The sequence below is a fragment of the Cylindrospermum stagnale PCC 7417 genome (assembly GCF_000317535.1).
Classification (GTDB): domain Bacteria; phylum Cyanobacteriota; class Cyanobacteriia; order Cyanobacteriales; family Nostocaceae; genus Cylindrospermum; species Cylindrospermum stagnale.
In genome coordinates this window covers 5,476,229-5,532,784 of record NC_019757.1, presented here as the reverse complement: position 1 = coordinate 5,532,784, position 56,556 = coordinate 5,476,229, and the positions used below count along the sequence as shown (strand labels likewise).

Annotated in this window: 57 protein-coding genes and 2 tRNA genes (2 of these 59 only partly in view); 38 read left to right on the top strand and 21 right to left on the bottom strand. The window is 43.1% G+C overall.

Going from position 1 to position 56,556, the window contains the following annotated elements; all coding sequences use genetic code 11:
* From hetZ to CYLST_RS23135, 7 genes are all read left to right on the top strand, one after another.
* Positions 1-894, top strand: partial view of a heterocyst differentiation protein HetZ gene (hetZ, locus tag CYLST_RS23165; RefSeq protein WP_015210172.1) — the 3' portion only. 297 nt of this gene lie to the left of the window's left edge; 894 of the gene's 1,191 nt are visible here — the last part of the coding sequence; its start codon lies off the left edge, out of view; it ends in the stop codon at positions 892-894.
* The gene (locus tag CYLST_RS23160; RefSeq protein WP_015210171.1) at positions 887-1,867 is read left to right on the top strand and encodes a hypothetical protein; all 981 of its coding nucleotides are present in this window, start codon (positions 887-889) and stop codon (positions 1,865-1,867) included. Before hetZ ends, CYLST_RS23160 begins: the two co-directional genes overlap by 8 nt.
* 280 nt (positions 1,868-2,147) lie before the next feature.
* Complete coding sequence (locus tag CYLST_RS23155; RefSeq protein WP_172642167.1) at positions 2,148-4,478, top strand: transglutaminase TgpA family protein; 2,331 nt, start codon at positions 2,148-2,150, stop codon at positions 4,476-4,478.
* Between the two features lie 142 nt (positions 4,479-4,620).
* A complete protein-coding gene (locus tag CYLST_RS23150) occupies positions 4,621-5,046 on the top strand; it encodes a DUF6464 family protein (RefSeq protein WP_015210169.1) in 426 nt (141 codons plus the stop codon).
* Between the two features lie 370 nt (positions 5,047-5,416).
* Positions 5,417-5,683: an extracellular matrix/biofilm regulator RemA gene (remA, locus tag CYLST_RS23145; RefSeq protein ID WP_041233849.1), complete on the top strand. Its 267-nt coding sequence runs from the start codon at positions 5,417-5,419 to the stop codon at positions 5,681-5,683.
* A 250-nt stretch (positions 5,684-5,933) separates the two neighbouring features.
* Positions 5,934-6,533 (top strand): guanylate kinase, encoded by a 600-nt coding sequence (gmk, locus tag CYLST_RS23140; RefSeq protein ID WP_041233231.1) that lies wholly within the window; start codon positions 5,934-5,936, stop codon positions 6,531-6,533.
* A gap of 935 nt (positions 6,534-7,468) precedes the next feature.
* On the top strand, positions 7,469-8,986 hold the full coding sequence (locus tag CYLST_RS23135; RefSeq protein WP_015210166.1) for an RNA-dependent DNA polymerase: 1,518 nt from the start codon (positions 7,469-7,471) through the stop codon (positions 8,984-8,986).
* A 217-nt stretch (positions 8,987-9,203) separates the two neighbouring features.
* Here the strand turns inward: CYLST_RS23135 and CYLST_RS23130 are convergent, their stop codons facing one another.
* From CYLST_RS23130 to CYLST_RS23120, 3 genes are all read right to left on the bottom strand, one after another.
* Positions 9,204-9,725, bottom strand: coding sequence for a photosystem I reaction center protein subunit XI (locus tag CYLST_RS23130; protein WP_015210165.1), 522 nt, complete (start codon positions 9,723-9,725; stop codon positions 9,204-9,206).
* Between the two features lie 261 nt (positions 9,726-9,986).
* Complete coding sequence (psaJ, locus tag CYLST_RS23125) at positions 9,987-10,136, bottom strand: photosystem I reaction center subunit IX (protein ID WP_015210164.1); 150 nt, start codon at positions 10,134-10,136, stop codon at positions 9,987-9,989.
* A 39-nt stretch (positions 10,137-10,175) separates the two neighbouring features.
* Positions 10,176-10,670, bottom strand: a complete 495-nt coding sequence (locus CYLST_RS23120) for a photosystem I reaction centre subunit III (RefSeq protein WP_015210163.1) — start codon at positions 10,668-10,670, stop codon at positions 10,176-10,178.
* A gap of 188 nt (positions 10,671-10,858) precedes the next feature.
* Here CYLST_RS23120 and tsaD point away from each other — a divergent pair, with 188 nt between their 5' ends.
* Positions 10,859-11,902, top strand: a complete 1,044-nt coding sequence (tsaD, locus tag CYLST_RS23115; protein WP_015210162.1) for a tRNA (adenosine(37)-N6)-threonylcarbamoyltransferase complex transferase subunit TsaD — start codon at positions 10,859-10,861, stop codon at positions 11,900-11,902.
* 27 nt (positions 11,903-11,929) lie between these two features.
* Here tsaD and CYLST_RS23110 read toward each other — a convergent pair whose 3' ends face one another.
* From CYLST_RS23110 to CYLST_RS23100, 3 genes are all read right to left on the bottom strand, one after another.
* The gene (locus CYLST_RS23110; RefSeq protein WP_015210161.1) at positions 11,930-12,844 is read right to left on the bottom strand and encodes an alpha/beta fold hydrolase; all 915 of its coding nucleotides are present in this window, start codon (positions 12,842-12,844) and stop codon (positions 11,930-11,932) included.
* A 235-nt stretch (positions 12,845-13,079) separates the two neighbouring features.
* Positions 13,080-13,799, bottom strand: a complete 720-nt coding sequence (locus CYLST_RS23105) for a hypothetical protein (protein ID WP_015210160.1) — start codon at positions 13,797-13,799, stop codon at positions 13,080-13,082.
* An 89-nt stretch (positions 13,800-13,888) separates the two neighbouring features.
* Entirely contained in the window at positions 13,889-14,656 is a 768-nt protein-coding gene (locus CYLST_RS23100; RefSeq protein WP_041233230.1) for a transposase, read from the bottom strand.
* Between the two features lie 1,330 nt (positions 14,657-15,986).
* Between CYLST_RS23100 and CYLST_RS23095 the strand changes: the two genes are divergently transcribed.
* From CYLST_RS23095 to CYLST_RS23070, 6 genes are all read left to right on the top strand, one after another.
* Entirely contained in the window at positions 15,987-16,538 is a 552-nt protein-coding gene (locus tag CYLST_RS23095) for a GNAT family N-acetyltransferase (protein WP_015210158.1), read from the top strand.
* Positions 16,539-16,853: 315 nt separating this feature from the next.
* Positions 16,854-16,927, top strand: a tRNA-Pro gene (locus CYLST_RS23090).
* A gap of 457 nt (positions 16,928-17,384) precedes the next feature.
* The gene (locus CYLST_RS23085) at positions 17,385-18,200 is read left to right on the top strand and encodes a Tic22 family protein (RefSeq protein WP_015210157.1); all 816 of its coding nucleotides are present in this window, start codon (positions 17,385-17,387) and stop codon (positions 18,198-18,200) included.
* 3 nt (positions 18,201-18,203) lie between these two features.
* Positions 18,204-19,118 carry a peptide chain release factor N(5)-glutamine methyltransferase gene (gene prmC, locus CYLST_RS23080; protein ID WP_015210156.1) on the top strand — a complete coding sequence of 305 codons (915 nt, stop codon included), beginning with the start codon at positions 18,204-18,206 and terminating at the stop codon, positions 19,116-19,118.
* A 224-nt stretch (positions 19,119-19,342) separates the two neighbouring features.
* Positions 19,343-19,939, top strand: coding sequence for an L-threonylcarbamoyladenylate synthase (locus CYLST_RS23075; RefSeq protein WP_015210155.1), 597 nt, complete (start codon positions 19,343-19,345; stop codon positions 19,937-19,939).
* Positions 19,940-20,033: 94 nt separating this feature from the next.
* Positions 20,034-20,975, top strand: coding sequence for a sensor histidine kinase (locus CYLST_RS23070; protein WP_015210154.1), 942 nt, complete (start codon positions 20,034-20,036; stop codon positions 20,973-20,975).
* On the opposite strand, the gene CYLST_RS23065 is transcribed toward CYLST_RS23070, so the two are convergent.
* The 8 genes from CYLST_RS23065 to CYLST_RS23030 form a co-directional block, all read right to left on the bottom strand.
* Positions 20,917-21,384 carry a GNAT family N-acetyltransferase gene (locus CYLST_RS23065; RefSeq protein WP_015210153.1) on the bottom strand — a complete coding sequence of 156 codons (468 nt, stop codon included), beginning with the start codon at positions 21,382-21,384 and terminating at the stop codon, positions 20,917-20,919. The two genes, CYLST_RS23070 and CYLST_RS23065, sit on opposite strands and share 59 nt — an antisense overlap.
* A gap of 102 nt (positions 21,385-21,486) precedes the next feature.
* On the bottom strand, positions 21,487-21,903 hold the full coding sequence (locus CYLST_RS23060) for a hypothetical protein (protein WP_015210152.1): 417 nt from the start codon (positions 21,901-21,903) through the stop codon (positions 21,487-21,489).
* A gap of 79 nt (positions 21,904-21,982) precedes the next feature.
* Positions 21,983-22,966, bottom strand: coding sequence for a protein translocase subunit SecF (gene secF, locus CYLST_RS23055; RefSeq protein ID WP_015210151.1), 984 nt, complete (start codon positions 22,964-22,966; stop codon positions 21,983-21,985).
* Complete coding sequence (gene secD / locus CYLST_RS23050; RefSeq protein ID WP_015210150.1) at positions 22,963-24,375, bottom strand: protein translocase subunit SecD; 1,413 nt, start codon at positions 24,373-24,375, stop codon at positions 22,963-22,965. The genes secF and secD overlap by 4 nt, the downstream gene beginning before the upstream one ends.
* 141 nt (positions 24,376-24,516) lie before the next feature.
* Positions 24,517-25,500, bottom strand: coding sequence for an alpha-ketoacid dehydrogenase subunit beta (locus tag CYLST_RS23045; RefSeq protein ID WP_015210149.1), 984 nt, complete (start codon positions 25,498-25,500; stop codon positions 24,517-24,519).
* A gap of 361 nt (positions 25,501-25,861) precedes the next feature.
* Positions 25,862-26,152 (bottom strand): helix-turn-helix domain-containing protein, encoded by a 291-nt coding sequence (locus CYLST_RS23040; RefSeq protein ID WP_015210148.1) that lies wholly within the window; start codon positions 26,150-26,152, stop codon positions 25,862-25,864.
* 217 nt (positions 26,153-26,369) lie between these two features.
* Positions 26,370-26,582, bottom strand: a complete 213-nt coding sequence (locus CYLST_RS23035; protein ID WP_015210147.1) for a helix-turn-helix domain-containing protein — start codon at positions 26,580-26,582, stop codon at positions 26,370-26,372.
* Between the two features lie 62 nt (positions 26,583-26,644).
* On the bottom strand, positions 26,645-26,857 hold the full coding sequence (locus CYLST_RS23030) for a helix-turn-helix domain-containing protein (RefSeq protein ID WP_015210146.1): 213 nt from the start codon (positions 26,855-26,857) through the stop codon (positions 26,645-26,647).
* Positions 26,858-27,080: 223 nt separating this feature from the next.
* Between CYLST_RS23030 and CYLST_RS23025 the strand changes: the two genes are divergently transcribed.
* The 3 genes from CYLST_RS23025 (at position 27,081) to CYLST_RS23015 (ending at position 28,313) form a co-directional block, all read left to right on the top strand.
* Positions 27,081-27,557 carry a hypothetical protein gene (locus CYLST_RS23025; RefSeq protein ID WP_015210145.1) on the top strand — a complete coding sequence of 159 codons (477 nt, stop codon included), beginning with the start codon at positions 27,081-27,083 and terminating at the stop codon, positions 27,555-27,557.
* A gap of 31 nt (positions 27,558-27,588) precedes the next feature.
* Positions 27,589-27,876 carry a hypothetical protein gene (locus CYLST_RS23020; protein ID WP_015210144.1) on the top strand — a complete coding sequence of 96 codons (288 nt, stop codon included), beginning with the start codon at positions 27,589-27,591 and terminating at the stop codon, positions 27,874-27,876.
* An 86-nt stretch (positions 27,877-27,962) separates the two neighbouring features.
* A complete protein-coding gene (locus CYLST_RS23015; RefSeq protein ID WP_015210143.1) occupies positions 27,963-28,313 on the top strand; it encodes an ankyrin repeat domain-containing protein in 351 nt (116 codons plus the stop codon).
* A gap of 303 nt (positions 28,314-28,616) precedes the next feature.
* On the opposite strand, the gene hemB is transcribed toward CYLST_RS23015, so the two are convergent.
* Both hemB and CYLST_RS23005 read right to left on the bottom strand, forming a co-directional pair.
* Complete coding sequence (gene hemB, locus CYLST_RS23010; protein WP_015210142.1) at positions 28,617-29,597, bottom strand: porphobilinogen synthase; 981 nt, start codon at positions 29,595-29,597, stop codon at positions 28,617-28,619.
* A 284-nt stretch (positions 29,598-29,881) separates the two neighbouring features.
* Complete coding sequence (locus tag CYLST_RS23005; RefSeq protein WP_015210141.1) at positions 29,882-30,241, bottom strand: DUF4870 domain-containing protein; 360 nt, start codon at positions 30,239-30,241, stop codon at positions 29,882-29,884.
* 133 nt (positions 30,242-30,374) lie between these two features.
* Between CYLST_RS23005 and prfC the strand changes: the two genes are divergently transcribed.
* From prfC to CYLST_RS22980, 4 genes are all read left to right on the top strand, one after another.
* Complete coding sequence (gene prfC, locus CYLST_RS23000) at positions 30,375-32,003, top strand: peptide chain release factor 3 (RefSeq protein ID WP_015210140.1); 1,629 nt, start codon at positions 30,375-30,377, stop codon at positions 32,001-32,003.
* A gap of 111 nt (positions 32,004-32,114) precedes the next feature.
* The gene (locus tag CYLST_RS22995) at positions 32,115-34,412 is read left to right on the top strand and encodes a M48 family metalloprotease (protein WP_015210139.1); all 2,298 of its coding nucleotides are present in this window, start codon (positions 32,115-32,117) and stop codon (positions 34,410-34,412) included.
* A gap of 741 nt (positions 34,413-35,153) precedes the next feature.
* A complete protein-coding gene (locus tag CYLST_RS22985) occupies positions 35,154-35,648 on the top strand; it encodes an RNA recognition motif domain-containing protein (RefSeq protein ID WP_015210137.1) in 495 nt (164 codons plus the stop codon).
* Between the two features lie 682 nt (positions 35,649-36,330).
* Positions 36,331-38,079 carry an Rqc2 family fibronectin-binding protein gene (locus CYLST_RS22980; protein ID WP_245587422.1) on the top strand — a complete coding sequence of 583 codons (1,749 nt, stop codon included), beginning with the start codon at positions 36,331-36,333 and terminating at the stop codon, positions 38,077-38,079.
* 468 nt (positions 38,080-38,547) lie between these two features.
* Here the strand turns inward: CYLST_RS22980 and CYLST_RS22975 are convergent, their stop codons facing one another.
* Positions 38,548-40,149, bottom strand: a complete 1,602-nt coding sequence (locus CYLST_RS22975) for an iron uptake porin (protein WP_015210135.1) — start codon at positions 40,147-40,149, stop codon at positions 38,548-38,550.
* A gap of 278 nt (positions 40,150-40,427) precedes the next feature.
* On the opposite strand from CYLST_RS22975, the gene CYLST_RS22970 reads away from it, so the two are divergent.
* The 6 genes from CYLST_RS22970 (at position 40,428) to CYLST_RS35580 (ending at position 46,387) form a co-directional block, all read left to right on the top strand.
* Entirely contained in the window at positions 40,428-41,441 is a 1,014-nt protein-coding gene (locus CYLST_RS22970) for a metal ABC transporter substrate-binding protein (protein ID WP_015210134.1), read from the top strand.
* Positions 41,442-41,546: 105 nt separating this feature from the next.
* Entirely contained in the window at positions 41,547-42,359 is an 813-nt protein-coding gene (locus CYLST_RS22965) for a metal ABC transporter ATP-binding protein (RefSeq protein WP_015210133.1), read from the top strand.
* Between the two features lie 73 nt (positions 42,360-42,432).
* The gene (locus CYLST_RS22960; protein WP_015210132.1) at positions 42,433-43,302 is read left to right on the top strand and encodes a metal ABC transporter permease; all 870 of its coding nucleotides are present in this window, start codon (positions 42,433-42,435) and stop codon (positions 43,300-43,302) included.
* A gap of 78 nt (positions 43,303-43,380) precedes the next feature.
* Positions 43,381-43,453, top strand: a tRNA-Phe gene (locus tag CYLST_RS22955).
* Positions 43,454-43,705: 252 nt separating this feature from the next.
* Positions 43,706-44,851 (top strand): tyrosine-type recombinase/integrase, encoded by a 1,146-nt coding sequence (locus CYLST_RS22950; protein WP_342663849.1) that lies wholly within the window; start codon positions 43,706-43,708, stop codon positions 44,849-44,851.
* Between the two features lie 144 nt (positions 44,852-44,995).
* A complete protein-coding gene (locus tag CYLST_RS35580; protein WP_015210130.1) occupies positions 44,996-46,387 on the top strand; it encodes a competence protein CoiA family protein in 1,392 nt (463 codons plus the stop codon).
* A 3-nt stretch (positions 46,388-46,390) separates the two neighbouring features.
* On the opposite strand, the gene CYLST_RS22940 is transcribed toward CYLST_RS35580, so the two are convergent.
* Positions 46,391-46,984, bottom strand: a complete 594-nt coding sequence (locus tag CYLST_RS22940; RefSeq protein WP_015210129.1) for a hypothetical protein — start codon at positions 46,982-46,984, stop codon at positions 46,391-46,393.
* Between the two features lie 341 nt (positions 46,985-47,325).
* Here CYLST_RS22940 and CYLST_RS22935 point away from each other — a divergent pair, with 341 nt between their 5' ends.
* The 7 genes from CYLST_RS22935 to CYLST_RS22910 all read left to right on the top strand — a co-directional run bounded on the left by CYLST_RS22935 (position 47,326) and on the right by CYLST_RS22910 (position 51,088).
* On the top strand, positions 47,326-47,541 hold the full coding sequence (locus tag CYLST_RS22935; protein WP_015210128.1) for a hypothetical protein: 216 nt from the start codon (positions 47,326-47,328) through the stop codon (positions 47,539-47,541).
* 89 nt (positions 47,542-47,630) lie between these two features.
* Positions 47,631-47,810: a hypothetical protein gene (locus CYLST_RS35295; protein ID WP_015210127.1), complete on the top strand. Its 180-nt coding sequence runs from the start codon at positions 47,631-47,633 to the stop codon at positions 47,808-47,810.
* On the top strand, positions 47,777-48,112 hold the full coding sequence (locus CYLST_RS22930) for a hypothetical protein (protein WP_015210126.1): 336 nt from the start codon (positions 47,777-47,779) through the stop codon (positions 48,110-48,112). The genes CYLST_RS35295 and CYLST_RS22930 overlap by 34 nt, the downstream gene beginning before the upstream one ends.
* Positions 48,113-48,239: 127 nt before the next feature.
* Positions 48,240-48,620 carry a YtxH domain-containing protein gene (locus tag CYLST_RS22925; protein ID WP_015210125.1) on the top strand — a complete coding sequence of 127 codons (381 nt, stop codon included), beginning with the start codon at positions 48,240-48,242 and terminating at the stop codon, positions 48,618-48,620.
* Between the two features lie 11 nt (positions 48,621-48,631).
* Positions 48,632-49,237, top strand: coding sequence for a DUF948 domain-containing protein (locus tag CYLST_RS22920; RefSeq protein ID WP_015210124.1), 606 nt, complete (start codon positions 48,632-48,634; stop codon positions 49,235-49,237).
* A gap of 304 nt (positions 49,238-49,541) precedes the next feature.
* The gene (locus CYLST_RS22915; protein WP_015210123.1) at positions 49,542-50,351 is read left to right on the top strand and encodes a TPM domain-containing protein; all 810 of its coding nucleotides are present in this window, start codon (positions 49,542-49,544) and stop codon (positions 50,349-50,351) included.
* A 107-nt stretch (positions 50,352-50,458) separates the two neighbouring features.
* Complete coding sequence (locus tag CYLST_RS22910; protein ID WP_015210122.1) at positions 50,459-51,088, top strand: precorrin-8X methylmutase; 630 nt, start codon at positions 50,459-50,461, stop codon at positions 51,086-51,088.
* 53 nt (positions 51,089-51,141) lie between these two features.
* Here CYLST_RS22910 and CYLST_RS22905 read toward each other — a convergent pair whose 3' ends face one another.
* From CYLST_RS22905 to CYLST_RS22895, 3 genes are all read right to left on the bottom strand, one after another.
* A complete protein-coding gene (locus CYLST_RS22905; RefSeq protein ID WP_015210121.1) occupies positions 51,142-51,828 on the bottom strand; it encodes a hypothetical protein in 687 nt (228 codons plus the stop codon).
* A gap of 46 nt (positions 51,829-51,874) precedes the next feature.
* Complete coding sequence (gene dapB, locus CYLST_RS22900) at positions 51,875-52,711, bottom strand: 4-hydroxy-tetrahydrodipicolinate reductase (protein ID WP_015210120.1); 837 nt, start codon at positions 52,709-52,711, stop codon at positions 51,875-51,877.
* Between the two features lie 123 nt (positions 52,712-52,834).
* Entirely contained in the window at positions 52,835-53,374 is a 540-nt protein-coding gene (locus tag CYLST_RS22895) for a Uma2 family endonuclease (protein ID WP_015210119.1), read from the bottom strand.
* A gap of 131 nt (positions 53,375-53,505) precedes the next feature.
* On the opposite strand from CYLST_RS22895, the gene CYLST_RS22890 reads away from it, so the two are divergent.
* The 4 genes from CYLST_RS22890 to CYLST_RS22875 form a co-directional block, all read left to right on the top strand.
* Positions 53,506-54,282, top strand: coding sequence for a CobW C-terminal domain-containing protein (locus CYLST_RS22890; protein WP_041233229.1), 777 nt, complete (start codon positions 53,506-53,508; stop codon positions 54,280-54,282).
* Positions 54,279-55,091: a metallophosphoesterase family protein gene (locus CYLST_RS22885; RefSeq protein WP_015210117.1), complete on the top strand. Its 813-nt coding sequence runs from the start codon at positions 54,279-54,281 to the stop codon at positions 55,089-55,091. Before CYLST_RS22890 ends, CYLST_RS22885 begins: the two co-directional genes overlap by 4 nt.
* A 191-nt stretch (positions 55,092-55,282) precedes the next feature.
* On the top strand, positions 55,283-56,032 hold the full coding sequence (locus tag CYLST_RS22880) for a metallophosphoesterase family protein (RefSeq protein ID WP_015210116.1): 750 nt from the start codon (positions 55,283-55,285) through the stop codon (positions 56,030-56,032).
* 281 nt (positions 56,033-56,313) lie between these two features.
* Positions 56,314-56,556, top strand: partial view of a hypothetical protein gene (locus CYLST_RS22875; RefSeq protein ID WP_015210115.1) — the 5' portion only. 120 nt of this gene lie beyond the right edge of the window; only the first 243 of its 363 coding nucleotides appear in the window; its start codon is at positions 56,314-56,316; its stop codon lies beyond the right edge, outside the window.

The window sequence follows — 56,556 nt, the reverse complement described above, 5'->3', positions numbered from 1 at the left end:
CTGAGTGCAATCATTTATCGATACATTAATCCTCCTCAGAAGCAATTGAGCTATCAAGGGCGGCTAACGATCATCGAAGATTTCCTCCAGAGTTTTTATCTGGAGGCATTGAATGCTTGCCGGCGAGAAAACCAATTAGATCCCACCTATCGCCCCCAAAGCCTTCTGGAATTAGCTGAGTACATGGCATTTACCGAGCGCTATGGTAAGCGACGGATTCCCTTACCAGGACGCCAGCAGCAGCTAATTATCCTGCGAGCACAGACCTTTTCCCAACAGCAACCCCCAGAAACCAGCGTAGACATAGAACAAGCTGCTGAAGGCAGCAGCAACGAAGCTGACGGTGCTTGGGAAGAGCCAGCTGTGCAGCAATTGCGCTCGGCGATGGCGATGCAACCAGGACCAGAACCAGAAGAAGACACCCTGCGCTCGGTTGTGATTACGGAATTAATGAATTATCTAGAGCAACGACAACAATCGGACTGTGCTGATTACTTCTCTCTCCGCCTTCAGGATCTCTCAGCGCCGGAAATTGAGCAGATTTTGGGTTTAACACCTCGTCAGAGGGATTACTTGCAGCAGCGCTTTAAGTATCATTTAATTCGATTTGCCTTGTTGCATCGCTGGGAATTGGTTCACGAGTGGTTGGAAGCTTCTTTACCCACAAATTTAGGCTTGACTCCCCAACAATGGCTGGCGTACACAGCCCAGTTGGACGATAAACAGCGGTCTTTACTGGAGTTAAAGCAACAAGGATTAGTGGACGAAAAAATTGCCAAAACTTTAGGGTTGTCCATGTCACAACTTCAAAAACGCTGGTTTAAAATCCTTGAACAAGCTTGGGAAATTCGTAACTCATTAGTGTCCGGATCAGGTGCATCTACTCATGAATAGTGACTCAGAATCCTTACAACACCAATTACTCGATTCGTTGTTGGCAGATGATGTCAGAACAGGCGAGCATTCCTCGGTGGAGTGTGAGGAGATTGACGGGGTAGAAAACCCGCTCAAGGAAGCCGCTGCGCCAAAAAGTGGTGAGCAAGAGTTGTCCGGGAAACCCCAAACCTTTCAACTAGGAGAAATTCCTACTGTGCAAGAACGTTTCCAAGCCGTCCTTAAGCGTCGGTTACAAATCCAAAACCAAAACCACCCGCCTTTATTCCCTTGGGAATCAGAATTAATAGACTATCCTGAGTTTGTTAATGAGCCATCGATTGCCTTAGTTCCTGCCTGGGGGTGGATGGCACAGCAAGCGAAGCTCAATCTGCCAGTTCATTTACCGGAGAAAATTTTCTGCCAATTACTAGAAAAGTGTCAGGTGTTACTGACTTCTTCACTACCCCTAGGGGCAAAACTAGTTCAGGTGGTGGAGAGCTTTTTCCCTAATGATTCCCAGACAATCAATGACTTAGCTGGATTGGTGCTCAGAAGCACCTATCGGTCTGTGGATACCCTGGATAAAATCCCCAATATTCAGAGTGATTACTCAGATTTGGGATCACGTCAACAAATGGCGTTGTCGTTACTAGCAGCTAAACAACTGCTGGATAATCTGACTCTGCCAATTTCATTCACCCATCCAGTGGTAGCAAGACAATGGCTAACGAGTGCAGGTAATCTTAGCATCAGGGTAGAACTCGAATCTCTGGGTCAGTTGACGAAGTTAAGTGTTGAGGGTGAGTTACCCACTAAAGGGATTTTGAAGCTTCGGGGAAATGGCTCCCAAGCAATGGCACAATCTTCGAGTCCGGGAAGCCTAAGTGTAGAATTATGCTCCGGGAAACTTGACCAGACTTATACTCTGGAGGTTGAATTTCCAGACCTATGCCAACAGCCATTGTTATTTGTGATTAGTCCCACGATGTAATTTAAATTACCAGCGCTAGCACTCTAGGTTAATAAACGCCAATACATGAATTTAATTTTCCTGGTTTTGAAGCTTATCCTATGTTCAACAAGCAATCATTAGAGCGTCTATGAGAAGTAGGTTTTCCTGTGGACACTTGCACAAGATGGGTAGATTCCCTTAGATTCCCTAAGGGTGTCTAAAGCTAGGATAGGGGTGGCTACTGCTGAAGACAGGGTGATTTTTTCCATCCCCAGCATTGTGTCCGTGGCGTCTACATCATGGCTTGGCTTACTTCAAGATGTTTAATTTATCCAGGATAAATCGGTTTTGGCGTCTGCCTGTAGGTATTTACTGGCGGCAAAATATGCAGGGTTCGCCAATGGCGGAAGTGGAAGATTCAATTGCCTTACGGGTGCTCGTGCTAGCGTTGGTAATTTTGGGAATTGTGGCGACGGATATTGCTGCCGACACTAGATTCAGTCTTTGGGCGGTGCCGTCGAGTATGGTGGGTGCAATTTGGGCTAACTACAGTCGCCAAAATCCTAATATTCCAGTTAAGTTCTGCATCGCTATTGGAATGTTAGTAGCACTGGGTGCTCTATTTGGCAGGTTGCTGGGGGAGTTGAATGATACGCGGTTGAGTTTGGCAGAATTATTAATTCAACTCCAGGTACTGCACAGCTTTGATACACCCCGCCGCAAAGACTTGGGTTATTCCATTGTCATTGGGTTGATATTATTAGGTGTGGCGGCAACATTGAGTCAAACTTTGTCTTTTGCACCTGTGTTGCTGTTATTTTTAGCGATCGCACTACCAACTTTAGTTTTAGACTACCGCTCACGCTTGGGCTTAAAACAATTAAGCTTTAAAAAAGAAAAATTCAACAAGCAGAATTCCTCAAGCCTTAATTTTAAATTTTTAATTCAAAGTTTTTTGCTGATTTTGGGGCTGGGACTCTTAATTTTTGCTGTTATGCCTCGGTTTCCTGGCTATCAGCTACGGACATTTCCTGTAAGTTCTCCTATTAATGTCAAAGGTAGTTTTACAGGGCGCAGCATTATTAATCCTGGTTATGTTCGCCAAGGTAATGGGAATAATCAAGGCAATGTTACGGGAAAAGGCCGTAATGGTCAACCGGGAAAAGTTGATGATAGCTTTTATTACGGTTTTAATAGCCAGATGAACCAAAACCTGCGGGGGGAAATGAAACCCAAGGTGGTGATGCGGGTGCGATCGCAAGCTGAGGGTTTTTGGCGAGTGCTGGCCTTTGATAAATATACGGGTAAGGGTTGGGAAATTTCTCGGAATGAAGAGGTGACAACCTTTAGACGATCGCCTTGGTCTTACCAGATTTTTCTCACCCCACAGGCAATTACTGGGAAAACTAAAGAGATAATCCAAACTTACACAGTAGTGGCGGATTTACCTAACCTGATTCCCGCTATGGCTGATCCCAAGGAAATTTATTTCCCCACACCAGTGATCGCTGTGGATAAAGAAAACGGTTTGCGATCGCCTGTAGAGTTATCAGAAAATTTGACATACACGGTGGTTTCCGCAGTCCCATACCGCGATCGCACTGCGTTAGGAAAAGCTGCTACTAAATATCCGTCACATATTCAAAAGTATTACCTAAACATCCCTCCGGAAATCGCCGAGAAAGTCCGGCAACGCACCGAAAAAATCCTCGCCGATTACAATCAGGAACGAGTTTCCAGGTCTTTGGACAATAAAAGCCTAGATTCACCCTATGAAAAAGCTCTCTACCTGGCTCAGTACCTAAAGCAAAACTACTCTATCCCTGAAAATCCCTTCGGACTGCCTTATTTAGATGAAAAAGAAGACTTGGTAGCGGCTTTCTTGTTTAAAAACAAAGGCGGCTATCCAGACCACTTCTCTACAGTCCTGACGGTGATGCTGCGTTCCATTGGCATCCCCGCACGCTTGGTGGCCGGCTTTGCTCCGGGGGAGTTTAATCCCTTCACGGGGATGTATATCGTTCGTAACACTGATGCCTATGCGATGACGGAAGTTTATTTCCCCAAACATGGCTGGTTTACCTTTGACCCCATTCCCAACCATCCCCTAATTCCCCCCTCAATTGAGGAAACTCAGACTTTTAGCGTTTTGCGCTCCTTTTGGCACTGGGTAGCCGGGTGGTTACCCTCTCCTGTGACTGGGTTGCTAAATAATGTGTTTGGGGCAATATTTAGTTGGATCACCAGCGCGATCGCTTGGTTTTTAGCTTTATTTTCTCAAGGTTGGCTAGGGATATTGACTGGCTTAATCTTAGCAACTACAGCCTCTTTCTTCTGTTGGCTCTTTTGGGTGCAGTGGCTCTCTTGGCTCAATCGTCGTTGGTTGCATAAATTACCACCCATGGAAAGCCTTTATCAACAAATGCTCCAATGGACAGCTAAAAAAGGTTTGGGCAAGCATCCAGCCCAGACACCCCTAGAGTATGGCAGAGTTTCATATCAGCACCATTCTCCAGCAACTGCTCAGGTGATCGATGAGATTTGTCAAGCTTATGTTAGCTGGCGTTATGGTGGTGATACTCCTAACTGGAAACAGTTGCGGCAAAAATGGCAAGAATTGAAACAGAGAAAGAGCGATCGCCCACACTGATGAGTTAATTACAGTCTACTGGCGAGTATCCCAATGCTCACTCATAATTGTCATCCCAATTTTGGATTAAAAGTTTTTCCCCAATGCTGTTCTAGGAATCTCAAACAAGACGACCTAGCCCGATTTGGTGTTTACAAGCGCTATGAAAATTGACGTGTTAATGGCTTTGCATCTAGCAGTGATAGCCCCTGGCGTATTTGTGATGTTTACCTATGGCGGATTTTGGACTTTACTTGGGCTGTTAACTGCTGTTGCTCTTTTCTACTTAGCTATTAACAATTGGCGCAGTCGACAAAGAAGGAAAGCTCTCCTCGATAGATTAAGAAATTTTCGGGGACGCCCTTGGATAGAACAGGAAGTACCAACCGCAGATGCAATATTTACCTCTGCTGTAATCGCCCATCTTGGCAGTATATCAATTGAAGAAATTACAGCAAGGCACGATACTAGAGACGAGGTAATAGGGGAGGCAAGCTGTATAAACAACGCCCAATCAAAATACCTGCGGTGCGCTGTTAATCCAGAGGGCCCATGCAAAGGCTGCAAGCATTACGAAACTCAGGCTTAAACAATTAAAAATTAAAAATTGTTCGCGTAGGGTCACGAAGTGAATACTGTTACATCAGGGGATTTAAACCCCGACTGAAACACAAGCCGCGTGTAGACGTACCTGGCGTTCCCGTAGGGTAGCGGTATTAAACCCTAACATCCTGATCAACAATTTTTTAGAACCTTAAATAATTCTATTGGCATAAATTTGCCTATATCTCTGGGCAGATTTTCAGGATATTTGGCTGATAAAGAGCTAAAAAAAAGCAGTTGTTATTAAAAAACACAGGCTGGCGAGAGCAGAAGCGTTGTAACTCCCATTTTTTGAAGATAACATGGGAATAAGTTTGTTATCAGCTTCTCATACCGCGTTTGGCGTCAGTTTATTTATGGACATTCAGTTAATCAACATCGGTTTTGGCAACATCGTGTCTGCTAACCGAGTAGTTGCCATTGTCAGTCCAGAGTCTGCTCCGATTAAGCGGATCATTACCGATGCACGGGACAGAGGTCAACTGATTGATGCAACTTATGGTCGCCGGACTAGGGCTGTAATTATCACAGATTCCAGTCATGTAATTCTCTCAGCGATTCAGCCGGAAACGGTAGCGAATCGCTTCGTGATTTCCCGCGAACATCAGACTGTAGATAATTGACTAGGAGTGGGTTATACCAATTTTGGATTGGGCATATTCGCGGTTAGACTGTTTCATCAATTTGAAACAATATAACCTATCCCAAGAAGAGAGTTAATAGCCTCACCCTATTTGCACCATATCGGCCGTACCATGTGAATTAGACAAGTTTTCTGTCACTCGTGCTACAAATTTCTTAGTCAAAGGTTGCTCTAGCAACGAATACCAGACTAATGAATCATGTCTATTGATTAATTCACAAGTTTAACGGATGATGCAAGTTTTACCCATCCAGAGTGGTGCTACTACCAAAGAATGCCCGCCTCAAGGCAGGCTAATCGTTTTAACCGGCCCTAGTGGGGTTGGCAAAGGCACTTTAATGCAAGCGCTTCTACGGCGTCATCCGGAACTGTATTATTCCGTATCCGTGACGACTCGTTCTCCTCGTTTAGGGGAAATTAACGGCAAAAGCTATTACTTTATCAGCCGCAACAAGTTTGAACAACTGGTCGCTCAAGGTGAATTTTTGGAATGGGCCGAATTTGCTGGTAACTATTATGGCACTCCCCGTGAAGTTGTGCTTGACCACATTCGATCCGGTAAGTTGGTAGTGCTGGAAATTGAGCTAGAAGGAGCAAGACAAATTCGCGCAACATTTCCGAGCGCCCTCAGCATTTTTATTTTGCCACCTTCATTTCCAGAATTGGAGAACCGGATACGCGGCCGCGCCCAGGACTCTGAAGATGCGATCGCTCGTCGTCTGCGCCGCGCCCAAGCAGAAATTGAAGCCGCAGATGAATTTGATATTCAAATCGTGAATGACGATTTTGAAACCGCTCTCAATGACATCGAAGCAGCTTTATTTGGATAATTTAGCACTTTTAACGACACACCCATTTTCAGAAAAACAATACAAAAGACATACAGGAAAATCATCGCTCTTTCTGTGTGTCTTTTGTGTATTTGGGGTAGAGTGTCAATTTGGGGTACAGCCGGGATACCTGGAAGTGCGATTCGTTGTAAAGTTTTGTAAAATTAATGCTCAGAACAATTGATTTACCGTTGTTGCCCCCGTGATTTTGATGCTCTCTGTATAGATTATTTATGGGCAAGCTTGAGGCACTGAAAGGGGTGAAAAGTTGATTTTACCGTGCAAAATTTTGATTGCCCCAATCTCATTTATGGGCAAGTTAGTAAATCAATAAAACACGCTCTGTAATATTTATTTACAACGTGTCCTATTTTGCGCGTATCCCGGCTGTGCGATTCGTTACAAGGTAAATACATAACCTTGTGTGAACACGCGGAGGTAATACCTCCAAAATGTTTATAACTGACCAATGGATGTGGGTGTAAGTCCCACCACTGAGGAGACAGTTGACTCCTTACCTGTCCACACCGAGTAGGCTCGGAATCCTACAGAGTGAAGCTGGAAGCAGGGCGCAATCAGAGGAAAATCAAAGCAGGTAGCCACACTGGCGCTAATGGGGAGATGTCATGGATAAACTAGACCTAGAAAAACGTCTTAATACGAAGCGGTAACCTGGATAAAACAATGCCGACTTTATACCCACAACTCTCGCATCAGACAGCCGACCTAGATGCAATCTCCGAGAAGGGTATAGGCGAACTGGTCTGTCCTAAAACATCATCACAATCCACGGGTCGGAACGAATAAAAACGATGGTCAAGTCAGGGGATAGGTCGAAACCCCTGTAGGCGAGACGAGACGCGGAATTCCTGCCATCGGGTAAGACGAAGCGTAATTGCTTCGAGGCAATCAGAACACATATTACAAAGGTGAGTATGGTTAGACACATTACTAGTAATAGTGATAGTGAACTTTGGAAGAGTTTACCGTGGAAGAAACTCCGCAAAAACCTCTTTCGCCTCCAATGTCGTTTGTGGAAAGCGGTTCGAGTTGGTGATAGGAAACGAGCCAACAGTCTTCAAAAGCTGATACTGAAGTCCCGAAGTGCAAGATTACTAGCAATTCGTCAAGTGACTCAGCTTAATCTTGGCAAGAAAACTGCCGGGGTCGATGGTAAAGCATCTCTAACCTATAAGGAACGGTTTAAACTCGATAGCCTACTAAAAGAACAGGTCAAAACCTGGACTCACAGTAAGCTAAGAGAGATACCTATTCCTAAAAAGGACGGAACCAAAAGAATACTTAAGGTTCCCACCATCGCGGATAGAGCATGGCAATGTATTATCAAATACACCATTGAACCTGCACACGAAGCAATTTTCCATGAACGTTCCTACGGGTTCCGTCCTGGTCGCTCGACCCATGATGCTCAGAAATATCTATTTGATAATTTGAGGTCACAGTCTCACGGTAAGGACAAAATAATCCTAGAAATGGATATTGAAAAATGTTTCGACCGCATCAGCCACAATCACCTCATGTCCCAAGTAATAGCACCATCTTGTGTAAAATTGGGACTATGGAAATGCCTGAAAGTAGGGGTTAATCCTGAATTCCCTGAACAAGGTACACCTCAAGGTGGCGTGTGCAGCCCAGTGCTTGCCAACATTGCCCTACATGGAATAGAAGCCATACATAAATCTGTGAGATACGCAGATGACATGGTTTATATTTTTAAGAAAGGCGACAACCAAGCAAAAGTCTTTGATGGAATTATAGAATTCTTGCGTGTTAGGGGTCTAAATATTAAGACAGCGAAGACCCGATTTGTCTCCGCGACTAACGGATTTAATTTTCTAGGTTGGCAATTTAAAGTCCAAAAAAACGGAAAGTTTAGATGTACCCCCTCAGAGGATAACTATTTAGCGTTTCGTAAGAAAGTTAAAGCCATAGTCAACAACTCGAATTATGGTGCTGTAGTTAAAGCTGAAAAACTTGCATCCATAATTAGGGGATGGAGAAACTACCACCGTTACTGTAAGATGGATGGTTCAAGATTCTCATTGTGGTTTACCCGTTTGAGAACATGGAATGTCTTTAATAAAGAACCCAAACTTAACCGCCATCAAACGGATGCTTTAATAGATAAAGCATTCCCAGCAGTTTCATATTCAGAAAACAAACACATCATGGTTAAGGGGGATGCTTCCCCATTTAATGGTGATATTGTTTACTGGAGTAAAAGAGAATCCAAACACTACGACGGGATAACAGCCAAAGTTTTAATCAAGCAAGACCATAAGTGTGGGTGTTGCGGTCTTCGGTTCATAGACGGTGAAAATATACACCTCCATCACATTGATGGCAACCACAATAACTGGAAACCCAAAAATATGATGGCAGTGCATCAATCCTGTCACCAATATATTCACATGAGCAAAAAGGATACTTAAGATTGTCGGGAGCCGGATGTAGCGAAAGTTGCACGTCCGGTTCTAATTGGGAGGGGCGGGAGATAATACTCCCCCTCGACCTAACTGAACCCCAATTTGTTATATGACCCAAGAATTACTTTTGGTAATCACCACTGTCAGTTATTAGTTGTCATCCACCAGTTGTTTTTCTGATTACCACTGACAACTGACAAAGTAGCAATTACCAAAAATTAAATTAACCCAATAGACCTTGAATCAGTCCCAAATTACTAGTCACAAAGTAAGCGACTACTGCACCACCAATGCCACCAATCAAGAAAGCACTGGCAAAGTTATTCCAGCTTTCTTTGGAGTTAAAAGCATCAGTTGGCGGGTTAGGCACAGTAACACTGGGAAGTGCTTTGGGAGGATTGCTGTTGGCATATAGGGATAGACAGGCGGTGAGAATCACAACCAAGCCTATGCTTGCCAGTAACCCAGCTAAGTTAGCATTAGATGCCTCCCGTAGAGGTCCCAACTTGGAGAAGGGCCCAAATAGCAAGTAACCATGAGCCATACCAACTTCTAGCCCACGTCTACCAGGATTAAGACCTGGGCGATAAGCGGGTAAGTTATTAATGAACCACTTGATTAAGGGAGAAGAATTAATTGGGGTTTCCAGGTCACCTTTCTGGGGATCGCGTCCTGCGGGAAAAGCAGCCTCTCTATTTCTCGGATCGCTAGGGAGATTCTTGGATGCATTTACTGATTGCGCCATAATTTATCTTCGCCTCTAAATTTAGAACGGATGATTTGCTACTTTCCTATAATAATTGTAGGTAAAGTAGACTTTTAGCTAGGAAGTTTAGAAAAATTAATTTAGCTGCTTTAAAAAGTATGAAACTCGCCAGCTGTTTCCAGCATCGCGAGTTTCAAAAACTATTTGAGTGATAGTTTTACCTAACTAGGTCGAGCTACCCAACTGCACGATCTTAGGCAAAACCTAACACATTCAAATTTTGTCAATCCCGCCTTTAACTTACGGTAGTGGGTGGAAAAGTAAGTCGGGGAAAAAGCGGTTAAATTCAATCAAAATCCCGGCTGTGATTGTCAGCCAGAGGGTAGCTGCCACAGGCGCTGTGGAAATAAATTTAATCAAGTAGGATGATTGGTCGCTTTTGTCCGCCATGAATTTAGTCTCCTAAACAAGTGAATGAGTGAATCGCAATTAGCGTGGGGAAACAGTTATTTCTGAATCCTTGGCAGTTAATTCGCCAGAGAGAAACTCTTTAACTGCTGCCGCTGGCCAAGCAAAGCCTGTGGCGATGATAGGTAGTGCCAAGCCAAGATCGATTTGGATTTCTTTTTGTTCGGTATCGGGGCCTTTTTTAATGGCTTGCAGGTAGGCGCGACCGACCCAACCAATCCAACCAGCAATATAGAGGAAGAGAATACTGGGAATCAGGAAGTCACCAGCACGGTCAAGGCGACCATCCACAATCAAGTGGGGGTAACCTTCAGGACCACACAGGGCCTGAGAATAACGCTCAAACCGTTTTCTCCCGGATTCAGGGTCGGCGGTGGTGTTACGGGCATTTTTCGCTAGCTCTTGAAATGCGGGAGAGTCTTTGCAGGGTACTAGGTTAGCACCTAAAGCTTTTGCTGGTGGAGCAAAATTGAACCAAAGACAAATCGCTAAAATCAAAGCAAACAATCGTCGCATGGAGTTGTTTCCTTTTATTACAAAACAGAAAGTTTCTATGTACAAAACGAAGCGGCTTGTACAAGGTTTATTTGCATAACTAGCAAGTAATCATACTCTTGGGCGGGAACCGAGTAAAGTTTAAGTAAATAAAAGTTAAAGCTTCTCAAACAAGTCCCCTATCCAGAACTCAGCAATCAGCACTCTTTATGGCAACCGTTTTAGCAATCGAAACCAGCTGTGATGAAACTGCCGTCGCAATTGTTAAGAATCGTCACGTTTGCAGCAGTATTGTAGCCTCACAAATTCCAGTCCATCAACAGTATGGCGGGGTAGTGCCAGAGGTAGCTTCCCGCCAGCATTTGGAAACGATCAACGAAGCGATCGCCGCAGCTTTGGAGCAGAGCCATATAGACTGGGATCAAATTGATGGTATTGCCGCCACTTGTGCGCCGGGACTCGTAGGGGCGCTTTTGGTGGGTTTAACTGCTGCCAAAACCTTGGCGATGGTACACAATAAAGCATTTTTGGGAGTTCATCACCTCGAAGGTCATATCTATGCGACTTACTTGAGTGAGCCAACTTTAGATCCCCCTTTCCTTAGCTTACTAGTTTCCGGCGGACATACAAGCTTGATTTACGTCAAAGATTGTGGTATCTACGAAACTTTAGGCGAAACCCGTGATGATGCGGCAGGTGAAGCCTTTGATAAGGTGGCGCGGTTATTAAAGTTGGGTTATCCCGGTGGGCCGATAATTGACAAGCTGGCACAAACAGGAAACCCCCAAGCCTTTGCCTTGCCAGAAGGGAAAATTTCCCTACCAGGTGGGGGATATCACCCCTATGATGGCAGTTTTAGTGGGTTAAAGACGGCGGTGTTGCGTTTAGTGCAGCAGTTAGAGAAAGATGGCTCTCAAATACCAGTGGCAGATGTGGCGGCTAGTTTTCAAGAAACTGTAGCGCGATCGCTCACCAAAAAAGCGATCGCCTGTGCACTCGACTATGGTCTAGACACGATCGCTGTAGGTGGAGGCGTAGCAGCTAACACTGGCCTAAGAAAACACTTACAAGCAGCAGCAGCCCGGCACAACCTACGCGTCCTCTTCCCCCCCCTGAAATTCTGTACCGATAACGCCGCAATGATTGGCTGTACCGCTGCTGACCATCTATCCCGTGGTCACACATCCCCCCTCACCCTAGGCGTTGAATCGAGACTAGCGTTGACCCAGGTGATGAAGTTATATCAACAATAAATCAATTCAAAATTCTGTTAGGAAGAATCAAATTTTTGAATTTTCAATTGGAGCGTAGCGAGCCACTATTGACCGGATGTGATTAGCCACAGCGTCTGGCTGCTCTAACATTGCCAAATGCCCACAATTAGGGATTTCAATTACATTGTCGCCAGTGTATTGGAAAAGTGGATGAAAACTAGCTAAATGCCGAACATACTTGGGTTCCATAACCTTATCGTCAGTACCAGTCAAAAAATAAACTGGCTGCTTAAGTTGGGATACCAACTGGGGTAACCGGTTGATTTCTTCCTCCGTCGTCGAGTCTAACAGCGTTAAGAGAGCAGCTTCTGGGTCAGCAACAACGAAATCAATTACCCTCTGACGTGCCCAATAGCGATCTAGCGGACGTGCCACACTCGCTCTAGTAAACAGTAAATCAATCAAAGGTACTTGAGACAGCCAACGCGGGCGGACTTGTAAAAATTTCTGCCCTGCCGAGCGAAACTGCTCAAAAGCTTCTTTGAGATAAATACCACCGCCTGCATTTATACAAATTACTCCCTTAACACACTCAGGTAGTTGAGCAGCTCCCCAGAGGGCAATAGTACCTCCCAAGGAGTGACCAATGAGCCAAGCACTGGTAATATTCATCTGTTCCAGCAGGACTGCTAAATCCTGAGCATAAGCAGATGGAGTATAAAGAGAATCTAAGTAAGAGTCAACCGAACCATAGTTAGTAGTAGTAAGGCTCAAAGAAGTTTGTATCTGTGACTGGGATTCACCAAAACCCCGCAAATCATAAGACAGACACTGTAAATCAACGGATAGGCGGGAAATTACAGGTTGCCAGTATCCACGGCTATTGAGCCAACCGTGGATAAACACTAAAGCATGGGGATAGGACGTGGGAGCCGTTAGCTCGTATGCGTGTGGAACTCCCAAGATTTCTATGGTTGCCATACTTATATCGTACCCTCTAGGGCGGGTGCGATTAAAAACTGCACTTAAGTCATGATTTCAAAATTTTGAAATCCCTATACTCAAATCTTGCATCTAACCGTATAAACAACGTTAGGCTTAAAAGCGGTGCAATAGAGCTACATCACTTTACTTGGGTTTTATCGCTAAATTAGGGTTTTAGGATTAATACTGATTAAATTTGAGCAATTTTTCTTGGCGCAAGATGTGATTATACTCATCGGTCTAGTAACCTCTGTCGCACCCCTTCAGCAATTTTGTGACCGAGATATTCAGGAATAAGGCTTTCATTCGGTCCTAACAGGTAGAGAATCAACCTTGTGCGTCCGCGCCAAACCAGTAAATTGGCATTGACAACCAGCAAGTCTTCCTGCCAGATGGCGTACATCACTTTGTAAAATAATCCCGGTTGATTATCGGCTTCAACCACTAAGGCCGGGAGATGAAAAACCGGATCAACATAGAACTCGGTTTGTACCTGCTCTAAGCCAGCATCAAGGTTGAATTCTACCGCCAGCATTTCCTCCACCTCAAACCGCCCTCCTAAAGCCTCACGAATAGCGCGGCAGACGTTTTCTGCGGTTTTCTCGGTCAGGGCTTTGCTGCCACGAGACACCAGCAGTTTAATAAAAACTAACATTGGCGGACGGATCTGACCGTATAGACTTAGTCCGTGGATAGTCAACCCGTAAGCTGCCAGCACACCAAAAATATCGCTGAGGAGAAAAGACTGGTTACGGTAGGCAAAATGCAGCGCACTTTTATTACCTTCTGATTTCAGCTCAATCACAGCGCGTCTGGTTTTATAGAGACGGTAGGCTAATCGTAAATTTTGCAGTTGTATCTCGCTGCTAACAAATTGTTCATAAAACTGTGGAAACGCTCGGTTAAAGCGCTTTAGGAGTTCCAGTGTCGAAGATTTTAAACCAGAAGCCATCGTTGGGGGTAAAACTCCCTTGCTTTGTTAAAATTAAAGCTAAAAATGGTGTTACGTAGTTCCAAGTCAAGTAGCATAGTCAAATATAGTCACGCTACGAGTTGACCCGGAGTGATTCGGATTTGTTGAACTACAACAGCCCCTATCCCCTTTGCAAAAGCATTAGGGATTGCCCTTTTCATAATGTTGCAAAACCCATTCACGTGGATCAAGAGAACTACACCACAAGCATAACAGTACAGTTCAAGGGGAAATTTGCTGGTTGCTGAATTGATATTCAGCTTTGGCTTTGAAATTATAAACTGGAATGCCATCACCACACAAAAATTAGAGTGAAAAGTGGATGACTCCTCTTGTTGAATAAAATTAACCCTCTCCCCTCCCGCTTTATAAGCAATAAAATCCACAAATCCGGCTGGCAGCACCTGCACAAAATTTTGGTCATTCCGACTGCCAAGATTAATTTTTGGTATGCAGTTGAATTTTTTACCAATTACTAGTATGCTGATATTGCTAACAACTAAGTACTCAATAATGAATCGGCTATTTTTGTCAAGATAATCATTCATTTTAGGTTTAGAATTGGTACAAAGTTGTGGGATTTTTCTGGTGTAAAAATTAGGTGTTTTATCTTGGCGTTTAGCTATTTGTTTGTTAAATAATTGATGAACAGACTTTAATGGTCTAGGATTTAGCAAAAGTGGTTGTGTCTTGGCTTGAATAGATGTGATTATGACCAGATTATCAAGTCCAATTCCCAAATTGGCAATGGCGTTCAAATTCAAATTATTTTGGTTGGATGCTTGTTCATAAATAACCGCTACAATAATAGAATGCAATAACTTAATCCAGTCCATTTTATTGCTCTAAAAAATAATTTTAGCCGGGAAAATGAAATTATTAAAATTTGCCAAACAAATATTAATGGCAAAGCTTTATTAAACGAGCTGTTTTGAAATAAGGTTTGAATATCTTTGTAGTTAAAATATTTGTTTTTAACTAGGCATAAATGGCGAATTAAAAAAATGCGGCGTTTGGCTCTGGATTGCCTGTAAAGCGTTGGAGATAAAGACATAGCAAGTGCCACCAAGTCTGGCATCAATTAAATAAATCTGGCTTGTCATCTACAGATAACTGTACCAAACTAAACTTGACCTCCAGGATGAGGCAATTTGCAGTCTTTCCACCATCACTAATCTGTTTGGTAAATTATTTTGATGTGCTTTTTTGCATGGCTCAGAAATTTTTGTTTCTATAAAAGAATATACCTGAAATATGCTTTAATTTAGAATTGATAAAGTTTCGCACTACTAATAGACTTTCATATCCTGCCGTTTTGGGAAAATTACCCTAGTCTTTACAAATAGGGCGGGAAATTTTATATCTCACCAGCTACAACTAGAAATACAACATAATTTCCGGTTGTGGTATTCTCTAGGGGTGCGATGAAAAATAACACATCGGCCACCATGCTCCAATCAACTCCCGCAAAACGTCAGTTTGAGTTCTGCTATCTTACTCACCATATGGCTATAACAATTCTTTTTCTGCTTCTGTTACCCGAAAATAAATCGACTTTTCAGATTTTGGCAAAGCAGAATCCCTCTTAATGTAGTATGTTGTATCCAGTTGAAAATGATAGGTGTGAAACACGCCATAACTGGCTGTTACCATCGCCAATACTGAAAACGCTCAAAAAATTTTAAGTGTGAGGGGTAGCAAATGGAAATAGCTGTGTTATGAGAAAGTAGCTTGAAAACCACTGGTTTCAACCAGGGGATGAAAAGGATCAGCAGGATTTATCCTGCCTTGTTTGTGTTAACATAGTTTGATATAAGGATAAGTAGGCAACAGCAAAAGTATTTCGACCGTGGAAATACTGCGTAAACCAATCTTACGATTGAGTAGCCTCTGAAACTGAACAAACGCAAAAAAACTAATTGGTACGAGTACGACGGGGCACGTCGGAACTTACGCTTGGGAGCCAGTGCGTTAGGCAGGCAATACCCAAATTAACGCAACTGGTGTAGAGAACAGGCATCCAATTTGGTAGGATACATCCTGTCAAAGCAACCAGTCTCGTAAAACCAAGAATCCCTTGATCTCTAATCAGGGGAATGCCAAAGGTGAGTCTACACTCACTCTTAGTGAGAATTAATTCAGTTATATTACCCGAACCACGTTGGCATGGGTTTTTGGAAAACTTGGTTTAGTACGCCTGAAGCTGTAGCGACGACTAAAACAGACCCCTTTGAAGAGCATACAGCAGAAGTATTGGGCAACTCCGTCCCTAGTAGCTTTAGCGAAGCTACTCCAAAGGAGGCTCGCATCGTTTTCAGTACGGAGCGAGATATCGATCTGTATGAATTAGAAGAACTCTGTGATGCAGTCGGTTGGTCGCGTCGTCCTCTGAGAAAAGTAAAAAAAGCCATTGAGCATAGTTTCCTCGTCGCCTCAATGTGGCAAGTGCGAGGAAACCAAAAGCGGCTGATTGGTTTTGCCCGTGCTACCTCAGATCATGCATTTAATGCCACTATTTGGGATGTGGTAGTTCACCCAGACTTTCAAGGTCAAGGGTTGGGCAAGTCATTGATGAAATACGTCCTCAAAAAACTGAGGAGCGAAGAGATTAGCAATGTCACTCTCTTCGCCGATCCCCACGTTGTCGATTTCTACCGAACTATGGGGTTCATGTCCGATCCTGAAGGTATTAAAGGGATGTTTTGGTATCCTCACTAAATCCGCAATCAGAAATCTCAAGAAAACAGCTGGCTACGAAAAAATCAGCTATGATGATTGGAGTCTACTGTGTTTAAGGTGCTTTAAAGAAGGTTCGCCGACTGTCTAGCAGCCATCTGCCTGGTAAAACCAAGTCGGCAAAAAATCTTATAGCTTCTATTCTTGCTAAGACGCAGCTAGTCTCGTCAAAAGCAAATTCTCAAATAAGTTAGCAATAAGCCTTACTATGTGATATAATCAGGTTAATACTTCGGAAAAGCCTAACTGCTTTTGTGTGCAGCTAAAACTAAACCACCGTTAGTAGATCATTTTATCCGGGATGTAGCGCAGCTTGGTAGCGCGCCTGCTTTGGGAGCAGGATGTCGCAGGTTCAAATCCTGTCATCCCGATTTTAAATACAAACTCTATAAACTGACTTGGTGTTTCTTTACCCAGCAGTAAGGTACTCTAGCAGTTTAGTTTTGCCTAGACTTAAGTGGATATTCAATTAATTAATGGCACTAGGAACGATTAATTCAGTAATAGCGTCACCCATAAATGAAAAAAAGCATAAAATGACATTGTTTAGCTCAAGGGTCGGGGAAATTTTCCGCCACTTGAGAAGACATACAGCAGGCACATAAAGTATTTTGTAGTGAATAGCAAGGCAAATGCCGGAAAAAGCAGCTTTAACCAGTCATTGGTGACGGCGATACTATGACCGTTGACGGTTAACAGTCAATAGTCGTTATGGGTTTTTTACAACTCAAATGGATTGCTATATAACTAAAACTAGTTGGTGCTGTGCAAATCCTACCATTTGTCTGATTGTCTGAGTTAATTGAATTATTGACGCGAGGAGCAGTCATGAAATCATTGGTTCGCTGGGGCGCAACATTGGGTTTAGTGGGGAGTACTTTGCTCTTAACGGTTTTTGGCGTAAATTTCCCAGTGCTGGCATTGTCAGAACAACAAATAAAAGATAAATTAGACGCCGTACCAGTGTATTTGATTACTAACGACAAAGGGTTACCCTTAAGTCGTGCTCTGCCTGATGGTCAAAATGGGCAAAAAGGTGGTGGTTCGGTGACAGGAGTGTATATGAGTCGGCAAGAGGCTCAAGCTTTTATAACTGAGCTGCGGAATACAAAAGGCAAAGACCCAAAGCTGGATGAAGTGGTGAAAAGTCTACAAGTAACAGCAGTGCCTCTAGGGATAATTTATCAGCAATTGCAAGAAACCAAAAACCAACCAAATCGTCTTGTATTTGCCTTTAAACCTGTGGAGCAAGAGATTCAGGGGGCTTTGGCGTTGCTGCGCCAAAGTGGTCAAAAGGTAGATCAGTTTAAGAGTGTGCCTGTTTTTGCTGTCAGATTTGCACCAGAACAGGGGTATGTACCAATTCAAATGACATCTGACAAACAGCAACTTATTCCGCTATTTCTCAGTAAGCAAGATGCACAAGGTTTATTGAACCAGGTGAAGCCAAAGTATCCTAAGGCTGATATTCAAGTAATAGACGTAGATGGGGTGATTAAAACCTTACAGAGTAAAAACGATTCGTGGCTGACCCAAGTTCTCTTAGTGCCATCTCCAGAGTCTAGAGAATATATCAAGACGCTGCCTAGGGATAACGCGCCCAAAGCTCCTGGTGCTTCACAGCCTAAGAAGCTCCAACGTTAAGGTATGGCGGAGCAACAGCCAAAGGTAGTTTCTGGTTTACAACTTTGGCAATGGCGCCATCGAGCTATCCTTGCGGCAGGAGCTACTGATGTTCCACGGGTGGAGGTAGATTGGCTTCTACAAGAGGTAGCTGGCTTAGACCGCTTGGCGCTACGTTTGGAGTCTTTCAAGGACCGGCCGCAGATGCAGATGGATCTTTCCCTAGAAGAGTTAGACCATCTGTGGCAAAGGCGATTAAATGACCGATTGCCAGTGCAATACATTGCCGGAGTTACATCTTGGCGACGGTTTAAAATCGCCGTGTCAAGCGCTGTTTTAATTCCCAGACCAGAAACAGAGTATTTGATTGATTTAGCTGTGACAGCGGCTGCTAGCAATGGGGCAAAGGAGCTTTTACGGTCAGGACACTGGGCAGATTTGGGCACTGGGAGTGGCGCGATCGCACTGGGACTGGCAGATGCCATGCCAGAGGCAATTATTCATGCTGTTGATTACAGTCCAGAAGCAATGGCGATCGCTCAAACAAATGCCCAAAATTTGCACCTGGCTGAACGCATTCGTTTTTATCAAGGTTCTTGGTGGGAGCCGCTATCATCCCTCAAAGGTCAGTTTAGTGGCATGGTGTCAAACCCGCCTTATATCCCCACCAGTACTTTGCCTACCCTACAACCGGAAGTCTTTAACCATGAACCACATTTAGCTTTGGATGGGGGGGCTGATGGTTTAGATTGCATCCGCCATTTAATCACTATCTCCCCCAATTATTTGCGCCCTGGTGGGGTATGGCTGATTGAAATGATGGCAGGACAGGCAGAAGCAGTACGGGAACTTCTAGAAGCTCAAGGTAGCTATTGCAATATTTCAATTCACGCTGATTTGGCGGGGATTGAACGTTTTGCTTTGGCGTATAGAAGTTAGACAAGGACTGGGGGACTCATAGTAGAGGTTGTTTTAATTAAGATAATCCCCTAATAGGGATTGAAGCTCACCAAATCCCTATTGGGGATTGAGGTTATAACTGCCTATCATGTGTAAGTGATGGCTATACCCAAAGTCAGGTATCGCAAATTATCTGTGAAAAACCTATTCTTCATCAGAAAGAAAGGGGAAAACTATTAAGAATTAAGCATTCTAGATTATTTATGAATGTTTCTTTAGAAGAATTGATAAATAAGGCTAAGGCTGGCTATTTAGTGAGCTTTCCTACAGATACTGTTCCCGCACTCGCAGTTTTACCAGAAAAAGCCGAATTAATTTTTATTGCTAAACAGCGTTCTCAGGATAAACCTTTGATTTTGATGGCTGCTAGTGGTTCTGATTTGTGGCCTTATGTGAAAGGTAGTGATGTTGAGTATCAGATTTGGCAAGAATTAGTCAACAAATATTGGCCGGGGGCGCTGACGTTAGTTTTACCAGCAAGCGATCGCCTCCCAAAAGTGATGAACCCGATTGACCCGACAACAATTGGCATTCGAGTGCCGGATTGTGCGATCGCCCAAACTATATTGGCACAAACAGGCCCTCTAGCCACCACTAGCGCCAATTTATCAGGTCAGCCGCCCTTGGAGACAATTGCAGAAATTGAAGCTACGTTCCCGGAGGTTCTAACACTGGAAACAACAGCACACCAGGGCGATATATCAGGAATGGGTATACCTTCCACCGTTGCCAAATGGACAGGGTTGAATTGGCAAATTTTGCGGCAAGGTGCCATTAAGTTAGATAATTCAGCTAGGTAGGACGCAAAGACTCTACATCGATGATCGGCTAGAAAATCCGGAACTTAAGGAAAGCGTATTTGCGGTCAATTAACAAGTTAATAATTGCCAAACTATGAATGTGAGCGACTGGGTATATCTAGGAGCAGGAATAGGATTGGGGATGGGGTTTTGTTGGTTATTTGCACGCTCGGCAACCGCTGCATCTGACTCATCCTCAGTATTGCTCGAAGAACAACAGCATCAGCCACTACTCTTACAACAGGTGAAGCAAACGCAGCTGGCATACTACATGGCAGCCCAAATGAGCCAGTTTAAAGCGGGTTTTTTGGCAAGGACTACCCATGAATTGCGATCGCCCCTTAATGGTCTGATTGGCTTGCATCAGTTAATTTTGTCGGATTTGTGTGAAAATCCGGCTGAAGAACGAGAATTTATTGCTCTAGCCCACGAGCGAGCGCTGAAGTTGCTGAAGCTAATAGATGAAATACTTAGCATTGCCAGAACAGAACATGGAAACAGCAAACTAGAAATTCAACCCCTAGCATTAGCTGAAGTTTTACAGGAAGTTGATAAATTAACTTATATGCTGGCGGCCAATCGCAATTTTCCGTTTCTTGTGTTGCCCCCTGCTTCAGAAATTTACGTTTTAGCAGACCCTCGTTGGCTACGCCAAGTATTGGTAAATTTAGTAGACACAGCTATTTCTCAGATGGAGTTCGGTAGTATCTGCCTTTCCAGTAGCGTTGCACCGACCAATAAATATGTGTACATCTGGTTGGATCTGCCTACTCATGGTGTGCTCTGGAGTGAGCCGATAGATTTAATTAAATTTGAAGATAAGCCTGCTCAGTCTGAGCAGGAAAATGTCGCCTTGTCACCGGGAATGAAGCTATTACTCAATCAAACGTTGCTGGAAGTGATGGGAGGAAAGCTGGAAGTCCTGTTTTCTCCCACAGACAAGGAAGCAAACGAGCGGCTTACTAGGCTGCAAATCTCTATCCCCCTAGTGATTCCTGAAGCTGAATTTCGACCATTGGGAGAGAACCCAGGCTAGTTTGGTTGTGTAACACCATCGTAGTTGTAGTATTGGACTGGAAACCAATCTTTTCATAGAATTCCTGCTGGTGAGTGGTCATCAGGTAGACACGCTCAACCCTCATCCGGGGATGACTGAGAACAGTTTCTACTAACTTGTTTCCCAGCCCATGACCACGATATTCTGGGTGAATGACAACATCCCAAATTGTGGCGCGATAGATGGTATCGGAAGTTGCCCTAGCAAAGCCGATGAGTTTTTCTCTATCCCAGATGGAAATCACTGGATCGCTGTTAGCAATGGCTATGCCCAAGTCCTCAATACTACGTCCTTTTGCCCAGAAAGCTGAAATATTGAATAGCTCTTGGAGTTGGTGCAGGTCAATTTTCGCATGGCTTTCGCTAAATTGAATCTGAGGAAAGTTCATTGTGTAGGCACCCAATTTTTGGCAGGATATTGGCTATTGTTAAGTCATATTTTGCTATAAAGTACTAAAAACGTATATCTATATGCAACTATTTGCTTGCTTTTAATCACAAACCCACTTCCACAGAGGATGAGTTGGTCCCTGCTGGCGTATCCGATAAACTTGTTGTTCTAAGCGTTGTTTTTCCTGCTTTGGTAGTCCCCGCAGAATATTCCGACTTTGCCAAATTAAAACAGCAGCCGTCATGCCAATACAAAAGGCTAGACCCAGAGTAGACAGTGGATGGAAGAAGAGTCCATATCGCACTGCTACCCAAGTAAAGTATTGTTGCCACAATGCAATTTCTGCACGTAGATCCCATAAGCAAATAGGTGCAACAGTGAGCCACAAACAACTGGCAAACAACCACCTGCCATATATTGTCAGTTGGTGTAGTCTCTGCACTTGTTGAACAAAAGACTGGTCAGAGTTCTCAAGGTCTAGTTCGTTAATTGGTGGTTCTTCGTCGGATTGAGCCATAGAGAAATAAAGAAACTTGATATGGGTAAGCAATTCAAAATAAAAAATGCTTTTACCCAATTGTGAACTAATCCCAAGGTTAACTATCCTGGGAACTGACACTGGTATCAATCGACTCAGCTATGGATCGGACTGTGCGCTCTCGCCACAAAGTTAGGAGGGTACTGGCAATGAAAATGCTGGAGTAAGCTCCCATTGTGAAGCCAATAATTAAAGCTAAGGCAAAGTTTTTTAGTGTTTCTCCTCCAAACAAAAAGATGGCAAATAAGCACAGCAACGTTGTTAAAGTCGTGTTGATTGACCTTCCTAAGGTTTGGTTTACGGCATCATCTACAATGTCAGCAATCGGGCGGTGGGGATTTATTTGCAGCGTTTCCCGAATGCGATCGTAAATCACCACTGTATCGTTTACCGAGAAACCTGTAATCGTTAGTAGGGCGACGATGAAGAGACTATCCACTTCAGTGCCTAGCACCAAACCGAAAATTGAGAAGATCCCTGCCGTGATTAAGACATCATGAAATAGAGCAACGATGGCAAATACGGCATAGTCCAACTGAAAGCGGAAGCTCAAGTAAATAATGATCCCCGCAAAGGAAACAATCAGGGCGATGAGACCAGATGTCAACAACTCTCGGCCCAGGGTAGGGCCAACGGTGTCAAATTGGTTTTTTTGCTGGTCAAAAGTGCCGATTTTTTCGCTTAAGGCATTTTGCAACTTGCTACGTTGCTCGGGCAGCAAGGTTTTTGTCCGAATTAATATTCCATTTTCGGCACGTGTGTCTTTGTCAGCAACAATTTGGATGCTGCTATCACCCAGTCCCTGCGCTTTAGCTACTTCTCGAACAACATTGATATCAATTGGCTTGTCGCAGTTACCCGGTTTAGTGCAATCCCGTTCAAACTGTAATCTTGTACCACCGACGAAATCCAAACTGGGACGTAGGGGTGCGCGAATGTTGGGGTTTTGCCAAGAAATCACCATTGAGATGATTCCAGCCAGGATAATGGCAGCAGAAATAATCCACCATAGCGATCGCGATTTATTAATACTCAGTTTCATCTAGCTACCTCTGCCTTGTTGGATGCTGGCAGGTTCGGACAGAAAAGTTCTGGTTTCCGCAATGCGGGAATTGTGATTGCCAAAAACATGAAGGTGCGACTACAGGTAATTGCGGTAAACATACTCACTGCTACGCCCAAAGCCAAAGTTAGGGCAAAGCCTTTTACCAAACCAGCCCCCAGCCAAAATAGTGCAGCACAAGCAATCACTGTGGTAACGTTGCCGTCTAAAATGCTGGAAAAGGCGCGGTAAAAGCCAGATTCTACAGAACGATAGAGAGTTTTGCCTGCCTGCAATTCTTCCCGCGTCCGTTCAAAAATTAACACGTTGGCATCAACTGCCATACCAATACTGAGGATAAAACCGGCAATTCCCGGCAATGTTAAGGTGACACCCAACAAAGCAAAGGTAGCCCAAGTAAGCAGGGAATAGATCAATAGTGCTACATCCGCAATTAGTCCTGGTAATCTATAGTACACGACCATAAATATTAATACTAAAGTCAGACCACCGATTCCAGCATAGATACTGCTAGTGATGCTGTCTTTACCCAAGGTTGCCCCAACAGTGCGGATTTCGGCAATTTCTACGGGTACGGGTAATGCACCACCGCGCAACTGCACACCCAAGTCATTGGCTTCTTGGGCTTTGAAAGTACCTTGAATCACGGCTGAACCGCCAGTAATACCCGTGGCGGCATGTTCTGGTCCAACGACAGGAGCACTGATCAGTTCATTATCAAGAAAGATGCCGATGCTGCGTCCGGTACCAGCAAGCTTTTTCGTTAGTTCGGCAAACAGTTCACCACCTTTTTGATTGAAGCGAATGGCAACATTCCAATTATTACCTTGAGTGGGTTCACCATAGGCATCCTGGAGGTATTTGCCAATTAGTGGTGGGTTGGTGCTTTCAAACAATTCGGCGATCGCTTGATTATTGTTCTGTAAATCAGCTTGATTTTTAGCAATTGCTTCTTTGTCTTTGCTCTTGCTCAACTCTTGTTGCTTTGCTTTCAGTTCTGATTGAGATACTTTTAAAGCAAACACTTGAGTTTCTGTACCAGGTTTTTGGGTGCGAAATTCTAACTGCGCTGTACCCCCTAGCACCCGTTCTGCTTGTTCCGGGTCATTTACCCCCGGTAATTGCACTAGAATCTTGTCTGTACCCACAGTTTGGATTACTGGTTCCGAAACGCCGAGACCGTTAATTCGACCTTCGACTACTTTTTTCACCCCTTCCAATTCTCGTTCGGTGATTCGCGGGATCTCCGCTGTTGGTTTCACCTGAATTGTGAGCTGTGAGCCTCCCCGCAAGTCCAGTCCAAGGGGTATGGGAATTGTGGCAATCACCGCAATGGCGGCGATTACCAAGACTAAAATCAAGACTAATAGCGATCGCTGTCTTTGCATACCATAACTCGCAACTGACAAAGGTTATGATAGCGCTCTTTTACAGCGTTATGAGCAATCGGTAATCGGGAAAAAGGTAATCGGGAAAAAGGTAATAGTTTTTTCTCTTACCCTTTTTCCCAATTACCTGTTACCTATTACCTAAACTCGCAAAGCTACCATTTTTTCCACGGCTTCCACTATTTGCTCTGGTTGGACAATAGTCAGACGCTCTAGATTACCGTTGTAAGGCGTGGGAATATCTTGGGAAGAAAGCCGCAGCACCGGGGCATCTAATTCATCAAACAAGCGATCGTTAATTGAGGCGGTTAATTCTGCACCAATACCCCCAGTTCTCATACATTCTTCCACAATAATCACGCGATGGGTTTTGCGAATGGATGTACCGATGGTATCGAAGTCCAGAGGCTTGAGGGATATCAAGTCAATTACTTCTGGGTCAAAACCTTGTTTTTCCAAAGTTTTTACGGCTTGCAGCACATGATGCCGCATCCGGGAATAAGTGAGAATTGTCACATCTTTGCCGCGACGCACAACTTCGGCTTTATCGAGAGGTACTAAATATTCTGTTTCTGGTAGGTCTTCTTTTAAGTTGTAAAGCAGCACGTGCTCAAAAAATAGCACTGGGTTATCATCGCGGATAGCAGATTTTAACAGTCCTTTGGCGTTGTAAGGTGTCGAGCAGGTGACAATTTTTAACCCAGGAACGGCTTGGAAATATGCTTCAAGCCGCTGGGAATGTTCAGCCCCTAACTGCCGTCCCACGCCCCCAGGACCGCGGATTACCATCGGAATCTTAAAGTTACCGCCGGAAGTATAGCGCAGCATCCCGGCATTGTTGGATATTTGGTTGAATGCCAGCAGCAAAAAGCCCATGTTCATGCCTTCGATGATTGGTCTTAACCCAGTCATCGCTGCTCCCACAGCCATACCAGTAAAGCTGTTTTCGGCAATCGGGGTGTCTAGAACTCGCAGATCACCATACTTTTTGCATAGGTCTTTGGTAACTTTATAGGAACCGCCATAGTGTCCTACGTCTTCACCGAGAACAAATACGCTGGAGTCACGCGCCATTTCTTCATCAATAGCTTCCCGTAGGGCGTTGAAAAATAGTGTTTCTGCCATTTAGACCTTTAGTTGCGATTAATGTTTTAGAATCTTATCGTGCTGACAAAAGCAAATACTGTGAGCGATCGCTACGCACTAGGTTAGAGATTGACTTTTTCCCAGATCCTACCCTATACACAAAAGGAGAAAATGTACAAGATAATCAATATCTTGTTTTGTCCTTTGTTGTTTTATCATCTCTCTCAATGCTAATTGCTATTTTGCCTCTAAGTAGACAGTTTAAGTAACTATGTTCAAAAATAGCTAGTCCAAGTAGGCAAGAGGCACTCATGCAATAAAGCTTGTAAGAGGATGCTTGTTCTATTTTTTCAACTGGATAGTTATTTCTGCCCCGCTGCACTATCGTGAATTTGCACAATTAGCTATGCACTGGCGAATCAGTCACTTGATTTAACTGATTGTCTGGAAAGCGTTTTGGTCTACCTGGTTTACGTTTATGTCGCTGATTAATAGATTTTTCACTGGCGGCTGCTAACTCTTCAGGTGTACATTTGAACAGCCGCAAAGCATCTAAATATTTTTTTGGTGTCATCGTCGGTTCAGTACGCCCAGCTTCCCAGTTGCGAACGCTGGTTTCACTGATTGCAAGCCTGAAGGCTACCTCTGTACGGCTAAGTCCCGCACGCTCTCTCAGGACTTGCATATCCATATCCGACGCTCCCATTAAAAATTTAGAGTCTGTTTATTAAATCGATTGACATAAAAATGCCAATTGAAGAAAATTTACTAACTATATATTCTTTTATAAGCGATCGCTTCCACCTCTAGCAAACAAGACAGTACCTATTTCTGTAGTCTTCAATACAGTTTTTTGATAAAAATGTCAAATATCCAAAAGATTTGTGCAACTAGCCGCAACTTTTCGCCTACTCCTGCACAATTTCGTATAAGTCTTCCATCACAACGTCAAATGTCCAAGCCAATTTGTGAAGAGATGTTACATCCATAGTCGCCAAGCCGGGAGACTTGGCGTAATTCTTTAGCGTGGTATATGCAATTCCTGAACGGTCAGAAACTTCTTTTAGCGTCCAACCCTTCTGTGCCGCAAATTCTTTAATCCGCAACCTCACCAAACCCATTATTTTTCACCTGTTTCGGAATCAACTGCTGCGAACCCATATCAATACTGTAATTCGCTTTGTTAATCCTGGACAATTTCGTACAAGTCTTCTATCAAAACGTTGAAGGTTCGCGCTAGTTTGTGCAAGGCTGTGACGTCAACAGTGGCTAAACCGGGAGAACGGGCATAAACCTTGAGCGCACTGTAGCCTACCCCAGAACGTTCAGCAACTTCTTTTAATGTCCAGCCGTTTTCAGCGGCGAACTCTCGAATCCGCAACCTAACCAAACCCATACTTGACAACAGATATATATATACCCTTTAATATTAATATAGATAAAAAGCGATCGCCCCTGAGTCTCGCAAACGAAAGAGCGACCGACAATTTAGAACAAATTCCAAAAGCTGGGAGTTATTGACCCAGAAGATGGAAACACTCCAATATCAATATCGAGGTCATCTACCCAACATGAATATCGAGGCTATCTACCCAATATCAATATCGAGGTCATCTACTATGATAACAATTGAACGAGCAGAATCGAACTACGTCAATCCTTTAGTCCGCTTTGTCACCGAAGATGCGATCGCGCTCCTCCTCAATATACCAGTTACCGAAATCAAAGAAATCCGCTGCTGGCCGAATGTAATATTAGTAATCGCCGAACATCTCGTCAGGTTTGTCAGTTACGCCGATTTACCGCCCATTTTAGAAGCAGCACCCCCGACAAATCAAGATATACTGACTTGGCGCAAACGTTGGCGCAAGCAAAAGACACACAAAGCGCCAGAGTTCTGGAAAGAGTTTTATAGCCAAAAATTTCGCCAAGCCAATAGCTCTGCACAATTGTACGCTTGGGGACGACTCATCAACATCCTGAAATTTGCTTTTTCTCACGAACGCCTAGAATCGCTACGAAATGTTTTTCGCACCTGTCGGACTCTTCTTACTTCCCCAGTCAGTCATTTGAAGAACAGCAAGATTTTGGCGTGAGAGTTATTAGAACTTTTGGAGAAACAGTTTAATGCTAACTCTAGATTTACAAGCAATTTTAAACTCAATTCCCAATGAAGTGAATTGGCAAGATATCGTACAGTTTAAAAGATTAGATGAACGTGTTGCTATAGCTAACGATATTTGTGCCAATCTTGTTGGTGTAAATGAAGGTTATATTGAATGGTGTCCCAATGATGAGCCACCAAGCCTTTTAGAAACCTTGCTGTGGTGGTGGGTTGTTCGTCCTGATTTGGGAGCAGCTATTGCAAGTGTTGCACCCCAAGAGCTAAAAGAAATTATCAGGAGAAAGCTATAAACGAATTGAGAAGTGGACTTCAACATTGTTTGGCTCTTGAAAAGGTCAACTGTGCACCAGGTCACCCAATGGCAGATAAATAAATTATGTTAATGGATCTCTTTGAAGCGATCGAAACCCAAAATCTAGACCGCATTGCCGAATTGCTGTCACGCAAAGCTGATCCAAACAGTCTTCGCTCGGAATCTCCAGGATGGACACCGTTACATGAGGCAATTGAGCAACTTGAAGATGGTGGTGCAATTGAAACTCTAGTTCTGTTGCTTCGGCATGGTGCAGCCGTTGATACTTGGGATGCTAATCATGATTCCACACCACTACTGATGGCACTTTTCCGTGAGCAAAAAGAAGCTGTTCGCTTGTTGCTTGCTTTAGCATCAGGGTATTTGCTTAAGAATTCCTTGAATCTTGTTTCGGATATTATTTTCATAATGTAATTTTGTTATTTTTTTAACCATAGGCATTCTCTAGTCCTTAAGATAGAACGGTAAAATTTAAAAAACACTTCCGCTAAATAGGACAATCATTAATTTTGTTAAAGTTGACAGGAATTTGTTCGATTGAGTATCGCTGAGACATAACTATTAACCGTCTAGAATTTTTACTTGTCCAGACTTTAGCCTATTCTATCTCCTCAACCCAGCCACAACTGCATCCAAAATAAAACTATCTCACGCCCAAACACAAAGACACTCAAATTCTCTTTGCGCCTTTGCGCCTTTGCGTGAGATTTATTTAACTTACCCCAACCACCTAGCCGCATCTTTAGCATGGTAGGTCAAAATCAAATCAGCACCAGCACGCTTAAAGCCGGTTAAAGTTTCCAAAACTATGCGCTGTTCATCAACCCAGCCGTTAAGCGCAGCGGCTTTCACCATTGAATACTCACCAGAAACATTGTAAGCAGCTACTGGTAAATTACTCGCTTCCTTCACACGCCAGATAATATCCATGTATGCCAAAGCCGGCTTAACCATGAGCATATCAGCGCCTTCAGCAATATCCAACTCAATTTCTTTGATGGCTTCGCGGGCGTTACCTGGGTCCATTTGGTAAGTGCGTCTGTCGCCAAATTGCGGTGTTGAGTCAGCTGCATCTCTAAATGGGCCGTAATAAGCTGAAGCGTATTTAGCAGCATAAGACATAATCGGCGTATCTTCAAATCCCGCCGCATCCAAACCTTGACGAATTGCTTGGACAAAACCATCCATCATTCCGGAAGGTGCGATGATATCAGCACCGGCTTGTGCTTGGGAAACTGCTGTTTTCTTGAGTAATTCTAAAGTGGGGTCATTTAAAACCCGTCCTGTCAAATCACCTACTTGTAGATAACCACAATGACCGTGGCTAGTATATTCACAAAGACAAGTATCAGCAATAACAATTAAATCTGGAACTGCTGCTTTTACTGCTGTTGCTGCTTTTTGGACAATGCCACAATCATGCCAAGCACCAGTAGCATCTATATCTTTTTCCGCAGGAATTCCAAAGAGAATAATCGCGGGAATTCCTAAGTCATAAACTTCCTTAGCTTCTTCAACAATTTTATCTACCGAAAGTTGGTAAACTCCCGGCATAGATTTCACTTCATTGGCTATTCCCTCGCCCGGTACAGCAAACAATGGGTAAATTAAATCACTTGTTGTTAAAACAGTTTCACGAACCATCCGACGTAATTGGGGATGGGTACGCAGACGGCGGGGACGATGAGTTGGAAACATAAAGTTTTATCAAGAAAAACAACGCGATGGACACAAAACAAAGCGTCACAAAAGCAAGGTTTTGCCTTGCGACCTTCAGACAAACTACAAACAGTGCTTAACTGTCTTTTGCCCTGCTGTTGATGAAGCTGTGGGGCAATTTTGTATTTTACAGCTTGGTTGACATCTCGCCAACAGACAGTTGAAAAAACAATCTTAAAATTATATCCAATTAATTAGGGAAATTGAGTAATAGGGCATACCTGATTGGTGAAAAACCTAATTACTAATTACCATAATTTGTGCTACAAGACACGGAAAATAAATGGATAACGAAAGGGTTGATCTGGATCGCTAAAAACATGGGTAAGTGCCCAAATAGTTAGTCCCCAGTGTAGTAGATACCCTAAACCTGCTAGTGGTAGCAAGACTACTAGTGGTAAAAGTAACCAACCAGTTAGAAAAAACAGCGCTCCCAGAATCGCCCCATAAAACCAGACATTAAAGTGGAAATTGATAGATTCTTTGGCATTACTTTTAACCACAGGATCATCAGATACGAAGAGGATGGCAATCGGTAAACCCACAGAAACAACCGCAGTACTAAAAAAGATGGCTCCATGACAGAGAGCAGATAATAACTTTCGCTTGTCTGAGTCGTACATTGTTTTCTCCTATTACTTCAGATGGTTAGCGATATTACGACCCTATCACGAGCAACCTTGTCTTAAGATTAAAAGACTCGCTAGAGTGGTAAAAAATTAAGTTAAGTTAATTTACAAGCGAACAAATACACTGATGACAACCGAACTTGAGTCTGAATTGCTGCAAGCAGTTGAACTGCGCCGCAACTTTGCGATTATTTCTCACCCTGATGCTGGTAAAACGACACTTACAGAAAAGCTGCTTTTATACGGAGGTGCAATTCACGAAGCTGGGGCGGTGAAGGCGCGGCGGGCCCAGCGCAAAGCTACTTCTGACTGGATGGCTATGGAACAACAACGGGGTATTTCTATTACTTCTACGGTGTTGCAGTTTGAATACCGGAACTGTCAGATAAATTTGCTAGACACTCCTGGACACCAAGATTTCAGTGAAGATACTTATCGCACCCTAGCCGCCGCAGATAATGCGGTGATGCTAATAGATGTAGCCAAAGGTTTGGAACCGCAAACTCGCAAACTGTTTGAAGTGTGTAAGTTGCGCGGTATCCCTATTTTCACTTTTATCAATAAACTCGACCGTCCGGGAAGAGAACCGCTGGATTTGTTGGACGAGATTGAGCAAGAGTTGGGTTTGCAGACCTATGCAGTCAACTGGCCGATTGGGATGGGCGATCGCTTTAAAGGTGTGTTTGACCGTCACAAACAACAAATTCACCTGTTTGAACGTAGCGCCCACGGTAGCCGGGAAGCCAAGGATACGATGATTGATTGGGGTGATGCCAAAATTGAAGAACTCCTAGAAGAACAGCTTTACTACCAACTGAAAAATGATTTAGAACTGTTGGAAGGAGCGGGGTCGGAACTAGATTTAGACTTGGTGCATCAAGGAAAAATGACGCCTGTGTTCTTTGGTAGCGCCATGACTAACTTTGGAGTGGAGTTATTCCTCAAGTACTTCTTGGACTATGCCCTGAAACCGGGTAATCACAACAGCAGCGTTGGTGAAGTTGCCCCTACCTACCCGGATTTTTCTGGGTTTGTTTTCAAACTGCAAGCGAATATGGACCCGAAGCATCGCGATCGCGTCGCTTTTATCCGGGTCTGTACGGGAAAGTTTGAAAAAGATATGACAGTGAATCATGCTCGCACTGGCAAAGTCGTCCGTCTGTCTCGTCCGCAAAAACTTTTTGCTCAAGAACGGGAATCGATTGATGTAGCTTATCCTGGCGATGTGATTGGTTTGAATAATCCTGGCGTTTTCGCGATTGGCGATACAATTTATACAGGTCAAAAGCTCGAATATGAGGGAATTCCTTACTTCTCGCCAGAACTGTTTGCTACCCTGAGAAACCCCAACCCCTCGAAGTTTAAGCAATTCCAAAAAGGTATTGCTGAATTACGAGAAGAAGGTGCTGTGCAAATTATGCACTCAATTGATGAAGCCAAACGCGATCCAATTTTGGCGGCGGTGGGTCAGTTGCAATTTGAGGTGGTGCAGTTCCGCTTACAAAATGAGTACGGCGTGGAAACCTTACTAGAATTATTGCCCTATAGTGTCGCTCGTTGGGTTGATGGTGGTTGGGAAGCTTTAAATAAGGTGGGACGTTTATTCAACACTACTACAGTCAAAGACAACATGGGACGCCCGGTGTTGCTTTTCCGGAATGAATGGAATTGCCAACAGTTAGCGGGAGATCATCCAGAGTTGAAATTAAGCGCGATCGCCCCAGTATTTTCCGGTCAACAACCTGTGGAGGGATAATTCACTCGTTAGCAACCGCACGGGGACGCACTTTGATTATCAGGGTAGCTGAAGAACGCACTTTTGCACAAACGTGAATCAGTTAGAAGAAATTGGAGTGCCAGAATTTGTATGCCTTCACATGTCGAATCGTCTTTGGAGGCTGGATTAGTTGCCCTCAAGCAGGGAAATTACCATACAGCAATTACCCAACTAGAACCGATTGCCAGCAACCAAGACAATCTCAAAGCTAGCTTACAAGCCCAGGTTGGTTTAGTCATGGCTTATGCACGCAGTGGCGAAGTTCCCAAAGCGATCGCCCTGTGTGAGCATTTGATTGAGAGTAATAATCAGCAAGTTCAAGAGTGGGCAACACGCGCTCTTGAACATTTGACAAAACGTAAAAACCCGGAAAAATCAGCCAAAAAAATTGCCACTGGATTTGTTGCCTTTGATAATTCCAGTCAGGATTCTTCTCCAGTCGCGGCGGCATCACCACAGCAGCCAAAACAATCAGTATTAGAAACCAATACTGCTAACTCTGCTGCCTCACCATCTAATGGCTTCCCAGATTTAGAAACCAATACCACTACTTCCCCGACAACAGCTGCTAGTGACTTCCCAGATAACTTAATAGAAGCACCTGCTGTGCCCCCAAGTGCCTTGATTGGCACAAACAGCAACGCCAAAACCGAACCATTCAGCATTTATTGGCGACAAGCAAGACGGGCTAAAGTATGGCAACCCTTGCGTAAGCCGAACTTAATCCCCTCGCGGCTGCTGGCAGTAGGCACATTCATTGCCCTGTTCTGGATATTGCGGGAAATCCTCAAGTTAGCAATGAGTATCATCAACCAGATTTTAGTCAAACTTCCATTTCTGGAGCCATTGCAGCTTTTATACCATGACCCTAGCATAGGTTTACTACTAGTATTAGTTTTACTAATCGCCGTTTCCCCCTGGTTGCTAGATCGGCTACTGGCAAACTTTTATAGTCAGCGACAGTTAACTAAAGAGGTCTTGCATACCTACAGTCGCGAAGCAGTCCGGGTGCTACAACGTACTAGCCAACAAAAACGTAGACCTGTACCTAAATTGCAGATTTTGCCAATGGCGGCACCAATCATCTTCACCTATGGCAATCTCCCCCGCACTGCCAGAATAGTGGTGAGCCAGGGGCTGTTAGAGCAACTGGCGGATGACGAAATTGCCGCTATCTATGCCCTTGGACTAGGACAGATTGGGCGCTGGGATTTGCCCGTGATGTCTTTGGTGTTACTGGTGACACTGCCGGTTTACAGGCTATATCAGCAAGCTTCAGTTTGGGGAGACAGGAGCAAACAGGGAATTTGGCGCTGGACGATGACAGTTATCGCTAGTTTTGCCTATGGAGTTTGGTGTTTATTGACTGGTACTGCTTTGCTTAATTCCCGGTTGCGGCTTTACCATAGCGATCGCACCGCTGCCGAAATTACCGGCAACCCCAACGCCCTAATTCGCGCTTTACTCAAAATGGCGATGGGGATTGCTGCCGATATCGCCAAACTTGAACACACAAGTTGGCAGTTAGAAAGCTTAAATCTCCTGGCACCAGTAGGCTACCAACAAAGTCTCGCTTTGGGAAGTATTGCAGGTCGTATTTCCTTTGAATCATTCTTGATGTGGGAAAACTTCAATCCCTACCGCCGATGGTTTACGATCAACAATAGCCACCCCTTAATTGGCGATCGCATTGAACGCCTCTGCCAAATAGCTCGCCACTGGCATCTAGAAACCGAACTACATCTGACAAACCAACAGTCTTTAAAAGTTAAGCCTCAGTCCTTCTTATTACAAATCGCCCCCTGGTTAGGAATTCCCCTAGGTTTTGTGTTTGCTGGTTTGATTTGGCTGACTTGGCAATTAGTCTTCGCACTCAAGTTATTAAACTTGAAATGGATCTATCAAGATTGGTCTTTCGTTACAGGATGCCTGCTGATTGGCTTTAGCATCGGCACAGTCATGCGGATTAATTCCTTTTTTCCTGATATCAGAGGAGCCACCGTGCAAACTGATGATCAGCTGCCCAATCTATTAGCTAACCCCTCTACCCTGCCGATTGACAGTATTAGCGTGTGTCTCGTCGGTAAGCTATTGGGTCGTAGTGGTATTAGCAACTGCCTAACACAAGACTTAATCCTACAAACCAGCACAGGTTTAGTGAAATTACACCACATGTATGGGCTGGGGCAGTCGGTCAATCCCCAAGACTGGATTGGTCGGCGGATTACAGTCACAGGCTGGTTTCGGCGAGGAGCAACGCCCTGGATCGATATCCAAACCTTGGAAACTCAAAATGGTAAAACCATTCATAGTTCTCATCCCATTTGGTCTACTATTTTGGCAGTTGCTGCACAGGCTTGGGGCGCCTACATTTTTCTTACGGGTTAGTCAGTGGTCACTCAATGCAAAGTTTTTGGATTGTTCCCACCGATAAATTTGGGGGCTTGAGGATTTTAGCTTTATTCTCCACCAGAAAAGTCATCGGCTTTTCTTTAATTTAGAATTGGCATAGTCAGTCGAAAAGAACTCACAACTGACAGAGGGTAATGTAAACAAAAGTTGCAGTTTCTTTTCTAAAATGTTACATTTATTTACACAATCAACAGCAACCGACCTCACTCAGCGCTCTAGCTTGGCTGTGGGTCTGGCTACTGGCGCTAATCTCTCCCCTTTGATCTTCCCAACACAGCAGCAAATCAACCAGCCAGTGGCTGGTTTTTGTTTCCAATATCTGCTCTTGCTAAAAAAAATGTATTTTATGCTACGATTCAATCATACTATCGCCAAAAATGTAGGCGTTGAACTAGCTACGTAGAAAATACCGTGATAAGGTAGGCAATGGTATCTTAATTCTGCGGGCAGGGGCTGGGAAGAATTCGTTTGCTGTGGCGGGCAGTAGGCTGCTAAAATAACAATTCTGAGAATTAAGGTGGTATTAGCTGAGCGTAGAGTGCGCTTTTGTATTAAACAAGCTTGATCCCAACGAAAAACTGTATTGTATAGGTTGACAGTTTGGATTTAAAAAATTGGTTTATGGCAGTGTTGGTAAATAGCATCTATTTAAAAGCCAAAGCCAAGTGATTGTTTTCTGGCCAAGACAAGTTCATTTCAACTCTGGAGGTATACTTCATGTCCGTTCGCCTATATATAGGTAATTTGCCAAAAGAAGAAATAGATCGTCAAGAGTTGCAGGCGGTGTTTGCAGCAGAAGGCGACGCTGTCACGACTAAACTAATTAAAGACCGAAAAACTGGCAAGTGCCGTGGTTTCGGTTTTTTGACGGTGAACAATGACGAACAAGCCGATCAAATTATTGAAAAGTATAATGGTCACTTGTTCAAAGAGACGCCGATTAAGCTAGAGAAGGCACTACCTCGGACAAAAGGTGAGGAAGGCGAGGAACAAGCAGCTCCCAAAGTGGCTACCACTGGCGTGAGTAGCCCCACTCCTAGCCCCAACAAAGAAAGCAGCCGACGCGAAAAAAGTTCCAAGAAACCCAGACGTGGTGGCGGTACGCGTGAAACCACTACTACTGTCGATTCGGACGCTATTCGTCCAGATCCCCGTTGGGCTTCTGAATTAGAAAAGCTGAAGCAGATGTTAGCCGCACAAACGACAAATTAATCCCTAAGGGAAAAAGATTGAAAATTAAAAACCAGAAAAATTTTTAATTGTCAATAATTCCCTAGCTGCTCAGTTCTCAGGTGGAGAAAAGTTTGTCATAAATCTTGATAAATATTGATAATCTCCCTCAGAATAGGCATAATTAGGTGATGAAAACTTGTCGCTTGAAAAAAGTGCAAAGACAGGAAAAAATGGCAGCCCCTTCAGTCAACAGCCCACATCCAGGGGTAAAACTGAGGGGGTTTTGCGTTTTTATATCCTTGTTTTCGTTGTATTCAAATAGGACTTACTCATTGCCAGGAAAACTTAAATATGTCAACCACCCATCACTAATCGGAGTACCAATATAGTGTGGTTCTCCTGGGAGAGCGAGCTTTTCGTCCCACCTCACAAGAGCTTTACCATTAATATCTGTACCTAATTTACCTGCAATATCCTGTAATTATGGGTTTCAGGCATTCAAACTTGATTTTTCGACGATATAGATGCAATCAAGCCGCCAATATTGCAATGACTAAAAACTAAACAGACCAGATTATAGTTAAATCACCAGCTTTAGCATTTTGTCAGCCTGAATTTGTCCGAGAAGCGATCGCAGAGAAACTAGATAAACTCCAGTAAATAATCCAGCTAGACAATTTGCTCTTTGAGTATCAAGTGAGTATTTTTGAGAAAGTGAAGGTTGAAAGTATTGAATTTACGTTGTATTCCAGTTGACTTTACTACCCTCACAGCTGCTTGTAGCGATCTACGCGCTAACTGGCTACCCTCGCGGACAGAACAGGTTTACCAGCGCGATCGCTATACTATTGCCGTGGCATTACGTACTCTAGAAACAAGGGTTTGGCTAAATATTTGCTGGCATCCCCAAGCTGCACACATTTGTATTGGCGAACCGCCACCACGCCTACAAGATACTTTTACCTTTAGCCAACAACTAGTACACCAGTTGGGTGGTTTGGCTTTGGTGGGAATTGAAGCGATCGCACCTTGGGAGCGTGTTGTGGATTTGCAATTTGCCCGTCGTCCTGGAGAAAGTGCCCTATATCACTTGTATGTGGAAGTTATGGGCAAATACAGCAACGCCATCCTCACCGACGCCAGCAATATCATTATCACCGCTGCCCATCAAGTCAGTCAGCAACAATCCAGCGTCCGTCCTATCCAAACCGGACAGCCTTATGAAATCCCCCCCAAACTCACAGGCCCCATCCCCAATTTGAGCGAATCTTTAGAACGTTGGCAAGAACGGGTAAGTTTAGTACCTGGTGCCATCAAAAAGCAGTTGCTGAAAAGTTATCGGGGTTTGAGTGCGGCACTGTTAGATTCAATGTTACTAGCAGCAAATTTAGCACCGGAAACAACCACCGATACCCTCACCCCTGACGACTGGAAAAAACTATTTGAGCGTTGGCAAGAATGGCTGCAAGCCTTGGAGATTGGTAAATTTCAACCGGCTTGGACTAAAGACGGATACACTGTGATGGGTTGGGGCGCAATTGACACCACCAAAGATATCCAAGAATTACTCAACCGCTACTATACAAACCAGATAAATCAACAGTTATTTTCTCAAGTTCGCCATCAGTTAAGTCAGAAATTGCAGAATATTCTGGCAAAATTACGGCTAAAAAGGCAAACCTTTAGCGATCGCTTGCAGCAGTCAGATCAAGCTGATGAATGGAAGCAAAAAGCTGATTTGATGATGGCTAACTTGCAAAACTGGCAACCGGGGATGAAAGAAATTATCCTCCCGGACTTTGATAGTGGTAAGCCAGTGGCGATCGCACTCCTACCAGATAAAAATGCTGTCCAAAATGCTCAAAAGCTTTACAAACAGCACCAAAAGCTAAAACGCGCACGTGCTGCTGTCGAACCGCTATTTCTGGAAGTGCAAGCAGAAGTTGAGTATTTAGAGCAAGTCGAAGCGGCGATTTCCCAAATAGATAACTACCAAACCACAGAAGATTTACAAGCCCTCGAAGAAATCCGCGACGAGCTGATTGGGCAAAAATATCTAGAAGACCCAGAATACCGCAACCGTATTACCACTGAAAGGGCCAGTACCAACTTTCATCGTTATCGCAGCCCTAGCGGCTTTGAAGTCTTAATCGGTCGCAACAATCGCCAGAATGACCACTTAACATTTCGTGTCGCTGGGGATTATGACCTGTGGTTTCACGCCCAAGAAATTCCCGGAAGCCATTTGCTACTGCGCCTCGAACCGGGTACAGTCCCAGAAGAAGCTGATTTGCAATTTACCGCTAATCTTGCCGCCTACTTCAGTCGCGCCCGCCAGAGTGACCAAGTACCAGTAGTTTACACTCAGCCCAAGCACGTCTACAAACCCAAAGGAGCCAAACCGGGAATTGCGATTTATAAGCAAGAGACCATTCTCTGGGGAAAACCGCAATCTGTAAATAGTCATTAGTCATTGGTCATTAGTCGTTAGTCATTAGTCATTAGTCATTAGTCATTAGTCATTAGTCATTGGCTAGAAAAATTAATTCTTCCCCCCTTGTCTGTCTTGCCTTGTCACGACTTCCCCCCCCAGATAGAAACTTTCAACCGAAATGAATATCTTTTTTTGTTGGATCTTCACGAAAAAACTGTGTTGACTGTTACAATATTGTTAAGAAAAGTTGCCCGTTGCATTTTGGGAACGCGCAATTTGGTTTTAACTCTATTGAGAAGACAACGCGAAAAACATTTTTAAAGACCAGCTGTGGGAGGCTGGTCTTTTTTTTGGCACCAATAAAGTTGTTCTGGCCTGGGATAACTTCCCCAGCCACTATTCAAACTTAGATAGGATTTACGCATCATGTACGAGATGTAGGGGCAATTCATGAATTGCCCCTACGACAAGTCAGGGCTATTACGTCCGTAAGCGTCAGTTCTGTTAGAAACTGAATGTAGTTCTCAGCGCACCAATCACAACATTATCACTATCATCATTATGATCTGGGGCAGTCAGCCAGATGACTCCTGGGGTAATTGTGATATTGTCACTTACCTTGTACTGGTAAAACGCCTCAACATGATAAGAAGTGTCCCTGTCTTCACTCACGTTAGCAGAACTTGAACTTGTCACCTTAGGCTCCATACCGACGATGATACCTGCCAAGTTGCCTTTTTTACCAAGGTCAGGGAAACCAAGGGTAACGGCATAGTTCCAAATGTCCACATCTCCACGGTTTCCTGTTAAGACGCGGCTGTTGGTATATCCAGCCCAACCGCCCAAGACAAATTTCTCACTGACGCCGATGGATGCTTCAACACCGTAGGAATTGCTGGAAAATGCTTCATTGGTGATATCTGTGGTTGCAGCATTACTACCTGTGAGTAATGGCTGTTTGTAGGAATTGATGTACGTTAAACCTAAGGAAATGCGATCGCTTGGTTTCAATGTCAACTGTGCCAAAGCACCATAACCACCATCAAACAAACCATTCTTAGGTGCAGGGTTATTAGCCGTATTAGGAGCAGCTAAATACCCTAAACTGAGGGACAAATTTCGGCTGAAATATTGGGTTACTCCGATACCAGCACCAGATATCTGGTTATAAATTGGGTTCCTTGTACCAAAGGTAGACAAAGCACCAAAACCGCCATCACCATCAAAGAGATTCACCGTACTAGTAAGGTCATCTGCTGCACCTGCATTGGCAATCAATTTTACTTGAGTTGCTTTACCAAGGGGGAATGCATAATACAGTGCATCAATAAAAGCATTGTTATTACCATCTGTACCGGCGAAGAACAGATTCCCCTCTCTTGTGTTGATGTTGGGGCTAAGAATATTATTAGTCTGGATTCTGGTAAACAGAGTATCTTGTCCTGTGAAGCTACTTACCAGTTCAATACGTGCCCGTGCCCCAAGTGTTGTATTTCTGCCTGTAATTTCTTGATTATCGACCCTATCACCTGACAAAACATCACTGATAACTGTGACGACTTGCCCTTGCAGTTTGGTGGTGGTAGAAAATTGATTTGCTTCTAACTCCGAAGTTCTAGCTTCTAGTGCATCCACACGACCGCGTAAGGTTGCCAGTTCTGCGGAATATTCCTCTTGCAGCTTTTGCAATGTGGTTAAGTCTTCTTTTGTCACCAAATCGGCTGTACCGGTGGCAATTAGTTCATTAACCCGATCCAAACAAGCATTCAAACCAGCAGCAAACTCATATCGCGTCAGCGCCCGATTACCGCGATAAGTGCCATTGGGGTAGCCTGCAATACAACCGTAACGCTCTACCAACGATTGTAAAGCTTGGAAAGCCCAGTCTGTGGATTGCACATCCGACAACTCAGACACCGAGGTAACTTGCGACATTACCTGTTCTTGACTAATATTTTCAACTTGGGCGTCTGGATTAGTTACAGCTAGCGGTTCACTAGTTTCTGATATAGCTGGTGTTTCCCCTGCGAATGCAGCAGCACTCACAAATAGCATTGCACCGTAAATTGCCGGACTAGCCAGCAGAGATTTCCATAATTTTGACATTTTTCCTCACACCTGATTTAAAGTTCACAACCTGACAGCGCTTTTGTTAAAGCACGTTTTAGTAAAAAACGATGTCAGCAATCTTATCAAAGTTTGGTATTTTTATTAACAAAAAAGTCAAGATATTCTTATTACTGCAAATCGCCTCAAAAAAATCTGTCGTTATTGTTACACAGATGAACAACGTTGTTGTATGAGAATGATAATTATTATAATATATACTGGCAAGAGAAATTTTAACTACGAGTTAGCAAGCATCCTTGAAGAGGGAAAAAACTGTGATTTGGAATCCCGTAAGAATTAGTGTATATAGACAACGAAGCGGTAACGGCATTCTGACTCTAATTACTTTGCTCCTGTTGTCAATTGCTTCTGGATGTAAAGAGTCAAACAGCAATCAGGGAATAAATACGGAAAAAGCAACCCCAGCACAGGAGGCTGCATCTACCCCAGCAAGGCAAAAAACTAAAGTAGTGACGACGTTTTTGCCAGTGTATTTGTTTACCAAAGCGGTGGCTGGGGATGTGGCAGATGTAGAAATTTTAGTTCCACCGGGTACAGAGGTGCATGATTATCAAGCGACACCGGATAATGTAAAAGCGATCGCTACCGCAAATGTACTGGTAAAAAATGGCTTGGGGTTGGAGGAATTTCTCGAAGGCACCGTCAAAAATGCCCAAAATTCCAAATTGACTGAAATTGATGCCAGTCAGGGTATTAAAGCTTTAAATCAAACTTCACCTGTTGAGAAAACAGCAACAGAGGAAGAAGACCACGACCACGCAGATGGAAATCCTCACGTTTGGCTAGATCCAGTTTTAGCAAAACAGCAAGTAGTAAATATTCGCGACGGATTAATTGCTGCCGACCCAGCAAATAAAGCAACTTATGAGGCTAATTCTGCGGCTTATATCCAGGAATTAGAAAGTTTAAATAATGAATTTGAACAGACTTTGCAAAAAACTCCTAACTGTACCTTCGTGACCTTTCATGATGCATTTCCTTACTTAGCCCAGCGCTATAAACTTAAGCAAGTTGCCGTGGTGGAAATTCCCGAAGATCAACTTTCACCAAAAGATGTCCAAAATGCTGTTAATGCAGTCAAGAAATATAAAGTTAAAGCTTTATTTAGCGAACCAGGGGTGGATAATAAATTGCTGAAAAGTCTCTCGCAAGACTTGAATCTAAGCTTGCGTACTTTGGATTCTGTGGAAACTGGCAAGACAGATCCGCAGTATTATTTTCAGGTGATGAAAGCTAATTTGCAAACTTTAGCAGCAGCGTGTCAGTAGGTTGATTTTTGTCTTTTGACCTGAGTAAAGTACCGTTTGCCAATGACCTTACTAATTTTAGATTTGGGATTTTGGATGAAGCAGAAAAACTAAATCTAAAATTTGATGAATGATTACCAACAAGCAATGATATTACCAATTTTAAAAGTAGAGGGATTAACTGTCTACCAAGGCAGTTATCTAGCTGTTCGGGATATTGCCTTTGAATTGTTACCAGGGACAGATACAGCCATAGTTGGGCCAAATGGCGCGGGTAAAAGTACCCTGGTCAAAGCCATTTTAGATTTGATTCCTCGTAGTGCTGGTACGATTGAAATTCTTGGTTTACCCATTAAACGATTGGGACGTCAACGGCATTTATTGGGTTATATGCCGCAAAATTTCATCTTTGACCGTAGCTTTCCCATTTCTGTCAGTGAATTAGTAGGATTGGGATGGGCGAATGAAGGTAAAAGACCAAAGGCTAAAGGCCAAAGGGAGAATTTATTCTTCTCTAAGCTATGGAGACAAGACGAGGCGAAATCAGCAGCAATAGTTGAAGCTTTACAGCGAACTGATGCTTATCATCTGCGCCATCAAGCTATTGGTACTCTTAGTGGTGGTCAACTCAAGCGGGTGTTGCTAGCTTATTGTTTGGTGACGCCTCGGAGACTGTTGATTCTCGATGAAGCTTTTGCTGGGGTAGATGTGCAAGGTTCAGCAGATTTTTATGCGTTGCTAAATGAATTAAAGCGGGAAGAGGGCTGGACGGTGTTGCAAGTTTCCCATGATATTGATATGGTAAGCCGCCATTGCGATCGCGTCCTTTGTCTGAATCAAACTCTCGTTTGTACTGGTAAGCCGGAAATTGCTCTTTCACCGCAAAACCTTTTAGCCACCTATGGCCCAGGTTTCAGTCGTTACGAACATCACCACTAAGCAATTCAAAATTCAAAATTAAAAAGCTTAATTTTGTACAGAGGGGATATACATTAAGTGTAAAATATTACCTATGTATTTATTCAATCATAGCCAGATAACTTGGCTAGCCGTAACTAATAGTCAAGACTTGGTGAGTTTGTTACAATTTCCGTTTATGCAGCGGGCGATCGCAGGCGCTGTGTTGATGGGAATACTTGGGGGCTTACTGGGCACTTTCGTCACCCTGCGCCAGTTGTCTTTTTTCAGCCATGCTGTTGGTCACGCGGCATTAGTGGGCGTAGCCTTGGGTGTATTATTACAGATAAATCCTACTTGGATGCTGTTGCCTTTTACCTTGCTTTTTGGCGTTATTGTCCTTTACTTTATCGACAAAACTGATTTAGGTAGCGATAGCGTTCTGAGTATTGTGCTATCAGGCGCATTAGCCCTCGGCGTAATTCTCGCAAGTCTGATTAAAGGATATCGCGGTAACTTAATGGCAGTGTTATTCGGCGATATTCTGGCAATTGACACCACAGATTTAATTTTGACGCTGCTTGTGCTTGTGGGCAGCAGCATTTTTTTATTATCAACTTTGCGATCGCAAATTTTGTTGACCCTTAACCCCGATGTCGCCCAAGTCCAAGGCGTTCCCGTGCAATTATATCGCTATGGGTTTGTCGTCTTGCTCTCCCTCGCCGTAGCCGTGGCGATTAAAGCCGTTGGCGTTTTACTGGTGAACGCCTTTTTGGTAATTCCCGCCTCCACAGCCAAACTCATGAGTCATCACTTTAGCTGGTTTCTGATTTTGTCGGTGATTGTCGGTTCAACTAGCAGCATTGCTGGTATGATTGTCTCTGGCATGTTTAACCTAGCCTCTGGCCCTAGTATCGTTCTAGTTCAATTTCTGGTATTTGTGGCTGTTTTTGTTTGGGTCAAATTAGGGTTTAAAGCAGCTTAAATCTTTTTTCTGCCAACCCCTTGCCAAATCCTAATTCTTTTGCTATTGTTAGTAATCGTGGCGAGAATAAAAGCCCGCGCCGGGATAGCTCAGTTGGTAGAGCAGAGGACTGAAAATCCTCGTGTCACCGGTTCAAGTCCGGTTCCTGGCATTTTTAATAAAATCAGCTACAGCAAAGGCTTCAGCCATTTTCGGATTATCCAAAGGCTTAGTAGACAAGGTGTTTACTAAGCCTTTGTCTATTAAAGCTCTACTAAAGCTCTACTAAAGCTTTTGTTCTCGCCAGGATTACCTAAAGGAATCTATTTTATAGCGGGATTTTTTTCATTTTAAGGCTTGACTTTGACTATGAATTGACTATGATACTAGAGTAGAGGAGTAAGTATAGTCAATTAATAAGGATATGACAATGAACGTAGAACATAAATCATCCAAAGGTTCAGTTGGGGTTGAGTCATTCCAAGACAGACTCAGATTACGTTTACCACGTCAACTTTTTGGGGGGAAACAAAAGTATCTAACTTTGGGGATGGCAGATACACCAGAAAATCGCAAGCTGGCTGAGGCTAAAGTTAGACAGATAGAATCAGATATTGCATTTGAACGCTTTGACCACACATTAGCTAAATATAAACCTCAAAGTCATTTAACCCTGGTTGTACCCATAACAGAAGGTCAGCAACAGCCAACATTGACTGAGTTATGGGATAAGTACACAGCTTATAAATCTAAAACTGTGAGCATAACCACTATTAATAAGGATTTTAAGAAGACTAGAAACCACATTGCTAGTTTACCGACGCATAAGCTTTCAGAAGCGGTAATAATTAGAGATTTCTTGCTCGATAAACTAACTCCTGATGCAACGAAGCGTGTCTTAACTCAATTAAAAGCCTGTTGTGATTGGGCTATAGATTCTGAGTTAATTCGTAATAACCCATTTGTGGGTATGTCGCAAAAGGTAAAAGTAGCTGTAAAAGATGAAGATGAAACAATCAACCCATTTAACAGAGGTGAGCAAGAACAGATTATCGCAGCTTTTGAGAGGAATAGATACTACAGCCACTATACAAACTATGTCAGATTTTTGTTTATGACAGGTTGTAGAACCTCTGAAGCCATAGGGCTAAATTGGGGTCATATCAATAGTAATTTGACATTAATTACCTTCAGTGAAGCGGTTGTAGAAGGAAATCGTAAAGATACCAAGACTCATGAAAGCCGCAAATTCCCCATTAATCAATCACTCAAAGAGTTTTTACTTACCATTAAACCAAGTAATCCTAATGCAGATACACCAGTTTTTAAAGCTCCTAAAGGTGGTTTAATTGATGCTCACAACTTCCTTAATCGAGCATGGAAAAGCGTGATGTCTGAATTAAATATTCCTTACCGTCCCCAGTACCATACACGGCATACCTTTATCACAAACTGCTTAGAAGCTGGTGTAAGTGTGGTACAGGTTGCAAAATGGGCGGGAAATTCACCTGAGATAATCATGAAACATTACGCAGGCACTATCAGACACGTACAAGTACCTGAGTTTTAACACCACTTACAATACTACAGTAACAAGGGATAGAAACAACAATACTATCCCTTTTTTAATACTCTATGTATCGTTGATCGCCTAATACTGGCATCTCGAAAGTCAGATGTGGTATAAATTAATCATCAACTACATTAATTAGATATGGATTACGCAATCTCAATGTATCAAGGTGGCGAAAGAGTTTATGCAAAGGACTGTGACTTTAATTCCTATTCAGAAATTGGTTTACTTTGTCCTGTTTGTAAACAAGAAGTTTATCTAAGAAAGGGTGATATTAGAAAAAGTTATTTTGCTCACCTTCATGCTACTAACTCTAGACAAGTAAAACAATGCAGTCTGAGAGTATCATCTGATGAAACCGCTACAGAAACAATTAATTTTATTGAAGATAGGGGACAAAGATTAAAGATATTTCAACAACAATTTTTAAGTATGTTCTCTATTGGAAAATCAAAAATTGTTGATGACGTAAATTTTAACAACTGGATTAATTCAATAAAAGTTGAAAATAATCAAGTGATCAAGATTAATAATATTATTGAAGATTGTATTATTTTTCTTATAAAACATCGTCAGCTAATGGAAAATAAGTATATTATTCATCCAAATATAATCAAAAATAAACAAATCATACTTCAACAACAAATAGCTTTACAAGCAATGAGTTATTTGTCTGAAAATGCAAAATTTAATTTTAATTTACGATACCTACTGTTTTACAGTATCTACCAATCGTATAAACATGAAAAATACAAGTTATTTCAGCAACAATTTACAACAAAAGATATAGATAAGATATGTCAATACACAGTAAAAGTTATTATGCTTAATCCTTGGATCTCAGCATTTAAAACTATTAAATTTAATAATTTAAGTAATGAAACAAAACCTAATATTATCAGAATCAATAAAAGCAAAATCTCAACCACTTCTATTCAATTACCTATTCCGTTCTTATGCTACGGAGGCAAGAAGTTAGATCAACCTATCAGATACACATTGGAAGTAACTAGCAGAAGAGCATTTGAACTTACTGTTTTCTATCATTCATCACGTAATAGACAAGATGAAGTAATAAATAAAAAAACTGAAGTGATGAAAATTTGTGCTGGTATTGGTTACTTGAAACCATCGTTTGAAGTAATTCCATTGGAAGATAAGTTGGTGTTCAGTTCATTGGTAGATGAGGAAAATGTTAATTTCAACTTTCATTATGAAGTTATTAAATCGTTAGCTTTACCACATTGGATTGAGAATGCTGCACAATATGTTAATTTGAATGAAATAGCACCAGTATGGCTAGTAATTAGTAAATTGTGGCTTAAAGCTACTGATGGAAATGCTACTGACAATTCAACTATTGATGACATAATTAAACCACAATCATTCACTGAGTTGCAATGGCGGAAAGCTTTAATAGAATCAGCTAACTTGTTACCTAATTGTGTAGCGCTTCAAAATCCACTGAAAGCTATTCCTGAAAATTATCAATATTTACTGACACCCATTGATGTTGATGTAAATGAAAAATAGCTTTTACTTTTGTTTTGTAACACTAGCACTACAAGCAAAGTTATATATTTCATATCCTACAGTTCTGGGTTGTACTACTATCTTGGGAGATGGTGCTGTTGATTGATAACGAGTAGCAGTTGTCATACCAAAATTAGTACCACTAACTATATTACCCGAACTATCAAAATCAAAGGTGCTGTTTAAAGTCATCACAGGTGAGTTGCAATCCACCTGATAGGAATCTGATTTCCTATTAGCACCATTAGTTTTTGGTTTTTTATAAAATGTCCAAACTGTTATCCTTGCACCTGTAAATCCATATCCTGTATCTTTATAACGTTTAAAAGCTTTGTTCCCACTGTATATTTTATCTCCGTTATTGGATACAGTTATAAGCGTGTAACCGGGACGATCTGTTGATGGAGTGATAGAGTCTGTAGGAACTCGATTTGGACTAAGCTCAATGCTATTACGGTCAAAATTAATACATTCTTCTTGTCCGGTCTTAGGATTAATCACATAGTTCAAACAATTTGAAGTTTGAGCAGTAACACCGCCAATTGGTAATAGTGGTATTAATATGCTGGCAGATAATAAAATAGATATTTTTTGCATAAACCAACACAAATTAGTGTGCAATAAATTACAAAGTAATTATACGTCATTCAGTCAGTAACTACAAGAGCATTGTTTTCTATCACGGTGCTACTGTTGGCATAAAAGCAAAATTTGGAGCAACAATATATTGACTTGACACAGTTTGAAAACAACTCCCTCTATATGCCTCCACAACAGCCAATATGATCTTTGTGTCGTTTGTACCAGAAACTCAAAACAGAGGGGTTACAGACGAAAATAGTGCCAATATTTATCTGCTAACGCTTTATAAGTTTGTCAGATATGTTTTCAGATAACTATGTTCTATACTTAATCTGCTACTTGCCACGATGTAAGGTATGTCAGATAACGATTGGACACAACAGAAAACCACTATAGCCATTGCTAACGATGATATTGGAGAATGGCATTTTCTAACTTTTCCATCGTGGGATGAAGCTAGACAAGCTATTAATGCTGCTAGAAGTGAAGGTAAAGCGGCCGTTTTCTATGATGGTGCTACTCTGCCTGTACCGCCAGAATTACCTCTGCCACCAGAACTACCAAAAGATTGACTATGATTTGACTATGAATATTAATGACTATGAATGAATATCCTTAATTAGTAATCATTCCAGCTATTCACACGGGGGATAATTTAATTATGGCAATTATGTGCGATCGCCTTTATTCCCTTGATTCAATTGCCAGAGTGAGTATTGACACAGAGACTCAACCGCTATCATTGACTGAAAGCCAAGTCAAAATTACAGAAAAATCCCTCAAAACAGACTTGAGCGAAGATAAAAAATGGTACTACTTGTTGTCGTCATTAATACCCTAATATCGTTGATATTACTCTACGCAGCTTGGCGAGTTTGGAAACTTAAGCATCTGTTGGCATTCGTAGCAAATCGCTTAACTGCCTATGAACGCGCAACTCATGCAGCACTAAAGAATGCACCGGAAAATATATCTACCAGCCAGCAGGCAATTTATAACTTGCGACAGTCTAACCTGGGTGTACAAATGCAAATCCAGCAAGTGCGGCAAATTATCAGCCTGTTGTTGCTAGGACAACAAACTTGGCAGCGATATTTTGGGCGACTAGGGCCGATATTAGGGAAAAAGATAGTTGCCAAATGAAGCCCATCCATAAAAGCAACATTTTTGGCTGATATATTGTCACGATAGATTAATTTGGATAAACCCCTTCAGTACTTGCAAGGGGATAAAACCCACCTAAAATGGGTTTAAGGAGAAAAACAACAAGATGTCTAATAACCGTTCTGGAGTATTTTTTGGCGGTTTGATGCTGGGAGCTACTATCGGTGCTTTGACCGGTTTGCTGATTGCTCCCCGCACAGGGCGCGAAACCCGTAAACTGTTGAAAAAATCTGCTGATGCTCTACCAGAGTTGGCAGAGGATTTATCAACGAGTGTACAAATCCAAGCAGACAGGCTTTCTGCCAGCGCACTGCGAAACTGGGATGAAACTTTAGATAGACTGCGAGATGCGATCGCAGCTGGTGTAGATGCCACTCAGCGCGAAAGCCAAACCTTAAAGCGGCAAACCACTGTCGATGTAACGAGTGAGGCTTCTGACACATTAGAAGACTCAGAGTCTCTGACCCAGCATCTAGAACGTTCATAAATGGCACAATCGTGATTGATCCTCTGTTTTGGCTGGGACTATCCATCCTTTTAGTTGCTACCAGCCTGACTGCTGTTTTAGTGGCAGCTATACCCGCTTTGCAGGAGTTAGCACGCGCTGCCCGCAGTGCGGAAAAGCTCTTTGATACACTCTCACGGGAGTTGCCACCTACTCTAAATGCCATCCGCATGACTGGCTTGGAAATATCTGATTTAACCGAAGATGTGAATGAAGGTGTAAAAAGCGCCAGTCAAGTCGTTAAACAAGTTGATCAAAGCCTAGATAGTGCCAAAAAACAAGCTCAAAATCTGCAAGTAGGCACACGCAGCCTAGTGGTTGGCGTCAAAGCCGCTTGGAAAACCTTCACCCGCCCAAAACCTAGCAGACGGACAAGCGATGGGCTACGCCCCACCGTAGGCGATCGCCTGCCAACAAACGAAAAACCACCGCTAACGTTGCGAGAACGAGAAACACTCAGACAGGAAAATCGCCGCGCAAAACCAGAAGCATACCGCCCCAATGAAGATTATAACGAGGCTGCTAACTGGGAAACCAGGTTTGACGATGAAAATGCACTCTCCAAATCTCAAGCTTCAGAAGATTGGTCGGACCAATAAACCTGTCTGAAAAAAGCAGTTATGCTGAGAAACTGAATCCTGTTCGCTAATGGTTCCAGGGAAAGAAGAATTTTCGCGTCCTTTCCCCTTTACCTTAATTTCTGCAAAAAATACTCATAAACCTTATTTGACAACGCTTTCTGGAAAGTCTCTTTGGTGATACTCAAAATTCACCAAAGCCAAGACTTTGCTTTGATCCCTCAGATTAGAGTAAAGTAAACAAGTGTAAAGAAGTATCACTTTTCCAGTACTCTTTTAAAACAACTTGTTCGCTTTTACCCTTGATATTTGTATAAAAACGTCCATGCAATCTTGTTTTTGGCGACGAATCTTAGTATCCATTGCAGTATTCTTCTTGGCTGGGTCAATGTGGGCAATGCATTCTCCGTCAGCCCTAGCTTATGACAATCCTGACTTACTACCCGACACCTTCACCCCAGTTGTCGATTTAGCTAAATCGCTCCCCGATCTGCAAGAAGAGCAGCTTGTCCAAGATTTAGCGCAATTTGAAGCCGATACTGGCTGGAAATTGCGAGTATTGACCCAATATGACCGTACCCCAGGTAGGGCAGTCATCAAATATTGGGGTTTAGATGACAAAAGCATTCTCTTAGTTGCAGATTCCCGTGGTGGTAACATCCTCAGTTTCAGCGTTGGCGATGCAGTTTATGAACTTTTACCCCGGACTTTTTGGATCGAACTGCAAACCCGTTTCGGCAATTTGTACTTTGTGCGCGAACAAGGGGAAGACCAAGCAATCCTCCAAGCCTTAGGTTCAGTTAAAGGCTGTTTGCTCAAAGGTGGTTGCAACGTTGTTCCTGGACTACCAAGAGAACAGTGGATACTCACCCTGATTACCTCAGCTATTGGTGGGGTGATTTGTGGATTTGCGGCTCAACCCCAGAAAGAAGGACAAGTTTTTGCTTGGCAATGGGCTTTAATATTCTCGCCTTTATGGGGGATTTTGTTTCTGGCCTTTGGCATTGGGCCAGTAGTGACGCGCACTAGCGACTGGTTACCTCTAGTTCGCAATATCTCCGCTTTCCTCATTGGTGTCTTAGTTGCATACCTGTCTCCTGTTTTCAGTCGGCCTTCTTCTAGTAATGAGTCCTAAGTCCAAGTCTCTGAGTTCATATCAAAATACTCAGCACTTAGCACTCAGCACTCTCTGAAGCTGATAAGCTGAAAACTGAAAGCCGATATCTGAGAAGCTCGACAACAATGGAATGGCACGTAACTGATGCTCAAAGCTTGGCAATCATTGATAGTGAAATTGGCGACCATGCCTTTTCACCCGCAGAGTATGAGATTGTCCGGCGGGTAATATACGCCACGGCTGACTTTGAGTATAAGTCTTTAATTCGCTTTTCTGAGCGTGCCTTGCAATCTGGGGCAGCAGCATTAGCGGCGCGTACCACTATTGTGGTAGATATCCCGATGGTACAAGTTGGTATCGCCTACGATATTCAAAACACCTTTGCCAATCCGGTATATTGCAGCATGGAAGCTCTGACCCGTCCCCAAAAAGAAAAAACTCGGGCAGCTTGGGGAATAGAAACCCTAGCCAAGCGTTATCCAGAGGGGATTTTTGTGGTGGGTCAAGCGCAAACTGCACTGACTGTACTGGTGGATTTAATTGAAGCTGAGGAAATTCGACCCGCTTTGATAATTGCCACCCCAGTGGGTTTTGTGAATGTGGAAGCTGCAAAAGGACGGTTGCAAGACTCCTTAGTACCTCACATTACAATTGATAGTCGTAAGGGTAATGCAGTCGTCGCCGCAGCAATCGTTGATGGATTAGTAGACTTAGCTTGGCAAGCTTATGGTAAAGATGGGAATGGGGGGAGTTAGAAATTCAAAATTCAAAATTCAAAATTCAAAATTCAAAATTCAAAATTTTCTCTCTAATCTTCTACTCTGGGACGGCGACGGCGTTGTCTATTTTGTGGGTCATTACTCAAACGGCGACTGACTTCATTAAAGAAATCCTGTCGCAGATAGGGATAATCGCTGACCCAGAGGTTGCGACCGGGAATGTAGATATCGCTGAATTCTTCAATTCTGCTTAAATCTGGACGATTTGACATCACGATCATTTCTGCTATTTGACCGCGAGCAATGACTTTGTGGGCAGTTCGTAGTGGTGCTTCAAACTCAATGCTAAATCCGGTTTCATCGCCTAATTCTAAGTTAATCCGTTTTTCACGGTTTTCGACAATCACCAAATCGCCTTTGCTGTTAACGGTTTCTTGTTTGCCAACTAACTCTTCTGTAATCCACCAATCGAGTACTCGTCCACGGAAAAAGCCGCTGTATTTGTAACGGCGGCATTTTGCATTCCGCATACTTGCCTGAAATACTGGATACCACAGCCAAAAAAAAGCGCTAAATACCCCTAACACAAATACTATTGCCCCAAACTCCAGCCCAAAGAGGGCTTTTACCAGCAGAATTACAACTACAGCAACGACAGAAATTAACAGCCGCTGCAAAAAATTGGCAGACTTTCCCCAGTAGTATTTATACTGCCCAGAAGTGGCAATCAGGGGGACGATTTGTTCAAATTTTTGGCGAGTTAATGGAACTAACATGTGTAGTGAGTGCTGAGTGCTGAGTGCTGAGTGCTGAGTTTGAAGTTTAGAGGATCTTTTCTAAGCCATATACTAATGACTTTAGCGGTAAGACTTTGCGAATTGCTAGTAGCACTCCTGGCATATAGCAAGCGCGATCGCTAGTATCATGGCGTAAGGTGTAAATTTGACCCGCTGCGCCAAAAATTACTTCCTGATGGGCTATCAGTCCCGGTAAGCGGACGCTGTGAATTCGAATTCCTTCCTCTGCTAGGCTGCCCCTTGCTCCGGGGATTTTCTCCGTCTCTTCTACAATAGCAGGGTTAAAAGTTTTACCCAATTCTCCTAACAACTGGGCGGTTTGAATGGCGGTACCGCTGGGAGCATCAGCTTTTTGGTTGTGATGTAGTTCAATAATTTCTACGTGGTCAAAATATTGAGATGCGGCGACGGCGGCTTGTTGCAACAGTACCATCCCAATGGAGAAGTTAGGAATAATCAGACAACCTGTACTGGCTTTGTCGGCAAATTCTGCCAATTGTTGAATTTGTTCTGGACTTAAGCCTGTGGTACCAACTACTGGACGAATACCGTAGGCGATCGCACTGCGAATATTGTCATAAACTGCATCAGGATGGGTAAAATCTACTATCACCCCCGGTGCCAGATGTCTTTCACCAGCCACATAACCCAGCATCGGTTCCAATTGATTAGTAATTGGCACTTCCAAAGGTTCGCTTAAACCCGCCAGTTCCCCAGCGTCTTTCCCTTGATGTTCGGGAGTCGTATCAATTGCACCCAATAAAGTCATATCAGGTGCTTGCGCCACCGCTTTGATTACCTCCCGGCCCATTTTGCCAGCAGCACCGTTGACAATAACCGGAATCAGAGCTTGATTTGTCATAAGTCGAGAAATATTTTTTTCACTAACAAAGAAATTGTAGGAGAATTTGGGTATCTGCTAGCTGATCATATCTCTGGTTCAACTCCGGCTGCTCTCAGTTGTGCTCAGTTGTGCTGATAAAGACTACTCAAAAATAGGCGACCAAATATCAGCAACCGCCACTTCCCAACCAGGTAATAAGTCAGGGAGAGTCAGCACATCACCATCCCCAAATATCACTTTCTCACCAGCACGGTAGACTTCCATAATTCTAATTTTAGGGTTAATCAAAATACCGATTTGCGTACCCAAGCTGATAAATTCCTGAATCTTTTCGCGGAGTTTGTCGAGAGAATCTGTTTTAGACCTTACCTCCACCACCAAATCAGGAACCAATTCGGCGTAATCTTCCGTCGAACGTTTCAGTTTCTCGGCCCTGACAAAAGACACATCAGGCGCACGTAAATCTGAGTTCGGTAATCTAAAACCAGCACTGGAACCAACCACACGCCCCAATTTGCGCGGTCTAACCCAATTACCCAAAATTCGGGCAAACTCAGTTCCTACTTCTTCAGACTCATAACCTGATGGACTCATGACAACTATGCTCCCATCCACTAATTCCATGCGATAGTCGGGATAATCTGCCTGCATTTTCTCCAGGTCTTGGACGGTCAAAGACATAAGACCTCCGGAAACTTCTATTTCTATCTTGGCATTTCTGGGAAAAGTCGAGAAAAAATACCAGTCGCAACGAGTTGAAGATTTTGCTTCACCTTGTTGGCAAACCGTATGAAAATGATTATCATTTAAGGATGACTATACCAATAATTACCGTTGTTGCTGGCCCGGCTGGCTGCGGAAAAACCACTTGGATTTGCCAAGAGTTGCCAAAAAACGCCGTTGTGGAAAATATAATTTATTTCAGTCCAGGTACTGGCACTGTTCCCATTGACCAAACGCGCCTAGCTGCGGAATTTCCTGAGGTGAAAGTTTTTGGTGATGGGCAAGAAAGGGAGTTTTTCAACCAGCTAGCAGCAGCAGAGAATACTTATATTGAACTAGGGTTTTACTTAGAATTAGGAGTAATCCAGCAAATATTAGATAATTTACCTTATCGTGCGATCGCAATTCTGCCACCACACCTCAAAAATTCTGAATATCATCCTTGGGCAGAAAAAATTGTCCCAGGTGCAGATATTGACACCAGCATTGCCCAAAACCAAGTTTGGCGGGGGATAACCAGCAGTCAAGTCTGCGACGAAGACAGTTTACAAGAGTTTTGGTATGAAATCACCCAAGGCGCTTACGGTCAAGTTAGCCGTGCTAAAGGTATTTTTGAAGTCGCCGACGGACGGGCAATTTACGGTGATTTTGTCGCCGGAGTACCAGCCACCGATTTTTTAGAATTAGACCTACCACGCCATTTAGAAGGCAGACCACAGCGTTTTAGTGGTATAGAAGTGTGGGGGCAAAACCTAGATGAATCTGCAATTAAACAAACCTTACAAGATTGCTATTTGTCAGAAGCAGCCATTAAACAATACCAAGAACAAGTCAAACAAATTCTGATGGAGGAACCCATAGAGTGAAAATCGCTGTGATGTCGTGTATTCATGGCAACTCTGAAGCCTTGGATGCAGTTTTATTAGATATCGACCAAGAAAAAGCTGAAAAAATCTTTTGTCTAGGCGATTTAGTCGGATATGGGCCACATCCAAATGCCGTAGTGACAAAAATTCGTTCCCTAAATATCCCCACCTGCGTCGGCTGTTGGGATGAAGATATCGTTGAGGGACTGAATGCTTGCGATTGCAGTTATCCCTCGTTATTAGCTGAGAAACGCGGCAAAATAGCCCACGAATGGACAAATAACCAAATTAATCCAGAAAACCGCGAATTTCTGGCCCAATTACCCCATAGTTTGCATGAGGGAAATTTAGCTTTTGTCCACGGAAGTCCCCACAGCAACCACGAGTATTTATTACCTGAACTCGATGCTTTTGCCGCCTTAGAGCGAGTACTTTCTACAGATGCAGATGTGCTTTTTTGTGGTCATACCCATGTGCCTTATGTGCGTAACTTGGATGCAGGTAGTTTGCAAGTTCGTGTTAAAGGTGAGGGTATAGAAGAACAGAAAATAAACTTTAATACACCTCTGAAGCAGATTATCAATGTGGGTTCGGTGGGTGAACCACGGCATGGGCGACCAAATGCCACTTATGTAATTTACGACACAGATAATCAAGCCGTGAAGTTGCGAGAAGTGCCTTACAACTATCAGAAAACCTGTGCAGCAATTATCGAACAGGGTTTACCTGCAATTTTTGCTTGGCGTTTGTCCCAAGGTTTGGAATATGCAGAACGGGCTGATGACCCAACTCATGTTTGTACTAAGTAGGTAGAGATTAATTAAATGTAAAATCAAGATTTTGTTTGTAGTGAGCGATTTATCGCTCAATCTAAATAGGGAAAGGACTGAAGTCCTGACTACGAGCTTTTCTTAACTGCTCAATCTAAATAGGGAAAGGACTGAAGTCCTGACTACGAGCTTTTTTTAACTGCTTCAGACGCAGAAAGCGCAGAGAAAAAATGAATAAATGGGCGATTTTGAGCGGAATTGAGGGTAATTTGGCGGCTTATGAAGCTGTGTTGGCTGATATTAAGCGTCAAGGTGATGTAGAGGCTTTGTATATTCTGGGCGATTTGGTGGGTCCAAGAGAAGAAGCTGAGAAATTGGTGGAACGGTTGCAAAACCCTCAACCTGGTGAGTTAGAACCGCTGATTTGTAAGGGTTGGTGGGAAGAACAGTGTTTGATTTTGCATGGTTTGGGGATGACTGGGGAAGCTACTGAGTTATTAGCCAAATATGGGGGAGACACAGTTAAGTTGCTGTGGGATTTTGTTTCTCGTCCGACTGTACAATGGTTGAGAAATTTAGACTTTGGTTTTTCTGAACTGGATTGTTTGTTAATTCACGGTTCAACGGTATCTGTTGATGAAGAACTGACGCCGGCAACTCCTCCTATCCAAATGCTTGACCGTTTGTCGCGGATGCAAGTTAATAACTTGTTTTGTGGTCGTTCTGGTTTGGCGTTTCAATATCAACTGCAAGCAGGTTCTATAAGTACGGGGGTGACAACTCTTGATAGTCCAGCATCTCCCGAAACTGTAGAAATTTCGTCGCGTCAAGTTATCGGTGTGGGTAATGTGGGGCGAAAATTGGGGGAAGCGATTTATACTCTCTACACTCCAGACACAAATTTTGTGGAATTCCAAACTGTTCGCTATGGTGTCGGTAAAGGATTTCAGGGAAAGTCAGTTAAAGCAGTTTTATCCTAGGCGGAAAAAATAGTATCAGACTAGGCTAAGTTACCGAAGGAACTCGACTGATGCTAAATTGGTCGATAACTCTGGCTTTGTATTGTTATATCCGAGTTTTTCACTCTTTTGGTTTCGTGATGGTTCCAAGTTGCCTCAATCCCAACTTGTATTTATAGGACTACTCGGTAAGGCACAAACTCCTGCCAGCAGAAGAATTTGTATAAGCTGGACTGATTAACCATCAATTGAAGTGAAAGGATAAACCGATAACTTCTCTAGTCACAAAAATTTGAGAATAAATGAACAGAAAATTTATCTTGGCCTTGCTTTCCAGCCCCGTAGTATTTATGTCTATGCTGTCTATGGTGATGATGGCTAGACCAGTTCATGCTAGTGAAATAAACCCTGCTGGCACTCATCTTTCCTGTGCCCGTTCCCCCCACAGAGCAAATGCTGGCAAGGTATGTATACGGGTGAGTAATTCTGCTCCCTCTCCAGCTAAAGCAGAGGTACAAGTTGCCCTAGTTCAACCAAATGAGATT

What these genes read in the sequence shown, in the direction of transcription:
- CYLST_RS22890 (WP_041233229.1), top strand. Translation starts at nt 53,506, where the DNA reads ATGACTATACCAATAATTACCGTTGTTGCTGGCCCGGCTGGCTGCGGA.
- remA (WP_041233849.1), top strand. Translation starts at nt 5,417, where the DNA reads ATGGACATTCAGTTAATCAACATCGGTTTTGGCAACATCGTGTCTGCT.
- CYLST_RS23110 (WP_015210161.1), bottom strand. Translation starts at nt 12,844, where the DNA reads ATGGCAACCATAGAAATCTTGGGAGTTCCACACGCATACGAGCTAACG.
- dapB (WP_015210120.1), bottom strand. Translation starts at nt 52,711, where the DNA reads ATGACAAATCAAGCTCTGATTCCGGTTATTGTCAACGGTGCTGCTGGC.
- CYLST_RS23160 (WP_015210171.1), top strand. Translation starts at nt 887, where the DNA reads ATGAATAGTGACTCAGAATCCTTACAACACCAATTACTCGATTCGTTG.
- psaJ (WP_015210164.1), bottom strand. Translation starts at nt 10,136, where the DNA reads ATGGCGGACAAAAGCGACCAATCATCCTACTTGATTAAATTTATTTCC.
- secF (WP_015210151.1), bottom strand. Translation starts at nt 22,966, where the DNA reads ATGAAACTGAGTATTAATAAATCGCGATCGCTATGGTGGATTATTTCT.
- prfC (WP_015210140.1), top strand. Translation starts at nt 30,375, where the DNA reads ATGACAACCGAACTTGAGTCTGAATTGCTGCAAGCAGTTGAACTGCGC.
- CYLST_RS23130 (WP_015210165.1), bottom strand. Translation starts at nt 9,725, where the DNA reads ATGGCGCAATCAGTAAATGCATCCAAGAATCTCCCTAGCGATCCGAGA.
- CYLST_RS23150 (WP_015210169.1), top strand. Translation starts at nt 4,621, where the DNA reads ATGAAAATTGACGTGTTAATGGCTTTGCATCTAGCAGTGATAGCCCCT.
- CYLST_RS35295 (WP_015210127.1), top strand. Translation starts at nt 47,631, where the DNA reads ATGGCAATTATGTGCGATCGCCTTTATTCCCTTGATTCAATTGCCAGA.
- CYLST_RS22950 (WP_342663849.1), top strand. Translation starts at nt 43,706, where the DNA reads ATGACAATGAACGTAGAACATAAATCATCCAAAGGTTCAGTTGGGGTT.
- CYLST_RS23120 (WP_015210163.1), bottom strand. Translation starts at nt 10,670, where the DNA reads ATGCGACGATTGTTTGCTTTGATTTTAGCGATTTGTCTTTGGTTCAAT.
- CYLST_RS23105 (WP_015210160.1), bottom strand. Translation starts at nt 13,799, where the DNA reads ATGGCTTCTGGTTTAAAATCTTCGACACTGGAACTCCTAAAGCGCTTT.
- CYLST_RS22925 (WP_015210125.1), top strand. Translation starts at nt 48,240, where the DNA reads ATGTCTAATAACCGTTCTGGAGTATTTTTTGGCGGTTTGATGCTGGGA.
- CYLST_RS22960 (WP_015210132.1), top strand. Translation starts at nt 42,433, where the DNA reads ATGTATTTATTCAATCATAGCCAGATAACTTGGCTAGCCGTAACTAAT.
- CYLST_RS23070 (WP_015210154.1), top strand. Translation starts at nt 20,034, where the DNA reads ATGAATGTGAGCGACTGGGTATATCTAGGAGCAGGAATAGGATTGGGG.
- prmC (WP_015210156.1), top strand. Translation starts at nt 18,204, where the DNA reads ATGGCGGAGCAACAGCCAAAGGTAGTTTCTGGTTTACAACTTTGGCAA.
- tsaD (WP_015210162.1), top strand. Translation starts at nt 10,859, where the DNA reads ATGGCAACCGTTTTAGCAATCGAAACCAGCTGTGATGAAACTGCCGTC.
- CYLST_RS23035 (WP_015210147.1), bottom strand. Translation starts at nt 26,582, where the DNA reads ATGGGTTTGGTGAGGTTGCGGATTAAAGAATTTGCGGCACAGAAGGGT.
- CYLST_RS22895 (WP_015210119.1), bottom strand. Translation starts at nt 53,374, where the DNA reads ATGTCTTTGACCGTCCAAGACCTGGAGAAAATGCAGGCAGATTATCCC.
- CYLST_RS23020 (WP_015210144.1), top strand. Translation starts at nt 27,589, where the DNA reads ATGCTAACTCTAGATTTACAAGCAATTTTAAACTCAATTCCCAATGAA.
- CYLST_RS22975 (WP_015210135.1), bottom strand. Translation starts at nt 40,149, where the DNA reads ATGTCAAAATTATGGAAATCTCTGCTGGCTAGTCCGGCAATTTACGGT.
- CYLST_RS35580 (WP_015210130.1), top strand. Translation starts at nt 44,996, where the DNA reads ATGGATTACGCAATCTCAATGTATCAAGGTGGCGAAAGAGTTTATGCA.
- CYLST_RS22910 (WP_015210122.1), top strand. Translation starts at nt 50,459, where the DNA reads ATGGAATGGCACGTAACTGATGCTCAAAGCTTGGCAATCATTGATAGT.
- secD (WP_015210150.1), bottom strand. Translation starts at nt 24,375, where the DNA reads ATGCAAAGACAGCGATCGCTATTAGTCTTGATTTTAGTCTTGGTAATC.
- CYLST_RS23100 (WP_041233230.1), bottom strand. Translation starts at nt 14,656, where the DNA reads ATGGACTGGATTAAGTTATTGCATTCTATTATTGTAGCGGTTATTTAT.
- CYLST_RS23025 (WP_015210145.1), top strand. Translation starts at nt 27,081, where the DNA reads ATGATAACAATTGAACGAGCAGAATCGAACTACGTCAATCCTTTAGTC.
- CYLST_RS22995 (WP_015210139.1), top strand. Translation starts at nt 32,115, where the DNA reads ATGCCTTCACATGTCGAATCGTCTTTGGAGGCTGGATTAGTTGCCCTC.
- CYLST_RS23155 (WP_172642167.1), top strand. Translation starts at nt 2,148, where the DNA reads ATGTTTAATTTATCCAGGATAAATCGGTTTTGGCGTCTGCCTGTAGGT.
- CYLST_RS23075 (WP_015210155.1), top strand. Translation starts at nt 19,343, where the DNA reads ATGAATGTTTCTTTAGAAGAATTGATAAATAAGGCTAAGGCTGGCTAT.
- CYLST_RS23045 (WP_015210149.1), bottom strand. Translation starts at nt 25,500, where the DNA reads ATGGCAGAAACACTATTTTTCAACGCCCTACGGGAAGCTATTGATGAA.
- CYLST_RS23095 (WP_015210158.1), top strand. Translation starts at nt 15,987, where the DNA reads ATGGGTTTTTGGAAAACTTGGTTTAGTACGCCTGAAGCTGTAGCGACG.
- CYLST_RS22940 (WP_015210129.1), bottom strand. Translation starts at nt 46,984, where the DNA reads ATGCAAAAAATATCTATTTTATTATCTGCCAGCATATTAATACCACTA.
- CYLST_RS22880 (WP_015210116.1), top strand. Translation starts at nt 55,283, where the DNA reads ATGAATAAATGGGCGATTTTGAGCGGAATTGAGGGTAATTTGGCGGCT.
- CYLST_RS23005 (WP_015210141.1), bottom strand. Translation starts at nt 30,241, where the DNA reads ATGTACGACTCAGACAAGCGAAAGTTATTATCTGCTCTCTGTCATGGA.
- CYLST_RS22915 (WP_015210123.1), top strand. Translation starts at nt 49,542, where the DNA reads ATGCAATCTTGTTTTTGGCGACGAATCTTAGTATCCATTGCAGTATTC.
- CYLST_RS22935 (WP_015210128.1), top strand. Translation starts at nt 47,326, where the DNA reads ATGTCAGATAACGATTGGACACAACAGAAAACCACTATAGCCATTGCT.
- CYLST_RS22985 (WP_015210137.1), top strand. Translation starts at nt 35,154, where the DNA reads ATGTCCGTTCGCCTATATATAGGTAATTTGCCAAAAGAAGAAATAGAT.
- CYLST_RS23015 (WP_015210143.1), top strand. Translation starts at nt 27,963, where the DNA reads ATGTTAATGGATCTCTTTGAAGCGATCGAAACCCAAAATCTAGACCGC.
- CYLST_RS22930 (WP_015210126.1), top strand. Translation starts at nt 47,777, where the DNA reads ATGGTACTACTTGTTGTCGTCATTAATACCCTAATATCGTTGATATTA.
- CYLST_RS22965 (WP_015210133.1), top strand. Translation starts at nt 41,547, where the DNA reads ATGAATGATTACCAACAAGCAATGATATTACCAATTTTAAAAGTAGAG.
- hemB (WP_015210142.1), bottom strand. Translation starts at nt 29,597, where the DNA reads ATGTTTCCAACTCATCGTCCCCGCCGTCTGCGTACCCATCCCCAATTA.
- CYLST_RS23040 (WP_015210148.1), bottom strand. Translation starts at nt 26,152, where the DNA reads ATGGATATGCAAGTCCTGAGAGAGCGTGCGGGACTTAGCCGTACAGAG.
- CYLST_RS23085 (WP_015210157.1), top strand. Translation starts at nt 17,385, where the DNA reads ATGAAATCATTGGTTCGCTGGGGCGCAACATTGGGTTTAGTGGGGAGT.
- CYLST_RS23030 (WP_015210146.1), bottom strand. Translation starts at nt 26,857, where the DNA reads ATGGGTTTGGTTAGGTTGCGGATTCGAGAGTTCGCCGCTGAAAACGGC.
- gmk (WP_041233231.1), top strand. Translation starts at nt 5,934, where the DNA reads ATGATGCAAGTTTTACCCATCCAGAGTGGTGCTACTACCAAAGAATGC.
- CYLST_RS23135 (WP_015210166.1), top strand. Translation starts at nt 7,469, where the DNA reads ATGGTTAGACACATTACTAGTAATAGTGATAGTGAACTTTGGAAGAGT.
- CYLST_RS22905 (WP_015210121.1), bottom strand. Translation starts at nt 51,828, where the DNA reads ATGTTAGTTCCATTAACTCGCCAAAAATTTGAACAAATCGTCCCCCTG.
- CYLST_RS23060 (WP_015210152.1), bottom strand. Translation starts at nt 21,903, where the DNA reads ATGGCTCAATCCGACGAAGAACCACCAATTAACGAACTAGACCTTGAG.
- CYLST_RS23065 (WP_015210153.1), bottom strand. Translation starts at nt 21,384, where the DNA reads ATGAACTTTCCTCAGATTCAATTTAGCGAAAGCCATGCGAAAATTGAC.